55 protein-coding genes are annotated in these 57,494 nt (G+C 51.9%); 17 read left to right on the top strand and 38 right to left on the bottom strand.

Annotated elements, in window-relative coordinates; genetic code table 11:
- Positions 1–259 precede the first annotated feature (259 nt).
- Entirely contained in the window at positions 260–1,546 is a 1,287-nt protein-coding gene (locus MO867_RS06875) for a condensation domain-containing protein (RefSeq protein WP_252465541.1), read from the bottom strand.
- A 610-nt stretch (positions 1,547–2,156) separates the two neighbouring features.
- On the opposite strand from MO867_RS06875, the gene MO867_RS06870 reads away from it, so the two are divergent.
- The 3 genes from MO867_RS06870 to MO867_RS06860 all read left to right on the top strand — a co-directional run bounded on the left by MO867_RS06870 (position 2,157) and on the right by MO867_RS06860 (position 4,407).
- On the top strand, positions 2,157–2,612 hold the full coding sequence (locus MO867_RS06870; RefSeq protein ID WP_252465540.1) for a hypothetical protein: 456 nt from the start codon (positions 2,157–2,159) through the stop codon (positions 2,610–2,612).
- A gap of 357 nt (positions 2,613–2,969) precedes the next feature.
- Positions 2,970–4,061, top strand: coding sequence for a PA0069 family radical SAM protein (locus MO867_RS06865; RefSeq protein ID WP_252465539.1), 1,092 nt, complete (start codon positions 2,970–2,972; stop codon positions 4,059–4,061).
- 25 nt (positions 4,062–4,086) lie between these two features.
- Positions 4,087–4,407, top strand: a complete 321-nt coding sequence (locus MO867_RS06860) for a GIY-YIG nuclease family protein (protein WP_252465538.1) — start codon at positions 4,087–4,089, stop codon at positions 4,405–4,407.
- A 3-nt stretch (positions 4,408–4,410) separates the two neighbouring features.
- Here MO867_RS06860 and tmpT read toward each other — a convergent pair whose 3' ends face one another.
- The 3 genes from tmpT to MO867_RS06845 form a co-directional block, all read right to left on the bottom strand.
- On the bottom strand, positions 4,411–5,049 hold the full coding sequence (gene tmpT, locus MO867_RS06855; protein ID WP_252465537.1) for a thiopurine S-methyltransferase: 639 nt from the start codon (positions 5,047–5,049) through the stop codon (positions 4,411–4,413).
- 359 nt (positions 5,050–5,408) lie between these two features.
- Positions 5,409–5,912, bottom strand: a complete 504-nt coding sequence (locus MO867_RS06850; RefSeq protein ID WP_252465536.1) for a DUF1097 family protein — start codon at positions 5,910–5,912, stop codon at positions 5,409–5,411.
- Between the two features lie 403 nt (positions 5,913–6,315).
- The gene (locus tag MO867_RS06845; protein WP_252465535.1) at positions 6,316–7,011 is read right to left on the bottom strand and encodes an SDR family oxidoreductase; all 696 of its coding nucleotides are present in this window, start codon (positions 7,009–7,011) and stop codon (positions 6,316–6,318) included.
- On the opposite strand from MO867_RS06845, the gene MO867_RS06840 reads away from it, so the two are divergent.
- The 5 genes from MO867_RS06840 to MO867_RS06820 all read left to right on the top strand — a co-directional run bounded on the left by MO867_RS06840 (position 7,012) and on the right by MO867_RS06820 (position 11,941).
- Positions 7,012–7,386 carry a DUF3301 domain-containing protein gene (locus MO867_RS06840; protein ID WP_252465534.1) on the top strand — a complete coding sequence of 125 codons (375 nt, stop codon included), beginning with the start codon at positions 7,012–7,014 and terminating at the stop codon, positions 7,384–7,386.
- A gap of 12 nt (positions 7,387–7,398) precedes the next feature.
- Positions 7,399–7,626, top strand: coding sequence for a DUF1653 domain-containing protein (locus MO867_RS06835; protein ID WP_252465533.1), 228 nt, complete (start codon positions 7,399–7,401; stop codon positions 7,624–7,626).
- A gap of 765 nt (positions 7,627–8,391) precedes the next feature.
- On the top strand, positions 8,392–8,898 hold the full coding sequence (locus MO867_RS06830; RefSeq protein WP_252465532.1) for a phosphatase PAP2 family protein: 507 nt from the start codon (positions 8,392–8,394) through the stop codon (positions 8,896–8,898).
- On the top strand, positions 8,895–9,968 hold the full coding sequence (locus tag MO867_RS06825) for an MJ1255/VC2487 family glycosyltransferase (protein ID WP_252465531.1): 1,074 nt from the start codon (positions 8,895–8,897) through the stop codon (positions 9,966–9,968). The genes MO867_RS06830 and MO867_RS06825 overlap by 4 nt, the downstream gene beginning before the upstream one ends.
- 170 nt (positions 9,969–10,138) lie before the next feature.
- On the top strand, positions 10,139–11,941 hold the full coding sequence (locus MO867_RS06820) for an acyl-CoA dehydrogenase (protein ID WP_252465529.1): 1,803 nt from the start codon (positions 10,139–10,141) through the stop codon (positions 11,939–11,941).
- A gap of 28 nt (positions 11,942–11,969) precedes the next feature.
- On the opposite strand, the gene MO867_RS06815 is transcribed toward MO867_RS06820, so the two are convergent.
- From MO867_RS06815 to MO867_RS06760, 12 genes are all read right to left on the bottom strand, one after another.
- Positions 11,970–13,337: an ATP-binding protein gene (locus MO867_RS06815; RefSeq protein WP_252465527.1), complete on the bottom strand. Its 1,368-nt coding sequence runs from the start codon at positions 13,335–13,337 to the stop codon at positions 11,970–11,972.
- Entirely contained in the window at positions 13,334–14,008 is a 675-nt protein-coding gene (locus tag MO867_RS06810; protein ID WP_252465525.1) for a response regulator transcription factor, read from the bottom strand. Before MO867_RS06810 ends, MO867_RS06815 begins: the two co-directional genes overlap by 4 nt.
- 33 nt (positions 14,009–14,041) lie before the next feature.
- The gene (locus MO867_RS06805; protein ID WP_252465523.1) at positions 14,042–14,359 is read right to left on the bottom strand and encodes a PepSY domain-containing protein; all 318 of its coding nucleotides are present in this window, start codon (positions 14,357–14,359) and stop codon (positions 14,042–14,044) included.
- Positions 14,360–14,425: 66 nt separating this feature from the next.
- Positions 14,426–15,028 carry a glycine zipper 2TM domain-containing protein gene (locus tag MO867_RS06800; RefSeq protein WP_252465521.1) on the bottom strand — a complete coding sequence of 201 codons (603 nt, stop codon included), beginning with the start codon at positions 15,026–15,028 and terminating at the stop codon, positions 14,426–14,428.
- Positions 15,029–15,117: 89 nt separating this feature from the next.
- The gene (locus tag MO867_RS06795; RefSeq protein WP_252465519.1) at positions 15,118–15,618 is read right to left on the bottom strand and encodes a DUF3106 domain-containing protein; all 501 of its coding nucleotides are present in this window, start codon (positions 15,616–15,618) and stop codon (positions 15,118–15,120) included.
- The gene (locus MO867_RS06790) at positions 15,611–15,850 is read right to left on the bottom strand and encodes a hypothetical protein (RefSeq protein ID WP_252465517.1); all 240 of its coding nucleotides are present in this window, start codon (positions 15,848–15,850) and stop codon (positions 15,611–15,613) included. The genes MO867_RS06795 and MO867_RS06790 overlap by 8 nt, the downstream gene beginning before the upstream one ends.
- Positions 15,837–16,196: a hypothetical protein gene (locus MO867_RS06785; RefSeq protein WP_252465515.1), complete on the bottom strand. Its 360-nt coding sequence runs from the start codon at positions 16,194–16,196 to the stop codon at positions 15,837–15,839. Before MO867_RS06785 ends, MO867_RS06790 begins: the two co-directional genes overlap by 14 nt.
- Entirely contained in the window at positions 16,193–16,717 is a 525-nt protein-coding gene (locus MO867_RS06780; RefSeq protein WP_252465545.1) for an RNA polymerase sigma factor, read from the bottom strand. Before MO867_RS06780 ends, MO867_RS06785 begins: the two co-directional genes overlap by 4 nt.
- Positions 16,718–16,813: 96 nt before the next feature.
- Positions 16,814–17,233, bottom strand: coding sequence for a hypothetical protein (locus MO867_RS06775; RefSeq protein ID WP_252465513.1), 420 nt, complete (start codon positions 17,231–17,233; stop codon positions 16,814–16,816).
- Between the two features lie 150 nt (positions 17,234–17,383).
- Positions 17,384–18,748 (bottom strand): L-cystine transporter, encoded by a 1,365-nt coding sequence (locus MO867_RS06770; protein ID WP_252465512.1) that lies wholly within the window; start codon positions 18,746–18,748, stop codon positions 17,384–17,386.
- 116 nt (positions 18,749–18,864) lie between these two features.
- On the bottom strand, positions 18,865–19,230 hold the full coding sequence (locus MO867_RS06765; RefSeq protein WP_252465511.1) for a TlpA family protein disulfide reductase: 366 nt from the start codon (positions 19,228–19,230) through the stop codon (positions 18,865–18,867).
- 13 nt (positions 19,231–19,243) lie between these two features.
- Positions 19,244–20,623 carry a YihY family inner membrane protein gene (locus MO867_RS06760; RefSeq protein WP_252465510.1) on the bottom strand — a complete coding sequence of 460 codons (1,380 nt, stop codon included), beginning with the start codon at positions 20,621–20,623 and terminating at the stop codon, positions 19,244–19,246.
- A 131-nt stretch (positions 20,624–20,754) separates the two neighbouring features.
- Here MO867_RS06760 and arsC point away from each other — a divergent pair, with 131 nt between their 5' ends.
- The 4 genes from arsC (at position 20,755) to sppA (ending at position 24,028) form a co-directional block, all read left to right on the top strand.
- Positions 20,755–21,099: an arsenate reductase (glutaredoxin) gene (gene arsC / locus MO867_RS06755; RefSeq protein ID WP_252465508.1), complete on the top strand. Its 345-nt coding sequence runs from the start codon at positions 20,755–20,757 to the stop codon at positions 21,097–21,099.
- The gene (gene wrbA / locus MO867_RS06750) at positions 21,099–21,719 is read left to right on the top strand and encodes an NAD(P)H:quinone oxidoreductase (RefSeq protein ID WP_252465506.1); all 621 of its coding nucleotides are present in this window, start codon (positions 21,099–21,101) and stop codon (positions 21,717–21,719) included. The genes arsC and wrbA overlap by 1 nt, the downstream gene beginning before the upstream one ends.
- A gap of 10 nt (positions 21,720–21,729) precedes the next feature.
- On the top strand, positions 21,730–22,077 hold the full coding sequence (locus MO867_RS06745) for a DUF2069 domain-containing protein (RefSeq protein WP_252465504.1): 348 nt from the start codon (positions 21,730–21,732) through the stop codon (positions 22,075–22,077).
- An 85-nt stretch (positions 22,078–22,162) separates the two neighbouring features.
- A complete protein-coding gene (sppA, locus tag MO867_RS06740) occupies positions 22,163–24,028 on the top strand; it encodes a signal peptide peptidase SppA (protein WP_252465503.1) in 1,866 nt (621 codons plus the stop codon).
- Positions 24,029–24,049: 21 nt separating this feature from the next.
- Here sppA and MO867_RS06735 read toward each other — a convergent pair whose 3' ends face one another.
- The 21 genes from MO867_RS06735 to leuC form a co-directional block, all read right to left on the bottom strand.
- On the bottom strand, positions 24,050–24,343 hold the full coding sequence (locus MO867_RS06735; RefSeq protein WP_252465501.1) for a DUF3175 domain-containing protein: 294 nt from the start codon (positions 24,341–24,343) through the stop codon (positions 24,050–24,052).
- A gap of 76 nt (positions 24,344–24,419) precedes the next feature.
- Entirely contained in the window at positions 24,420–25,616 is a 1,197-nt protein-coding gene (locus MO867_RS06730; protein ID WP_252465499.1) for an MFS transporter, read from the bottom strand.
- 51 nt (positions 25,617–25,667) lie between these two features.
- Entirely contained in the window at positions 25,668–27,689 is a 2,022-nt protein-coding gene (locus MO867_RS06725; protein ID WP_252465497.1) for a transglutaminase TgpA family protein, read from the bottom strand.
- A complete protein-coding gene (locus tag MO867_RS06720; protein WP_252465495.1) occupies positions 27,689–28,678 on the bottom strand; it encodes a DUF58 domain-containing protein in 990 nt (329 codons plus the stop codon). Before MO867_RS06720 ends, MO867_RS06725 begins: the two co-directional genes overlap by 1 nt.
- 4 nt (positions 28,679–28,682) lie before the next feature.
- A complete protein-coding gene (locus MO867_RS06715; RefSeq protein ID WP_252465543.1) occupies positions 28,683–29,594 on the bottom strand; it encodes an AAA family ATPase in 912 nt (303 codons plus the stop codon).
- 191 nt (positions 29,595–29,785) lie between these two features.
- Positions 29,786–30,967, bottom strand: a complete 1,182-nt coding sequence (locus MO867_RS06710; protein ID WP_252465493.1) for an O-succinylhomoserine sulfhydrylase — start codon at positions 30,965–30,967, stop codon at positions 29,786–29,788.
- 202 nt (positions 30,968–31,169) lie between these two features.
- The gene (purF, locus tag MO867_RS06705) at positions 31,170–32,657 is read right to left on the bottom strand and encodes an amidophosphoribosyltransferase (RefSeq protein ID WP_252465492.1); all 1,488 of its coding nucleotides are present in this window, start codon (positions 32,655–32,657) and stop codon (positions 31,170–31,172) included.
- Between the two features lie 45 nt (positions 32,658–32,702).
- A complete protein-coding gene (locus MO867_RS06700) occupies positions 32,703–33,197 on the bottom strand; it encodes a CvpA family protein (protein ID WP_252465491.1) in 495 nt (164 codons plus the stop codon).
- A 242-nt stretch (positions 33,198–33,439) separates the two neighbouring features.
- A complete protein-coding gene (locus MO867_RS06695) occupies positions 33,440–34,084 on the bottom strand; it encodes an SPOR domain-containing protein (RefSeq protein WP_252465490.1) in 645 nt (214 codons plus the stop codon).
- Positions 34,065–35,339 (bottom strand): bifunctional tetrahydrofolate synthase/dihydrofolate synthase, encoded by a 1,275-nt coding sequence (gene folC, locus MO867_RS06690; RefSeq protein WP_252465489.1) that lies wholly within the window; start codon positions 35,337–35,339, stop codon positions 34,065–34,067. The genes MO867_RS06695 and folC overlap by 20 nt, the downstream gene beginning before the upstream one ends.
- Positions 35,340–35,419: 80 nt before the next feature.
- Positions 35,420–36,274: an acetyl-CoA carboxylase, carboxyltransferase subunit beta gene (gene accD, locus MO867_RS06685; protein WP_252465488.1), complete on the bottom strand. Its 855-nt coding sequence runs from the start codon at positions 36,272–36,274 to the stop codon at positions 35,420–35,422.
- Positions 36,275–36,445: 171 nt separating this feature from the next.
- Positions 36,446–37,255, bottom strand: a complete 810-nt coding sequence (gene trpA, locus MO867_RS06680; protein ID WP_252465487.1) for a tryptophan synthase subunit alpha — start codon at positions 37,253–37,255, stop codon at positions 36,446–36,448.
- Positions 37,256–37,348: 93 nt separating this feature from the next.
- Complete coding sequence (gene trpB, locus MO867_RS06675; protein ID WP_252465486.1) at positions 37,349–38,572, bottom strand: tryptophan synthase subunit beta; 1,224 nt, start codon at positions 38,570–38,572, stop codon at positions 37,349–37,351.
- Between the two features lie 323 nt (positions 38,573–38,895).
- Entirely contained in the window at positions 38,896–39,507 is a 612-nt protein-coding gene (locus MO867_RS06670; protein WP_252465485.1) for a phosphoribosylanthranilate isomerase, read from the bottom strand.
- A 115-nt stretch (positions 39,508–39,622) separates the two neighbouring features.
- Positions 39,623–40,516, bottom strand: coding sequence for a tRNA pseudouridine(38-40) synthase TruA (truA, locus tag MO867_RS06665; RefSeq protein ID WP_252465484.1), 894 nt, complete (start codon positions 40,514–40,516; stop codon positions 39,623–39,625).
- Between the two features lie 131 nt (positions 40,517–40,647).
- Positions 40,648–44,034 carry a motility hub landmark protein FimV gene (locus MO867_RS06660; RefSeq protein WP_252465483.1) on the bottom strand — a complete coding sequence of 1,129 codons (3,387 nt, stop codon included), beginning with the start codon at positions 44,032–44,034 and terminating at the stop codon, positions 40,648–40,650.
- A 197-nt stretch (positions 44,035–44,231) separates the two neighbouring features.
- Positions 44,232–45,227: an Asd/ArgC dimerization domain-containing protein gene (locus MO867_RS06655; RefSeq protein WP_252465482.1), complete on the bottom strand. Its 996-nt coding sequence runs from the start codon at positions 45,225–45,227 to the stop codon at positions 44,232–44,234.
- Positions 45,228–45,417: 190 nt separating this feature from the next.
- Entirely contained in the window at positions 45,418–46,533 is a 1,116-nt protein-coding gene (asd, locus tag MO867_RS06650; protein ID WP_252465481.1) for an aspartate-semialdehyde dehydrogenase, read from the bottom strand.
- 69 nt (positions 46,534–46,602) lie between these two features.
- Positions 46,603–47,661 (bottom strand): 3-isopropylmalate dehydrogenase, encoded by a 1,059-nt coding sequence (gene leuB, locus MO867_RS06645; RefSeq protein ID WP_256473849.1) that lies wholly within the window; start codon positions 47,659–47,661, stop codon positions 46,603–46,605.
- Positions 47,662–47,691: 30 nt separating this feature from the next.
- The gene (gene leuD / locus MO867_RS06640; RefSeq protein ID WP_252465479.1) at positions 47,692–48,339 is read right to left on the bottom strand and encodes a 3-isopropylmalate dehydratase small subunit; all 648 of its coding nucleotides are present in this window, start codon (positions 48,337–48,339) and stop codon (positions 47,692–47,694) included.
- The gene (leuC, locus tag MO867_RS06635) at positions 48,339–49,787 is read right to left on the bottom strand and encodes a 3-isopropylmalate dehydratase large subunit (protein ID WP_252465478.1); all 1,449 of its coding nucleotides are present in this window, start codon (positions 49,785–49,787) and stop codon (positions 48,339–48,341) included. The genes leuD and leuC overlap by 1 nt, the downstream gene beginning before the upstream one ends.
- A 195-nt stretch (positions 49,788–49,982) precedes the next feature.
- Here leuC and MO867_RS06630 point away from each other — a divergent pair, with 195 nt between their 5' ends.
- The 3 genes from MO867_RS06630 to MO867_RS06620 all read left to right on the top strand — a co-directional run bounded on the left by MO867_RS06630 (position 49,983) and on the right by MO867_RS06620 (position 52,919).
- Complete coding sequence (locus tag MO867_RS06630; RefSeq protein ID WP_252465477.1) at positions 49,983–50,855, top strand: LysR family transcriptional regulator; 873 nt, start codon at positions 49,983–49,985, stop codon at positions 50,853–50,855.
- A gap of 144 nt (positions 50,856–50,999) precedes the next feature.
- Complete coding sequence (locus MO867_RS06625; RefSeq protein ID WP_252465476.1) at positions 51,000–51,737, top strand: TIGR04219 family outer membrane beta-barrel protein; 738 nt, start codon at positions 51,000–51,002, stop codon at positions 51,735–51,737.
- A gap of 129 nt (positions 51,738–51,866) precedes the next feature.
- The gene (locus tag MO867_RS06620; protein WP_252465475.1) at positions 51,867–52,919 is read left to right on the top strand and encodes an NAD(P)H-dependent flavin oxidoreductase; all 1,053 of its coding nucleotides are present in this window, start codon (positions 51,867–51,869) and stop codon (positions 52,917–52,919) included.
- Positions 52,920–53,566: 647 nt separating this feature from the next.
- Here MO867_RS06620 and pcaB read toward each other — a convergent pair.
- Positions 53,567–54,916 carry a 3-carboxy-cis,cis-muconate cycloisomerase gene (pcaB, locus tag MO867_RS06615; RefSeq protein ID WP_252465474.1) on the bottom strand — a complete coding sequence of 450 codons (1,350 nt, stop codon included), beginning with the start codon at positions 54,914–54,916 and terminating at the stop codon, positions 53,567–53,569.
- 729 nt (positions 54,917–55,645) lie between these two features.
- Here pcaB and MO867_RS06610 point away from each other — a divergent pair.
- A complete protein-coding gene (locus MO867_RS06610) occupies positions 55,646–56,416 on the top strand; it encodes a class I SAM-dependent methyltransferase (RefSeq protein WP_252465472.1) in 771 nt (256 codons plus the stop codon).
- Entirely contained in the window at positions 56,409–57,368 is a 960-nt protein-coding gene (locus tag MO867_RS06605) for a TauD/TfdA family dioxygenase (RefSeq protein WP_252465471.1), read from the top strand. The genes MO867_RS06610 and MO867_RS06605 overlap by 8 nt, the downstream gene beginning before the upstream one ends.
- The last annotated feature ends 126 nt before the right edge of the window (positions 57,369–57,494 follow it).

The following is a 57,494-nucleotide window of genomic DNA, read 5'->3' as shown; positions in this document are numbered from 1 at the left end:
GAGCAGTACAGTGACTATGGGGCTATAGCTGTATGAAACTGTCCGAAGTGTTGAATGGTTCACAGATTTTTATAAGTGAAATTAACTGCAAACCACCCCAGGACTGCCTGGCCAGCTCAACAAACAGCGCTTCTTGTGGACCTAGCTGGCGAGATAGGATTTTAAAACTCATACCAACAAAAGAAAATTTTTTAGCCAAAAATAGTATAGACAGATAGATGCCCTCGACCGACATTATGTAACGAGAAAGTATAAAACGTCACCCCTTGCATATAAGCCCCCTTATGATTTCCACATACTTATCCACATATAAAGATACACTTTTTTTACTGAGCAACGGCTCACAATAGCCAAATACAAATACCGCATTTCTATAAGTAGTGTAAGTAATTACTGTTAATGGATTTAGACCATTGGTTTGAGTGACCATGCCTTTTTCTATTTCAAAATATCGCATCTCACCGGCTAGCCGTCTCATGTTGCCAACGTTAGAAACACAAATTCCAGCCGGAAAATAACTTTGCTTTTTTACTGTTTCAGAAGCCATTTTTTCAATGTATTTAGCCTTATAATTCTCTCCCAAATTTTTTGTCATTGGTCGCCGCTTGGCCAAAACCATGTCGATTTGCGATTGTATATAGCTTGCAAGACTCAGAAAGCCTGTCGAAATAAATTCAGGTGGTATTTCTAAACTTGTCGTTTGAGAAAAAGATCCGACATTATCAAGGGATATAGGAGGGACACATAAAACCCTCCCATCCAGAGTCAAAATAATTTCTGTGAAATCCTGATATACTGGTAAGACCCTTGATGCCAGTGCTGCTATAGCACAATATATCGCAGTGAGTTTTACTTTCCCTTTCTTACCTACTTGCGATAATAATTTCGCCGTCTCAGGGGGCATTAACAATGAAGTTGCGCAGGCTCTACGCTCAGAGGCAAAAACTGCTTTCTCAACTGGCCAGTTAAAAACATCTTTACTTTGGTGGATAAACTCTTTTTCTCCCAGATACCCTGCTGCATCTAGGCTGCTCGCTATACTAGCTCGCAGAGGAAGAGACTGGACATCGGATATTTTTCCCTCAGACCTGAGAAAGCCATCCAAATCCAGGCACAACGTCATAATAGAACGTCCATCCAATACCGCATGAACATTCACTATGACAATCCAATCCACTAAACCATTTTTATTGGTATATAGTGTAAGCCCATATACACACTCCTCACTATCTAAACACTTCATGCCATGACGACAGTATTCATCTTCAAAATCCATAGGCTGCGTCAGCTTATGAAGCTGAAGCGGAATGTTTTTAAAGTCCACATCACACACCCAACGCAGTCTTTCCCCTCTTTTTACTCGGGCTCGCAAAATGGGGTGACGCTGGTGCAAGTATGCAAACCCGTCAAGTAATAGCTCAACTGTAACTGGCTCACATATTTTTATGAAGGAAATTAATTGCAATCCCCCTTTTGACTGTTTGGTCAACTCCAGGAAAAGTGCCTCTTGCGGGCCTAGCTCACGGGAAAACACTTTTGACATCATTGGTGTAACTCTACCCCTTCATAAAAACTCTTTGCAGTATAGAGAAAATATATCGTTTTTCGTAATCACCAAAGACATCCATCAAAATAACCATATTGCACAATGAAAATTATCGAGGTATTTTGAACCTTAATACCAATGGACATTCTGTACGCCGAAAATGGATAACTGTTATTAAGTGTATACAGCTTAGGTGAAAAACATTAGCAGGATTGTTCAGGCCAAAAACCAAGTTCACATGCACTTAATTTGTTGTGAACGTCTTGTGGATACACCATCAAAAACCAGGCTAACAAAGACTTCTGAAACTCTCTGCCAGGGGATATTTCTAAAAAAACTCTAACGAGGGTGCCACACAATCAGCGGACCAGCCGCTTACCGGGAGCAACCAAAAGGTGGCGATTCTGTTGACACAAACGAGCATTAATCGAACAACAATATAATTTATGTTATACAGGTTTAATGTCATTGCGGAAATTATAAACTCTCTATCCCTGAAGGATAAACCTTTCTTGATGTCAGCGGCATAACAATTATGCCAATCGCAACATGGGTACGGCAGAAGGTATAATATTATGGAAAACGTCATCTTTACTTTAAGGGAAAACCAATGAATGCAGAAATTAAAATCAAAAAAATACTAAGCATGCTCTACAAAGTTATTTCTGGACCCAAGGGATTTAATCGTGACTGGGAACAGCAGCAGGCTCTGTTCACCCCGCATGCAAAATTGATACGGACTTCTATCGATAAAGAAGGTAAACCCCAAACCACGATTATGAACATCCTGGATTACCCAAACAACTTTGACCAACTAATTGCTGGTAGGGCTTTTTATGAGATTGAAATGCACAATATTATTGAAATATTTGGGAATATTGCCCATGCATTTAGTACTTACGAAGCTTGGGGGGACAAAAATAAAACTCAATTTATCAAAAGGGGAATAAACAGCATCCAATTCCTCAATGACGGTACTTCCTGGAAAATTGTACATATGATCTGGGATGATGAACGCCCAGGATTAACCATGAGCTCCAAATACAATCCTACAGTGATGGCTTAGCGTTATTAACCCGGCGGACTTATTGTTCAGTGCAGCGTGGAATTATACTTCGTGAAATACTTTATTAAAAGTGTAATTTTAATGAACTATTAATCCGCCAGGTTTACACTCTATGCAATTTCACCGGATTGTTGGTAAATGCCTTCTGTGACTTTTCCAACAACTAATTTGGGCTCCGGGCCTTATTTTCTAATGACATCTCATCTACTCAACTACTTGCATTGCTTATCTCCACTTCCCGCTTCCCGCTTCCCGTCGTTGAGTAGCGACAGTCCTTCCAGCAACCAAACAGCCAAGCCTTGCACTAAGCTGCGCTTGCGCCGTAAACTGTACATTCATACAGATCAAGACTGAACAATGTCAAATAAAGAGCCAGCCAAAGTACCACTCTTGCACAAGGGGCGGGGCGCAACCAGTAATATTAGCGGTCGCTTTGAGGGCCTATCCTTTACCCGGGAGAGCGATGGCTGGCAAACCGAGCCCGACATACCCGAGCGGCTGACTACCTCTGCCATAGAGGAAAAATCAAAAACTATCACTGCAACCAATCAGTCACCGGACATTCCCTTCTCTCAGTCTATCAATCCCTATCGTGGATGCGAGCATGGCTGCGTCTACTGTTACGCACGCCCGGCCCACGCTTATATGGATCTTTCACCTGGTCTGGATTTTGAAACTAAGATTTTTTTCAAACCCAATGCTGCAGCTCTTTTAGAGCAAGCTTTACGCAAAAAGAATTATCACTGCAGTCCGATCGCACTGGGTACCAATACTGACCCCTACCAGCCATTGGAGCGGGAGAAAAGGATCACCCAGACCCTACTACAGGTAATGCAGGAGTTTCGTCAACCGGTAACCATTGTCACCAAAAGCCAGCTGGTTTTGCGGGATCTGCCCCTTCTCACCGAAATGGCACAGGATAACCTTGCGCAAATCGCGATCAGTGTCACAACGCTGGATAACACACTGAAACGAAAGCTGGAACCACGCACTGCCGGGCCATCCGCACGCCTGCGTACTATTGAGCAGTTGAGTAGTGCAGGTATCCCGACCGCAGTTCTTGCGGCACCGATGATACCGGCTTTAAATGACAGCGAACTGGAATCCATTCTCACTGCATCCCGAGAGTCAGGCGCTGAACGAGCCGCATATATCCTGCTACGCCTTCCCCATGAAGTGGCTCCACTCTTTCGTGAATGGCTGGAAGTTCACTACCCCGAAAAAGCCAAGCACGTTATGAGTTTGGTGCAACAGAGTCGCGGTGGGAAGGACTATCAAAGCGACTTTTCTCACCGGCGTACTGGAACCGGTGTATTCGCTCAGTTACTCCAACAGCGTTTTAAGGTTGCAGTAAAAAGGCTGGGACTGGATCACCGGCGCCTCTCACTAGACTGCAGTCAATTTATGCCTCCCCCCCTTCCCAATGAACAGCAAGATTTATTTTCTTAATAAAAGAGAATCATCAGGAAAAATTATGACGGAAGAACAGACAAACTACTGGTTTCTCTATCTTATTCGAACCGCCAGCGGGGCATTATATACGGGGATTACCAACAATATTGAAAGGCGTTTTGCCGAGCACTGCAGCAACAGCCGCAAAACTGCTAAATCCTTGCGCGGCAAGGGACCACTCAGTCTTGAGTATATGGTTGAGCTCCCCGACAAATCCTCGGCGTTAAAAATGGAATTTGAAATAAAAAAATGGCCCAAAAGCAAGAAAGAAAATCTTATATTGGGCTGCCAGCCTCTGCCAGAGGCCGACAGCCACTCACATAAAAATAAATTTATTTTATAGTGTTTATTTTGGGGTTAGCAGCCAGGCCTCCTCTCGGGCAGGAACTCGATTTTTGAATCCTCCTGTAATTTCTCTTGTAGTCAACATTTTCACGTCGTATTCAATATCATAATACTCATACAGTTGACGACTGCCCACAGAGAATGGAGGGCCCGGCATAAGCGATTGCTCATATTCGAAGGATATAAGAAGTTGTTGTGCTAACTGAGTAATATCGATTATATGCCGCACATATTGATAACGGATATCTTCCGGCAGAGCCACCAATGCAGCCCGGTCGTAAATAGCCCCCACATGGCCAAGTACATCTTTATTCAAATCAAATATATTTCCAACAAAAATATCAATATTCGAAGCTGAATAACAACTTAATTTACCGACCCTCTCCACCTTAGGAATGATATTCATTTCACTAAAAAGCTGATCTACTGCCTTTTCATTCAGCTCAATGCCCGCCACAGCGGCTTCCTGCTCTAGCAACCAGCCGATATCTCTTGTCTTACCACAGAGAGGCAGAAAAATCCGATCACCGGGGGATAGTGATAGCTTTGGAAAAAACTCAGTCAGGAGTGTATTGCCCGATATCTCATGAAAACCGATATCATCCCTCTGCCACTTATCGTGCCAAAATTCCTCTTTCATTATTGACCTCCTTCACCTGGGAAAGGGGAGTCGGTTCGAATTCCAGAAAAACTCCCCGGTTAAAAAATCAGACTTTAGCGGTCCGTAAGAAAAGTAATTTTCGGTAGTCTTTCAGGGATGCAAGGTTCGGTATTGAGGAAATTCAATGCCGATATCGGGCTCGTATGGTTCTGTAAAAGCCAAAGCAGTAACAAACACCATTGCAGCCGTCACCATTATACGTCTGAACATTGTGCAACACCTCTGTACAATATCACCTCTATCCCCTTACATGCCGATAACTTCTTTGACACCCACCAAAATATCTTTCTATCTCAGACGAGATAGCAACGATAAACTCATTTTTCTACACCGGGAGATCAGCAGGTTGCTACTTCTCTGCGTGGCCAAATTGAATTAACTAAACCCGCGAACACAGCCCCGACAGAGACAGCGGCAATTAATTGAAGATAGGCATCCAGGGTCGTATCCACTTGCGCAAGAAAAGCGATAATAATACCAATGGAATAGCTGGGAAGATTCCTAATTCCAGTCACCAATCCCATCGCCCAAACACTGATGATGGAAAATACCAAGGCGATTGGGACAATCAGGATGCTAGGATCTATCTGCCATTTGTAAGCTGCGGATTGAGCTCCCAGCCCCAGTCCCAGCCCTGTCACCACGCAGACAAGGTTATAACTGCCTGTGCGCCAACCGCTTCCTCTGGAGTGATAGGCTATAACTCCCAATATTGCTACCCAGGTAGGCATGCCACCCAAATAGCCCACTACAGCAGCGACAATCAGCACCGCAAATATTTGTGACCTAAGTAGCTGGGGGGATAAGCCGTCGCGCTTGGTTAACACGCTGAGCCACTTCATAATTTCCACTCCTTCGAATTCACCCTGATTAGAGGTAGGTTTCCTTGCCTAAAACACAGAATCCTTCGTAACTTAAGAAGGGCCTATCTGTGCCTGTCCCTTAACTAGTGGTAGTTTCATGCTTTTTCCAAGCTGGGCGGTAGCAAACTTCTTCCATATTCTTGCCCAATATTGCAAACCCCCTCAATCGTGGCGCCAAAAGGGCCACTGTTCACTCAATCGCGAACTCGATAGGATAGAAACTTGCTCAAGATAGTGAGCAATTACCTCTACGACTTATTCACAGGAAACCGACCAGTTCTGATGCCCAGCCAGCTCCAATAACAACTATTGGAGCACCGAGGCTCTGGAGCCGCATTCTATTAGATTTTTAGGTTATTTTTCTCACAGACTATTACAGCATCTACCAGGGAATTTCAGTGCCGTCATAGCAGTAAAAATGACCTGTTTTTGTGAGCTTTTCGGTCAATAGCAACCTTTTTAGCCCTTTGACGCTCTCTTCTGCAGAAATCAGCGCTCCAGGCCCCCCCATATCTGTTTTTACCCACCCCGGATGCATGGCAATCACACTAATCCCCCTTTCACTCAGATCAATGGATAAACTTTTAACAACCTGATTAACCGCTGTCTTTGAAGTGCGGTATATATAACCCCCGCCGGACCGGTTATCTGCAATGCTGCCAACCTTACTACTGATAAATGCGATTATTTTATACTCACTGGCAGCGACATTTTCGTAAAAGGTTTCTGCCAACATATACGGAGCAATAGTGTTGGACTCCAAGACACGGCGCCACTCCCCCCTGTCGACAGCCCCAAACCCCTTGCCTTTTGGCCCGTAATAAGCGGCATTATTCAGCAATATATCGATCGGCTCTCCCTTCAGGGCCCTACCCAGTGAAATCATCTGCTCATAATTAGTCACATCCAGGTGAAGCGGCTCTATTCTCGGAAACCTTTCTTGTAGTCCTTTAAGCTTGACGGCTTTGTCGGGCGCCCGACAACAGGCCAACACCCGCCACCCCGCTTTTGCAAACTGGGCACAGGCCTCAAGACCAATACCTCGATTACAGCCTGTTATCAGTATGGTGCCAGACATGTGAGCTCCTTAAATGGTATTCTTGCGGAAAGCGATCATAGCAACTGTATAGCAATGTATTACTCTCTCGGCGACCTCCTGTGGCTTTCTCTGTTTTTTGTGATTCTGTGGTATATCTGGGCCAGCATGGCCGCCAAGGAGCATGTGCGCCGCGCCGCTTCTGATCACTGCCGGCAGCTCGGGGTCCAACTGCTGGACGATACCGTACTGTTAGTTCGTACACGGATAAAACGGGATCGGAGGGGGCTTTTCAGCCTTCACCGCAGTTATGAGTTTGAGTTTACTTCAACAGGACAACATCGCTATTCAGGCACTGCAGTACTTCACGGAAATCGTATAGAGCAACTGCAGCTGTCTCCCCATCATGTGAGTTAGAGGTAGCACCCCATGAAACGCGGCTTATATCGCCACCACAAAGGAAACCTGTACGAAGTTCTGTATACCGCCAAACATAGTGAAACAGAGGAAGACTTGGTTGTATACCGGGCCCTCTATGGCGAGTATGGAGTCTGGGCACGGCCACAGAAGATGTTTGCTGAATTGGTATACAAAAATGGCGTAACATCCCCCCGCTTTGAGCTGATTCAACCATTCAACTTGAATTCAAACCAATAGCTTTAACAGGCTGTTGAAAAGGTATTTTTCGTCAGCCGCTCAACATTCAGGGCTAAATCGGCCTCATATAATGTGGCCGATTGTCGCGACGGAAGCGCGGAAATTCGATGTAAACTTAAATTGAAAATTCCGTAAAAGGCCTTTTTTCTTTAACCTGCCAAACATCCCCTTTCGGGGAGTAGCCCCTGGCAAAAACTGCCCCCCCTCACCAAATCTGTACTTGGCCACTCAAAACTCAAACCGCCCTACATTATTTCAGGGCTTCAGATTGAACAACAAAAATTCCAAGTTCGATGGCGCCTAATAGGTTATTTCCCCGGGGCCGAGATAGCTTACACATGCCACACAAATCCTCCAATTTCACCGTATTGAAAATACGACCCCCTTCAATCTTGGCGACAATCCAGCGTACTGCTAAGAAACAGTAAGAAGCTAGACTCTGTATGGGCGTGGGTAGAACGGTTCGCCATAGGTACCTGACACTAAAGCCCGGCGACCCCACTCAGGAATATAGTGGCGACTGGTGTCGACTTCTATTTTTTTTGAAAAGACACATAAGGCTGTCATTCGTAGTTCTCTATAATTAGCTTACTTTTTCGATCCAATTAAATGAATTAAACGCCGGATATTTGATTCGGGTCTCACCTGTAAAATTCAGTTTTCGGGGGAATTCCCTGAGCTTTCCCAGATTTCATTATTGCGACATAAATCGGTCAAGTCCGTGCAATAATCGATTTGTAACTTGTCGGCATGCGAGGCTTACCGATGAACCTAAAGAGTTTTGATGTGTCCGTTGTGCTGTATATGGCTGGACGGGCATCGCGCCCCGGATCGCGACGGCGCTACCTTTGGCTGTCCAAGTCCGGCGATGGCTGGGTTGCCGGCGTCCTATTTTTCACCTACGTCTGGCTGACCTCCGCCGTTCAGCTGTTATACCTTGCCGGTACTGCAGTTGCCTTGGAGCGATCTCTCTATTGGGGGATTAAAAACACAACACGCAGACTTCGCCCACCTCAAGTCATTCCGGGGATGCGCTCTGTCATTGTCGCCCATGACCGCTTTAGTCTCCCCTCTGGGCACACGTCATGTGCTTTTTTATTTATAACTGCAATGACTATACATGTGAGTCCCATCTGGAGTTTTGGTTATATATGGGCTACCTGCGTCGGTGCTGCCAGGGTTGGCCTTGGGGTTCACTTTCCATCTGATATTTGTGCCGGCGCCATATTGGGAACCAGTGTTGGCTTAATAATGAGTATTGCTTTTTTATGAAGATACTTTACGGTGTCCAGGCCACCGGTAACGGGCATATCTCACGCTCACGAGCGATAGCCAAGCAGCTACAAAAGTATCCAGAACTGGAAGTACAGTGGCTATTCTCAGGGCGTGCCAAAGAAAATCTATTTGACATGGAGCCCTTTGGAAATTTTTGGTGGCGAAAGGGAATGACTTTTGTACATAGCTACGGCCGCCTAAATAATTTTGCCACGCTCAGGAGGATTAATCTCGGTCAATTTATCAAGGATGTTAAAGACCTTCCCATTCAGGATTTTGATCTGGTAATCAGTGATTATGAACCGGTTACTGCCTGGGCGGCAAAGTTACAAAAGAAGCGGTGTATTGGCATTGGTCACCAATACGCATTTGAATACTCTATTCCGGTGCCGCGCTTTAAATGGGCATCCCATAAGGTTCTGCGATCATTTGCACCGACGAAGGAATGCATTGGCTTACACTGGCATCACTTTGGAAATCCCATTCTTCCTCCGATTGTGCCACCTCAGCCAGTACCAGATAGCAACTCGGGCAAGCACATTCTTGTTTATTTACCTTTTGAACACCCCATCCCCATGCTGAATGAGTTGGCCAAACTAGAATACAAATTCATCGTATATGGCGTGCCGCAACACCTGCCCACCGCTGAGAATATCCAAATAAAAGCACCATCAACCGATAGGTTCCAGCAGGACCTGGCAAACGCCAAAGCTGTTATCTGCAATAGCGGCTTTGAATTGCTGGCAGAGACTCTAGTATTGGGTAAGCCTATCCTCAGCAGACCCTTAGCCAATCAATTTGAACAAGAGGCCAACGCCAAGGCGCTAGAGCAATTGCAATTGGCGAAGGTCGTCAAACGGATAGACGCTACAACCGTCAGAGCCTGGCTGGAAAATTTGCCACAGGCATTGAAAATAGTCTGGCCCGATGTCGCGGCTGCCTTGGGAAAATGGATTGCTGCAGGCTGCACACAACCCTCCGCCGAACTCTCTGCCGAACTCTGGCGCAAAGTCGTGCCGAAACCTACCAGGGGGATATTGCCGGCATATCAAGTGGCTCCCGAGTAACCTGCAGGTCTAAATATCGCCAAGTCTATTCACACAATCAGTCATTGCCGAGTGCAACCTCCCCACGTTTACTTATACTCTTGAGCTGCGGCTTTATCGGTCCATTCAGTTTCGATATTCCGCATGCTAATACGATAAATTGCCCAAAAAGAATAACGTAAGAGGTAAGCATGGCTCACCAACTGCTCAGCGAGCGTGAAATTAACTTTTTATTGTACGAGTTTCTCGATACCGAGGCACTGATAAAGCGTCCTCGGTACAGTGATCATTCCCGCGAAATTTTCGATGCCACCCTGAATACAGCGCACACCATCGCAGAAAAATTTTTTGCCAACCACAATGCTAAGGGTGATGCCAATGAGCCGAGCTTTGATGGAAAAACTGTCAGCGTTATCGAAGAAACCAAAGCTTCCTGGAATGCTTTTGCCGAAGCAGGTTTTTTGGCTGCCCACTGCGACGCTGAAGAAGGTGGCCTACAGCTGCCAGAAGTCATTTTACGCACCGCTTTGGCTTATATGGCCGCTGCAAATATTGCCAGTGCCAGCTACCCTTTCCTGACCATCGGTGCTGCCAACTTAGTCCGCACTTTCGCCAGTGATTCACTTAAAGAAAAATTCCTTGCACAAATGCTGGATGGTCGCTCTGCCGGGACTATGGCGCTAACTGAACCGGACCAAGGGTCTGCACTTTCAGATATTCGCACCAGTGCAACCCCCACAGAAGATGGCACATACCGAATTCATGGACAGAAAATGTATATTTCCGGTGGGGATCAAAACCTCACTGATAATATCGTGCATTTGGTCCTGGCAAAAATAAAAGGCGCTCCCGCAGGAGTGAGGGGAATTTCACTTTTTCTGGTTCCCAAATATTTAGTTGACGAAAGCGGTCGGCCCGCTGAACGTAATGATGTGAAGCTCGCGGGTCTGTTACATAAAATGGGCTACCGCAATACCACCTCAACCGTGTTGAACTTTGGCGAAGAGGAGGGAGCTATCGGCTACCTAATCGGTGAACCCCACTGCGGTCTGAAATACATGTTTCAAATGATGAATGAGGCTCGTATCAGCGTAGGCGCTGGAGCCTCAGTACTCGGCTACCAGGGTTACACCTACTCTCTCGACTACGCCAAAGGCCGCCCCCAGGGACGTTTACCGTCCAACCGCGACCCCGAGTCCAAGCAAGTGCCCATCGTTCAGCATGCCGACGTACGCCGAATGCTGCTAATACAAAAAGCCTATGCCGAAGGCGGGCTCTGTCTCAGCATCTTTGCTACCTCCCTTTATGAAGACGAACAAACCGCTGCCACTAAAGAGCAGCGCCACCATGCTGCCACTCTGCTCGATTTATTGACCCCAGTAGTAAAATCCTGGCCGTCAAAATACTGTTTGAAAGCCAATGAATTGGCGATCCAAGTACTCGGTGGCTCCGGCTACATTCGCGAATACCCGGTAGAACAGATGTATCGAGATAACCGGCTAAATGCAATTCACGAAGGCACTGAAGGTATTCACGCCCTGGATTTACTCGGCAGAAAAGTACCAGCCAAGAATCTGGCGGGCTACCAGCTTTTGCAAGCGGAGATCCGCAATACCGTCATGCAGGCGAGGGACAAACCGAAGCTTGAATCCATGGCCAAAGCCTTGGAAAAAGCCTTGGAAAAACTCGATGAAACCAGCTTCGCTCTATTCAATCAGCTACAAGAGGATGTAGATCGAGGCCTGGGCAATGCCACTTTGTATCTCGATCTATTTGGCTGCATTGTGGTGGCCTGGATGTGGCTCAAGCAGGCAATCATTGCTGAAAAGGCGCTGGAGACAGTGCCTGACGGGGACGCACAGGATTACTATCAGGGTAAGTTACATACCGCTAAGTATTATTTTGAGTGGGAGTTGCCAAAAACTGATACTGCTATTGCTCTACTTAAAAGTGGCAACCCTATCCCGTTCGATATGCAGGAAAATTGGTTCTGACTAGGCGGGCCTCAGGCTACGACGGAGATTACAGCTGTACCGTAATTTCCGTTCCTCCCTCGGATAGGGACTGGGCACTAATCCGCCCCTCATAGTTCTCGACAATATCGACGACCACTGCGAGGCCAATTCCCTGTCCTGACTGCTGCTCATCAGCACGCACACCGCGCTGGGTAACCGCTTTCCACTTCTCTTTATCGAGGCCGGGACCATTATCGGTAAGCCGAATTGACAGCTTGCGACCATCGGCAATATTTTCAATCGCAATCCCTATTTGTCCTGCGCCGTACTTATAGCCATTATCCAACAGGTTACCCAGTACCTCCATCAAATCACCCTCATCACCATAAAACAGCGTATCTTCACTACAAGCACTTTGTACTTCACTGGGTTTACTGCGATACACCTTCTCAAGAGCATCGAGTATTTTATGTAACAGCGGCGCTACCGGCGTACCGCGGAGAATAGATTTTGGCGAGCTGGTTACTGCGCGCTGCAACTGGTAGCTAATAATGCTATCCATACGTTGCACCTGGTCAGTCAGAGTGCGGCAGGCAGTATTCGAATCCCCACTAAATTTGAGCCCTTTCAGCACGGCCAAGGGCGTTTTCAAACTATGGGCCAAGTCTGCAAGGGTATGTCGGGTCTTTTCCCGTTGCCGGCGCTCATTTTCAATCAGCAGATTCAGATTGTCGGTCAGTGGGCGCAACTCCCGGGGAAAATTTCCTTCAAGTCGGTCTGCACCACCGCGTTGCATATCCTGAAGCGCATTCGCCAGAGCGTTCAGCGGAGCAAAACCCCAGCGCAAGACCAACCACTGGGCAAGAATTAACAGCAGCGCACCCAGCCCCAGCCAGTGCCACATGGTTGAACGAAATTGACCGACTTGAGCCTGCAGCGGGGCTGCATCTTCAAGAACGGCAAAGGTAAACGGGTTTTCATTTTCCAATCCCCAGGCAACCCCCTGGCGAAAGCTGCTGTAATGGCTCTCCTCACCCGGGACCGATACTTGGGTATAAGACTGCTGCCCCTGAAGCAGGGGGTAAAACTTCAGCTGCGGCATCGCCAGTGCAGACTCAGAGCGCCAAATCACCCGGCCATCACTGTCGATAACGGCGCCCACCAGACCGGTATCCGGCTGGTTAAAGCGCTGTTCAGGCAACTCCGGTGGCAGAATCAGTGAGTTGCCCTCCGGCTCTGCTACCGCCAGTAAGGTGTATATATAGAGCTGCAATTCCCGCTGCTTAGCTTCATCGAGTGAAGTTCTATATGCGTGCTCCAATACACCGGAGATCAGCAAGACGAAACCTACCAGCACCAGGCTCGTCACCAGTGCCAGGCGGCCTTTTAGAGAGTTAAACAGGTAGGAAATTACAGACAACCCGATTGACTTCACTGCGGTATCACAAAACGGTACCCGCGCCCACGCAGGGTTTCTATCGGCTTGAGATTGGCCGCAGTATCAATCTTTTTACGCAGACGCCCAATGAACACTTCGATCACATTACTGTCCCGATCGCAGTCCTGTTCATAGATATGTTCAGTCAGCGTCGTCTTTGACACTACCTCATCAGGATGCAACATCAAATACTCAAGTACCTTATATTCAAACGAGGTCAAATCTAGCTCTATTTCATCCACAGTCACCCTTTGCGCACTGGTATCCAGGGCGATAGGTCCAGCCTTGATGGTGGGTGAAGAGAACCCAGCCGAGCGCCGTACCAGGGCATTCAGGCGGGCGAGTAGTTCTTCGGTATGAAAGGGTTTGACTAGATAATCATCACCCCCGGCTTCCAAACCGGATACTCTCTCCTGCCAGTGCCCACGGGCCGTCAGGATCAGGATGGGAAAGTGCTTATCCTCGCGGCGCAGTGTTTCGATAACCTGAATACCATCTATCTTGGGCAAGCCCAGATCCATCACTGCAATATCGTAAGGGTATTCACGCCCCAGATAGAGGGCTTCCTCGCCATCTGGCGCTTCATCAACCGTGTATCCAGCGGCACGCAGGGACTCTGCCAGCTGCTGCCGTAGTAATGCTTCATCTTCGACTAATAGTGCGCGCATAGTACTTACCTTATTCTGCTCGCAGGTGCTTGGCTAACGGGAGATACGGCCACTCTGCTTATCTACAAAAACCACATAAACCTGGCTTTTAGCCGACAACCCCTTCACTCGGTAAACTGTCCTTCCCTGCCGGTTGGTCTCAGATATCGATAGGATCTTGCCACCAAAACGCTTCTTTACCAATGAAGCGGCCCGGTCCCTGGATATCTCTCCACCTTGGACACGGAGAAATTGAGGATGAAAACTCTCTCGCTCGTAGGTGGCGTAACCGTTTAGGGAGGCGGTGCAAAGCGCTGGCAAAAATACGGTGACAAAAGCAAAAAGACCTAAAAAAGCACGGCTAGGTTTCACGGTGCGGCTCCTGTGGATATCCAATTTTCCACTCTCCTATAATCTTCCGGCCGCCCTCAGCCCAGCTCAAAGAGCCGGCGAGACTGCGACACGAACCCGGATTCTATCGCCCGGATGGTGGTCAGTGCGAGTCAAATAAACCTGACCATTATACCGATAGCGCACATCGTATCCGACTAATTCCCTTCGCGAAGAGTATTCGTCCACCACCCGGCAGCGGGACTCGGTAGTGTAATAAACCGGAGCACTGGCCCGGCCAATTTGATTACCCACCAATGCGCCGACCAGTGCGCCCGCTACTGTCGCGCCACCCCGGTTGTGGCTGCGGTGATAGTGGTGCCGCCCGCGATGACCGCGATGACCGCGATGACCGCGATGACCGCGACCGCCCAGATTGTTGCCAATGGCCGCCCCGATCAGGCCACCTACCACGGTACTTGCCGGAGAAACCGGCTCACGATACGCGACTTGCTCATCCCGGCACTGGGTCGTTGGAGTGGTAACCTGAATATCGGTATAGATGGGGGTCACTTCAGTGACCGGTGCGTAGTCATAGGCATCTCCGGCATAGGAGTTCACATAACCCCGAGGTCCTGCACTCGCTGTAGTACTCAGACCCACCAGTGCTGCTACTGCCACACCCGCGATAAGCTGTTTATATAATTGCACGATCAATCTCCCGCTAGTCATCTACGGGAAGCAGAATAATCAAAAGGATCTGAATAGACACTGAACTAAACCAAAGGTACCTAAAGACGTCAACCTTTACGCCGCCTTTTACCCTCGAGATGTCGGTCACCTCGGGCCTTCGCCTCTCTAGCGCGGTCTTTTCTGGGCCTGCCGCCCTTTGATTCGCGCCAGCGCTCGCGCACCCGCTCGCGCTGCTCGGGAGACATCTCCCGGAACTTCTTGCGCGCCTCGCGGATACGTTGGCGTTTCTCCTGCGGCAACTTGCGATACTGCCGGTAAGATTCACGCAGCTGTTGACGGCGCTCCTGCGGCAGTGACTGCCACTTCTCAAACTGTTGGCGCGCACTCCTGCGCTGTTCGGGGTCCATCGAGTTCCAGCGGCGTGCACCGCTCACTAATTTGTCCCTTTGGCTTTCAGACAACTGGGGCCAGCGCTGCTCCATCCCCTTCAACAAGTGGCGGTCGCTCTCACGGAGGCTTTCCCACTCCAATGACCAAGCAGTATTGCCCCACAACAACAAGGCCAGTATTGCCAAGTGCTTGCTCCGCTCAAGCAGGAACCTAATCATGCCCCTCCTCCAGCCAGGTATCTCCAACCTCCGCCTTCCTCAACGATTGACTCGGCCCCTGGGCAAGTTCGGCGTCTTCGGGCATCACAATATCACCCTGCTCATCGGCCCACTCCTCGACAAACAGCAAAAAGTCCTCAGCCAAAGGTTCACTCTCTTCTGCGTGGGATATCCTGCTAACTGCCAGTAAAGCCATGATCACAATGGATAACACACTACTAGGAGTGCTCATCCAATTCCTCCGCCAGCCACTGGTAAAACTCCATGTTTTCAATCATCTCGATATCCACGTCTTCATCCAGAAGCCAATCGCTCGTTGCCAGTACTTCCGCATTGTCATCAGTACTTAATACAGGCCATATCAGGGCCACAAATAGCGCTGCTGTGCAGGCCCCCACAGCAATAAAACCCGGCCAGTATTGCACTGCCCTACTCTGCTCCTGCACACCGGTACGGATTCTGCGCAACCTTGCTTGCGTCTCAGTGTCGATGGTATTTTCCCGGCGCACCACTGCCTCACCAGCTACTTTAAGCAGCTGGTAATCGTCAATTGGGAAACCCTCACCTGAATTTTTCATTCCATCGCCTCCAGATGAACACGCAAACTGCGCAGAGCTCGGGATAGATGTGTCTTTACACTACCTTGACTGCAAGCCATGGTCTGCGCTGTCTCACTAACATCAAAGCCCTCCACACAACGTAACAAAAAAGCCTGTTGCTGGCGCGGGGGCAATTTTCCAATGGCACAATCAATAGCATCTATTGTGCGTTCTCCCACCAAGACACTATCCGGGCTGCGACCGTTCGGATCGGGGAACTCACACAGGTCCCACTCATCCCCCGCCCCACTCACAGGGAGTTTTTCCTTGAGCAGTTGCCAGCGTGATAGGTTTTTCCTGCGTCGGTGCCAATCGGTAATGCGGTTATTAAGAATGGTAAAAAATAGTGGTCGCCACTCCTGGCTATTCCGGCCACTATAATTTTTAACCAGCGCCAGCATAGCGTCTTGCACTATATCCAGCGCATCGTCACGGTTACCTACAGCGAACTTGGCCATAGTAAATGCCCGCTTTTCCACCGAAGCGAGAAATTGATCCATCACTGCCGATTGAAGTCCTTTTGCGAGGATGCAATCCTTCTACGGCAATTAGTTCGCCGCAACCCAATAAATAAAGCCAACTACAGCCTGTGGTGGTTAATCGTTATCGCGGTTGTGCGATTTATGGTGGCGCTCTTTCCGCCGCTCACTGCGTTCATTTCTCCGATCGTATTTATTATCCACCCGTTCGCCCTTCTTATCGAGTTTCTCATTGATTCGTTCACCTTTCTGGTCAAGGCGGCTGTCAATTCGATCGCCCTTGCGGTCGAGGCGCTCAGCCAATTTATCATTACCATTGGCCGCAGCCTGCTCGGATCTTTGATCAAGGCGCTCATTAATACGATCACCTTTATTGTCGAGTCGCTCCTCAATTTTATCGCCCTTTCGATCCAAACGCTCTTCGAGGTGATCGCCGTGATCATGCCCCGCTTCCACCTCACTATCAGTTTCAGCCTGAAGAGAAAGTGGGTAAATCAAGCTTACAGTCAACACTGACAGCCCTATCAGCTTATTCATAAATTGCTCCAGTTCCGTGAACAAAACCCCAAGGGGGAAATACCACTGACTAAAACGCCGGTTTGCCGAGTTGGTTGACAGGTCCCACTTTAAAACTGGAACCTATGTAGCATTTGAGAAGAGGTTGAGGCACAAGCCGTCTACCTCCCATTAGCCTTCAACAATTTCTGGGCCCGGTACTTCTTCGCCGAGCCATCGCTGCGTTAGCGTGCCCGCAGTCATGGCTCCATTGACGTTCAAAGCTGTCCGCGCCATATCGATCAAAGGCTCAACGGAAATCAACAGCGCCGCAATAGTAACGGGCAGCCCCATCGCCGGTAAAACCACCAGCGCGGCAAAGGTTGCACCACCGCCGACGCCGGCAATACCAAAAGAGCTGATCATCACCACCGCAATTAAAGTGCCCAGCCAAATTGGATCCCAGACATCAATCCCCATTGGCACCGCCACCATAGTCGCCAACATTGCCGGATAAATGCCTGCGCAACCATTTTGACCAATGGTGGCGCCAAAGGATGCAGAAAAATTAGCGATAGCCGGGGATGTACGCAACTGATCTACTTGAGTTTCCACATTCAGCGGTATGGTGGCGGCACTGGAGCGCGAACTAAAAGCGAAGACCAGCACAGGCCAAACCTTGTTGAAATAATGCAAGGGATTAACACCGTTCAACAGTAACAGCAACCCATGTACCACAAACATCAGTCCGATCGCAGTAAAAGAGGCCAGTACAAAACCCAGTAAATTGACGATATCGACCAAACTGGATTTTGCAATCAGGCTGGTCACCAAGGCCATCACACCATAGGGTGTAAAGGCCATTACCAGGCGCACCAACTTCATAATCCACACCTGCGCCACATGCACAAAACGCTCGATCGCTGCACCTTCCTGCGGGAACTCACGGCGCACCGCCAGTGCCGCCAGCCCCAGCAGTACAGCAAAAATCACCACGGCAATAACTGAGGTCGAGCGCGCGCCGGTCAAATCTAGAAAAATATTTCTCGGCACAAAAGTAGTGATAATTTCTGGAATTGAGAGGTCAGTCACACGATCGATACGCTGGTACAGTACCTCTGCTCTTGCCGCCTCCCGCGACCCCTCCACAAGCCCCGCGGCGGACAGGCCAAACAGCTCTGCCATAGCGACACCGATCAAGGCTGCGATTGCTGTGGTGCAAAGAAGTACCCCCAATACAGATCCGCTAATTTTACCCAGGGCCTGGGTGTGGCTTACTTTTACCACGGCGACCAGAATTGAGGTCAGCACCAGAGGCATCACGAGCAGATACAAAAGATTGACATAACTCGTTCCGATCATTTGCACCCAGGGGATTACTTCGGCAGGCATAGTTCCCCAGCCTTTGGACAGCTGTAGGATACCCCCAAAAATCGCCCCCAGAATTAAACCGGCAAGCACGGCCGGAGCAAGAGAATCGCGGTCTCTCTGCCAACGATAAAGCCCATATAGCAAAACAATAAACAAAAGCAGCAATACAAACGAACTGATATGCATAAGATCTGAATCCCACCCCGGAGCAAAACGGAAAGTGACGGAATGCTATCAGCGATCCGCCATGGCCCTATAGTCGCGTTAGTTATAGTTTTATATAGCTAGGCTAGTGGCAGTCCCTATAAGTCGAGCGCCGATAGAAAATCTTCCGAGTCCTGAGGACCTACCAGGGTTTTCCTCCACTGGCCATCGGCACCGATAATAAAAGTGGACGGCAGCACTTCGGGCTTGGGCTGCCCCCAACGTCCCAGGGGCTCTGAAGCGAGGACGGGGAACTCGATACCCAGTTTTTCCGCCTGCACCTGGATTTCAGCAGCTGACAGAGCATCGAAGTTCACCCCAATCACCACGATATTTTCATTGCGCTGGTTGAGCTGGTTGAGCACCGGCACCTCCTCTCGACAGGGCTTGCACCACTCAGCCCAATAATTGACCAACAATATTTTGCCGGACGTATTTACCGGCTCGCCCTCCAGGCTGCTCAAAAACTGAGGACCTTTATCGCAGGCACTTATTACGCATACCAACAAAAGAAAGACCGCCGCTGGAATCTTCACGCCTTTCTTTTTGATTTTCTCCAGCAGTTTCATTCTTATCTTCACTGACTTCATCCTTCTCACTCCCATCATGACCCAACCCCAGAGGCCCGCCGTCATTGTCATTTTGTCGCGCTGCCTGGAAGAGTTCACCAACCGTAATACCCAGTTGCTCCCTGGCACTCTCCCTTGCACTGGTAAAACGCTGCTCCACTTCGGTGTACCAAGGCAGTCCTTCAAGGTCTATCGGTATACCACTGGGCATCCACTCAGCACTTAGCCAAGCGGCCATTTCAACCAGAGGTATGGTGTTCAAATCTCTCAGCAATACATACTCATTACGGTCTGTTTGGGTAATAACGCGGTGCTTCTGAAGGATTTTTCGCAACCTCCTCCACTGAGCAAACTTGATACCTATCAGCGAGATATCCCGCTCCCGCAACGACCTGCCCAAGCTACATTTCTTATACATATGCCAGAGAACAATCAGCACAGCCACCAGGTCTGAATGCTCCCGCTCTTGAGTAGCAGCCTGATAAACCGACAGAGTCCGAACCAGAACACAGCCCGCGAGTACCAGTATCCACATTAAATAAATCCAAAGTAGAAATAACGGCACAACCGCAAACGCACCGTAGATAGCTTGGACAGAGCTGCGCGCAACCAATAAACCAAACAGGTACTTCATGACCTCGAACGCGATCGAGATAATAATCCCCCCTTCTATCCCGTGACGGAGTGGCACGTAACAGTTGGGCACGGCAATAAACAACAGCGTAAAGACAATGGTACTGAAAATAAACGGCAGGACTCTGAGGAACACTGACGTCACTTCAAAAGAGTCCGCGCCCCCCAGGAATAGCTTTTGCGAAAAAACATAAGTACTGGTGGCAAGCCCCGCCCCCAATAAAATGGGACCGAGACTCAAGATAGCCCAATACAAAAGGAAGCTGGACACTCCACTGCGCCCTCGTGACACGTCCCAAATGGAGTTAAAGGTCCCCTCAATACCCCGCAGGGTCAAGCCGGAGGTAATGATCAGCATGGCGATACCAACACCGGTCAAGCGCTGTGCCTGTTCGGAAAAACTGCTGATATATTTCTGCACCTCACGCCCGCTTTGGGGTAAAAAATGGGAAAATAACTGGTCCTGAAACTTGCTTTGCAACCCAGCGAAATCGGGAAACAGTGACAACATGGCATAACTGACTGTCACCAGGGGAACTATGCCAAACAGCGTCAGATAAGTGAGCGCAGCGGCGCGCTGTCTGCAATCCTTCTCATTGAACAGTTTCCACAAGGACGTCGCAAAGCGCAGCCAGTGGTTCACCCAATCCTTCATGGTGCTTCCCATTGTGATCTCTCTGTGTGTGCAAAATCTCCCCAGGCTGCGATATTACCGCCCGAAACAACTTAGAATTTCGCAACATTCTTCGGTTAGAATACGCCAAACAGTAACAGGATGCCGCCACAATGTGGACGATTTACCACAACCCACGCTGCTCAAAATCCCGCCAAACCCTGCAGCTACTGCAGGAAAACGGTATCGAACCGGAAGTGGTTCTCTATTTGGAAAAACACCCTTCCGCAAATGAAATCCAGCAACTGCTGTGTAAACTTGGCATCGATGCGCGGCAGCTATTGCGTACTGGCGAAGAACCCTACAAACAGTTACACCTGAAAGATAGGGACTTACTGGCAGCACAACTGATTGATGCGATGGTTCAATATCCGATTTTGATCCAACGCCCAATCGTAGTAAAAGGCGACAAAGCAGTGATTGGCCGCCCACCTGAAAACGCACTGGAGCTGATTTGATGGATCGGGACAGCGAAGGATATGTCCTCATCCTCTATTACAGCCGCAGTGGCTCCACCGCACGTATGGCTGCGGAATTGGCCCGTGGCGTAGAGGCCGCTGGAATCAGCGCTCGCCTGCGCACTGTGCCCGGCGTATCACCGGATACCGAAGCGAATCTACCGCCCGTCCCCTCAGAGGGCGCGCCCTATTGTACGATTGAAGACCTGCGCAACTGCTCCGGCCTGCTACTCGGCAGTCCCACACGCTTTGGCAATATGGCCTCCCCCCTGCGCTATTTTCTCGACCAAACCAGCGATCTGTGGCTCGATGGCAGCCTCACCGGTAAACCCGCAGCGGTGTTTACTGCCAGTGGTAGTCTGCACGGTGGCCAGGAAACTACGCTGGTTTCGATGATGCTGCCACTATTGCACCACGGCATGTTGATCGCCGGTATTCCCTACTCTGAAGCGGCCTTGATGCGCACCCGTAGCGGTGGCACCCCCTACGGCGCCTCCCATTGGGCTGGCGACCACACCGTTGCGCTCACTGACGATGAAATTTCCCTGTGCCGTGCACTGGGAAAGCGGATCGGCAAACTGGCCCAAACCCTGGCAAAAACGCAAACTTCCGCCAACTAGAGGACAAAGTGTGAACGACTCTGTACAGCGCAAACTAAAAATTGCGCTGAATATTAACTGGTTTTGTTATATCGGCCTGCTGCTGCTTTTTGCAGCAAGGAACCTCTTCCTGGAAGGGGGCTCAATTCCATTTTGGCTACTGCAAACCGTTCCCCTGCTACTGGTATTGCCAGGCTTGATTGAGCAGCGTTACCGCAGCTACCTCTGGCTCTGTTTTATCCTTTTACTGTATATCACCGCCAGTATTGTCGATGTAATGTTACCTACACACGGTTGGCAGGATGGCGTTCTGATGGTCCTAAGCCTTATCCTATTCTTTTCTGCAATGATGAGCAGCCGATGGCATCGTATGCAGTAACCCCCACGGTGTCCGCACCACTAATGATTTCGCGACAGGTGCGCGGACTTTGCTTAACCCTCAGCGCACTAAGGAGTTTTGAGGTTTGACTGATTCACTCGATGAGAAAGGATTTTTTCGCAGCTTTTTTGGCGTCATTGGCGGCTCCATCACCTGGCTGAGGCGAGTATTTACCAATCTGATATTCCTCTTACTGCTGGTGTTCCTGGGTATCGCCATCTTTGGCAAGGACGAGCAGTTGGTCGTTCCCCAGGGAGCCGCTCTGCGCGTCGCACCCAGTGGATTCCTGGTGGATGAGCTCAGTCAGCCCAGCGGCCTGCCGATTTTCTTCGGCGGAACTCAAGGGCCAATGGAAATGCGGGTAAAAGATCTGGTTGATGCCATCGACAATGCGGCAAAAGACAAGCGCATTTCCGCACTGGTACTGGAGCTCGACAATATGGTCGGCGGGAGCCTCAGTAAGCTGGATGAAGTTGGCGCAGCTCTGCAACGTTTTAAGGCTGCGGACAAACCGATCTACGCCGTGGGTGACAACTACACCCAAGCCCAGTATTTTCTCGCCAGCCACGCCGACAAGGTATATCTGAACCCCATGGGTTCGGTGATGCTCACAGGCTTTGGCGTCTACCGTAACTACTACAAGAGCGCGCTAAAAAAACTCAAAGTCAATTTCCATGTATTCCGCGTGGGAGATTACAAGGATTTTATCGAGCCCTACACCCGCGATGATATGTCTCCCGCCTCCCGCGAAAATAATCAGCGCTGGCTGCACGAGCTTTGGAGTGAATACACCGAACAAGTGACCGGTTTGCGCAATTTGCCCACCGACAGTATCGACCTGTTTATCAACGAGTTACCGGAGAAACTGCAACAGCACGAAGGTGACTGGGCGCGGACTGCGCTCTCAAATAAATTGGTAGACCAGCTCGCCAGTCGCAACCTAGCGCTCAAAGAGTTACGCAAGGCCATTGGCGAAGACGAGAACGATGAACGCAACTACAAAGCCATCGATGCCCTTGCCTATCTGCGCAGCCACAATCTCAGCGAAGTGGCGGCAAAAAAAGAACCTAACAAAGTTGCCCTAATCACCGCCAGCGGCGCTATCGTCGATGGCCAGGCTCCCGCCGGTAAAATTGGCAGTGAAAGCCTGAGTAAACTGATTGCCCAGGCCCGCGATAAAGAGGTGGATGCCCTGGTACTGCGTATCGACAGCGGTGGCGGCTCCGCCTTTGCCTCTGAGACCATTCGACAGGAACTGCTCGCCACCCGCGAAGCCGACATCCCCGTGGTGATTTCCATGGGCAGTATCGCTGCATCCGGTGGTTACTGGATTGCCACCGGTGGCGATCGCATCTGGGCATCTCCGGCGACCCTAACCGGATCGATTGGTGTATTCGGTGCCTTCCCTACCTTTGAGGATTCCCTAGAAGCCCTGGGAATTTATACCGATGGTGTTGGTACTACCGACCTCTCCGGTAGCATGCGTCTGGATCGCGCCCTGCCCGAAGCAGCCGCCAGTATTCTGCAGCAAGGGGTGGACAACACTTACGCCAGATTCCTCAGAATCGTCGCCGAAGCCCGCGGAAGTACACCGAAAGAAGTCCATAAAATTGCCCAGGGTCAGGTTTGGACCGGCCGCGCGGCTAAAAACCTGGGGTTGGTCGATGATCTGGGTAACCTTAGCGATGCCATAGCTGATGCCGCACAACTTGCTGAGATTGAGGAGTACGATGTAATTGAGATCCGGCGAGAACTGACCACCGGTGAGCGCTTCCTGCGAGCCTTGAGTGATAATGTGGATGCGCGTATCGCCGCCAGCCTCGAAGTAAACTTGCCGCTAGGCGCCTGGTTAAACAGCGTACAGCCCGTGTTGGCGCCCCTCACCGAATTACAGAGCTACCGCGACCCACGAGGACTCTACGTACGGTGCCTGCCCTGCCTCGCCCCCTAACACAGTGGTCCCCGCGCTGGTTTAATACCGGCGCGGGCGTCCATAGAGCCCGCGCAACTCATCTTTGGCCGCTTGCAGGATTCTGCGCCTCCGGGCGGGCAAATGCTGTCCGGCACGATTGATGTAAAAAGTTAGCATCGACATAGCAGAGCAAAAAGCGTCTGAGTTGCGCTGCTTGCTGGCATCGGCTGCAGCTTTCAAGGATCGCGCTATGGCTTTCGGCTCATCCTGGTTGAACACCCCGGCCCTAAGAGTGAGCGCATGACTCTTCTGCCTGACGCTTTGCGACCCGTTGCTACTTTTCGCGGCATTCAAATCTCACCTCCACCACACCACTACCCTGGAAAAATATAAGGTGGCTCAGGGGAAGTTGGTCACTGGCAGCTACCCGTTATTGCGCTTCACTATCAGAGATCCTGACTCGCCGCAGTGCTCCGCTAAAGGCAACCAGGGCAAATGCCAACAAACTCAAGATCCCCGCCCAGAGCAGAGTTGTCAGAGGCGCTGCAACCTGGCTCAAAACCCCTGCAGCCAATGCGCCCAGAGCTGCAGAGCCGAACAGGGCAAACTGGTAAATGGAAATAATACGGCTGCGATAATCTGCCGGTGCCAACAATTGGACGATACCCCGCCCCAAACCCGCAGAGGCAGCCGCGACAGCGCCCCAACAAAGGCAGAGCAGTATCAGGCCCAGCTGGGTCGGCCCCAGGCTAATAGCGATCAGCAGCGCCGCACTGTAGAGCAGGCACATCAGGATACCCCGACCCGGTTCCTGGCCCTGGCCGCGCCGCAACATGGTCACCGTAGCAATTACCGTACCCGCCACAAACGCCAATTGCAGGGTCGCGTAATAACCGGCACCGCGGCCATAGTCCTCAGCCAACAGCGGTAAAACCACCAGAAAAACGCCGATATGTACAAACCCGTTAAAAGCCATCAACGCTGTCAGCTCCCGCAGTACCGGATGTTTCCACACTTGGCTAAGCCCATCCAGAATCAGGGTATGGGGCAACTTCTCAAGTTCCTGCTGGCGCGGTCCGGATTGGCGCAGGGATAAAAGGAGTATCGACGCAGCGAGCAAAACACCCACCTGTACCCCCAATAGGTGTTGCAGGCCCCACTGATCAAAGCGGCTCGCCAGCAGCATCCCCACTGCCTGGCCGCCGTACTGTGCCAGCATCATCCAGGTCACCGTTTTTTGCACACCGCGCTCAGAAGCCTGCCCCCGACGATTGCGAGCGCTGCGCTGTACCAAATTGTCTCGAGCGGGCTGAAGAAAAGCACTGCACACCCCCAGACAAATGCCATAGAGCATAAGAATCGGCAGCGTTAGCACTTGAAAGGTGAAATACATCAACAACGCGCTATGGCAAAGCGCAAGGCCAAAGCAGGCCATACTGGATACCCGTGCCGGGTCACGCCGGTCCGCCAGAGCCCCGCCAAATAACAGGAATACTAGGTTTGGCAGTAGCACCGAGGCTTGTATCCAGCCCAGCTGCAAAGCGGGCAAGTCCACAATCGTCAGTGCTATCCAGGGCAGTAAAATTACCTGCAGGCCGGTGGCCAAAGAAGTCCCGCTGTAGCCCAACAAGAATCTCTGTAACCGGGTCGGTATTCTAATAACGAAGTAACTCAATGATTAAAGACCTACCAACTCGCGACTATCCGTCGCTGTGCGCCGTAGCCAAAAATGCCAGCGCAATAACTTGCGCAGTGTTTTCTGCGCACTGCTATCACCACCATAGGCAGCCTGTTCAAAAGCGGCGGTGACCGCATTGGCATAATCGGCCAGCTGTGGCTTTTCCGAAGCAATACGTCGAGCGTAATCCTGTGGTGCTTCACCGGGGCGCCGCCTCACTCCAACGCGGGCCATGCGTTGGCAAAAACGCTGGTACAGCCTTTCAGCAGGAGGCAGTTTGCGACCATTGGCAGAGCGGGCAATCCACAAGCCAATGCCAAGCAAAATTATCAGTGTTGGTACAGCAAACAAAAGCGCCATTCGCAACGGGGAAACTTCACCGAGAAGTCGCCGCAAATAATTTTGCTGGCGGTCTGCATCAAAGCTCACTACCGTCTGGTACCAACGGTAGTTAATCATATCCCACTTCAACCTCAACTTGCTGAGGACACCGATACGGTGCAGTGGAAAAAAGGATTCCTGCAGAAACTCTTCCCCGGCGGCGCTTTCCAAACCATTGCGCACCCGCTCAGGCGCCACAGCGGCGGTGGGGTCCACCCGTTGCCAACCACGACCATCGAACCAGATTTCCGCCCAGGCATGGGCATCGTATTCGCGAACCAGAAGATACTCCTCTCCACTGACCCACTCCCCCCCCTGATAACCGGCCACTACCCTCGCCGGTATACCGGCAGCGCGCATAGCAAAGACATAACTGCCGGCAAAATGTTCACAAAAACCTTGCTGGCTAGCGAACAGGAACTCATCGACACTGTCCGCACCGAGTGCCGGTGGCTTTAAGGTATAGGTAAAAGCACTGTTGAAGTGTGCCAGCAACTGGGTAGAAACAGATTCAGCACTGAGCCCCTGATTGCGCAGGGATGCCATCCACTCGCGGGTGCGGTTATTGCCAAAACTTGGCAGTTGCAAGTTCAGACGCCGCTCCGCGTTACTCAGGGATACAGGAGCCTGCAGGGTTTCGCGAGGCCAGGAACGCACTTCATAGGCAAACCGGCTGTACACTGGTGTACGCTTCACCAAGCGATCATCCGCAGTCTCTCCCACGCCCTGAGTTTCCGAAGCCGGTTGCGCCAGGGCAAACAGCCAGGGACTGCGACTTGCCTCCTGAATCACCTGATAACGGTAGCGTGGCCCCATCTGCGGCAGAAGGCGCTCACCAGTTTTCCAGTACACGCGGCCCCCATTGTGAGGATCCACCCCGAAACCTTGGCGCCATGTGCGACCATCAAATTCGGAATAGACCAGCCCTCGCCAATACCGCTGTTCAGGCGGTGGGATAGGTCCATCAAAGGAAATTCGCAATGTGGGCTTAGTCGATTTAGAGAGTTCGGTAAAATCTCCCGGCGCCATCGAATCACTGACACCGGTACGACCGGCAGAAGTATCCTGAGGTACCGACCACAGCGGCCCCAATCTCGGCAGAGCCAAAAACAGCAACACCATCAATGGAGTGGCCTGAGCTAACAGCCGCACCGATATTCCCAAAGCCCGGCGCGGACGTGCGCTAGAGCTGCCCAATTGCGCCGCCAGCGCTGCGGTAATCACCCAGACACAGAGCAAACCGTAGAGTGCATAAGGAATGGTCTGCTCCTGTACAAACAGGGTTGCCGAGACAAAATAGGCCAATAGCAGGCTGACAAACGCATCGCGGCGGCTCACCAGTTCCAGGTTTTTTAACGTGAAGGAGATCGCCAGTAATGCGATCATCGGCTCCAGTGCAAACCAGTGACGATATGACAAGGCCAGTCCGGTTATTGTTAAAACAATCACCGCCAACCTTAAGGTGCGCCCAGGCAGATCCCTGCGGCCGCGAAACACCTCCAGACGCCAATAGACAGCAAAGGCCCAAGCAAAAGCTACCCAAAGGGGCAGTTGGGTAAACTGCGGCAACAAGGCGACAAACTGGGCGGCAAAAATCCACAACAGACTCTCGCGCGGCAATAGTTCCTTGCTACTGACCATCACCGCCCCCGCTCTGGGTACAGTGCCAGGGCCTGCAGCACTTGCTGTTGATGCTCAGGACCAAACGATGGCCCGATAGATATCCCAGGGAGGCGCAAGCCGTAGACAATACCCTCTTTCTCTGCCTCCAGTACCCAATGGCAGAGATTACTCAGGCGCGTTTCCGAATCCCGACCATCGAGCAGATTCCAATCCAGCCACAGACGTCTGTCGGTTTTACGTTCATAGTCCTTGCTATAGAGATCACGCCCAGCGGCATATTGCTTCCAGGCAATATGCCGTAACGAATCACCCGCCTGATAGGGTTTCAGAGCTGCATAATCATCGCCACCCGGTTGTACCTCGCCAAAATCACCTTCGGCCGTAGCTCCGCCAAGCGGAAGTGGCCCTGCAGATACAGGGCGCGGGTACACCAGAAACTCTACATCCAGATCTATACGGCTCCAACAGCAAAACAGTCCCAGCGGGAAACGGCTCTCAACCCGCAATCGCGGCGCCTGCACCCGCCCGCGCCGGACCACCGGCAATGAGATACAAGTATCCACACTTTTGTGCTCGCAGAGATCAACATGACTGCCCTGCTCTCGCGGCCAGCTAAGTTCAATCCACTCCCTCTGTCGTTTTCCCTCTCGGCTGACATTGATTTCGGCCTCCGCAAAATCGCCCGCAAAAGCGCTGCGGGTGCCGAGCAACTGCAGGCGCAGACCACTTAGGTTGGCAAAGGTGTGTACTGGCAGCACCGCAAACATACTCACCAGCAAAAAAGTTAGCGCAAAAACCAGATTGTTTTCATAGTTGGTCGCGAGCAGCCATAAAAGTGCAATCACCAGTAAAAAGCCCAACCCCGCCCGGGTTGGTAGGATAAACAAACGACTATGATTGAGGGTGATCGCACGGGCGCGGGGCGCGCGGCGGTTGAGCCAACGCTCACCCAGTACACGAAACAGATTGCGCGAAGCGTTGTTGTCAGAAATCCGAGGTACACTCATTGGCTCAGGCTGCGATGACATCAACCTGGCGCAACAGACGCTCCACCAGCTGTTCGCCATGACTACCATCCCTCTGCAAGCGGTGTCCCGCCACAGCCGGGAACACTGCCTGGATATCCTCGGGTAACACATGGCTGCGATTGTGAATCAGTGTCCATGCCTTTGCCGCACGCAGCAGTGCCAAGGCGCCGCGCGGGGATAGTCCCACCGCACAATCGGGGCTTTGGCGAGTCTGCAGTACTAATCTTTCCAGGTAGTCCAACAAACTGTCAGAAGTCTTTACCTGCCCCACCAGGCTCTGCATTTTACTTAGCGTGGCAACATTAATACGGGCTTTTAACACCGCCAGCTGCTGGCGAGGATCCGCGCCCAGATATAAAGCCCGCTCCGCTTCGCGGCTGGGGTAGCCCAAACTGATACGCATCAGGAAACGATCCAACTGGGACTCCGGCAGCGCAAAAGTGCCCGATTGTTGCAGTGGATTCTGGGTGGCAATCACAAAAAATGGTTGTGGCAGTGCGCGCGTCTCACCATCAATACTGACCTGGCGCTCTTCCATAGCTTCCAACAGCGCACTCTGCGTTTTCGGCGAGGAGCGATTGATTTCATCTGCCAACAATACTTGGCTGAAAACCGGCCCCTCATGAAAATGAAATTGACTCGATTCCCGGTCAAATATGGAAACACCCAGAATATCTGCGGGCAGCATATCACTGGTGAATTGCACCCTTTTGTAAGAGAGCCCCAACACCTGGGCAAGGGCGTGCGCCAATGTGGTCTTGCCCATACCGGGCAGGTCCTCAATCAACAAGTGCCCCTTTGACAAGAGACAAGCCAGGGACAGCTTCACCTGGCGCTCTTTGCCCAACAGAACACTGCCGATATCGGAAACGATGGCGGAAACTATTTTTTGCACGGTAAATCCATTACTGCTTAATTTTTTCAAGCCGCACGCGCAGCTCTGAATAGTCACTCGCTTTCCCGCAGAAGCAAGTGACAATGTCAGCCTCTAGCAGGGAGTGATTCAACCGGGCATTTTCTGCTGCCCGCTAATAATCATAGGTAGCAGAGATCATGCCCCGGTAACCTTCAGGCAAATCCCGGCGCTTACAATTGGGATAGTCCGCGCATCAAGTCACGTTTAAGGTCTTCAACATTTTCCAATCCCACAGAGATGCGAATCAGGTTCTCGCTAATTCCGGCACGAGCCTTGTCATCATCGCTCAGGCGACTATGAGTGGTGGTGGCCGGATGCACGATGGTACTTTTAGCATCCCCCAGATTGGCGGTGCAGGACAGGATCTTACAGTTATCAATTACCTTCCAAGCCTGCTCGCGGCCACCGCGCACGGTGAAACTAAGCACGGCACCAAAGGCATCTTGCTGCTCACGCGCCAAACGATGCTGGGGGTGTTTGGGAAGCCCGGTGTAATTCACCTTCTCCACGGTCATCTGCTCGTCCAGCCACCAAGCCAGGTCGAGCGCATTGGTGCAGTGCGCCTGCATGCGCAATTTCAGTGTCTCTAAACCCTTGAGAAAAACCCAGGCATTAAACGGACTCATACTGGGCCCGGCGGTACGCAGAAATACCACCAATTCATTCATAACATCCTTGCGTCCCACAGCCACGCCACCCAAGGCACGGCCCTGGCCATCGAGAAACTTGGTAGCGGAGTGAACCACAATATCCGCGTCAAGGGACAAGGGTCGCTGTAGTGCCGGGGTGCAAAAACAGTTGTCGACGACCAACAAGGCACCGACGCTGTGGGCTATCTCTGCCAGGGTGCGGATATCCGCCACTTCGCACAAAGGGTTGGAGGGGGTTTCCATAAATAACAGTTTGGTAACGCCGTCCACCGCCTGTTTCCAGGCATCCATATCGGTGAGATCCACGTAGCTTACGCGAACACCGAATTTTTCCATATAGCGGCCAAACAGCGCCGTGGTGGTACCAAAAACGCTGCGGGAACAAATGACATGATCACCACTTTTCAATAGCGCCATACAAATACTGAGAATTGCAGCCATGCCGCTGGCGGTGGCCACCGCTGCTTCACCGCCCTCAAGAGCGGCGATACGCTCTTCAAACATCCGTACGGTAGGATTGGTATAACGGGAATAGACGTTGCCGGAACTCTCGCCGGAAAAGCGTGCGGCGGCTTCCGCAGCAGAAGGGAAAACGTAACTGGAGGTGAAGTAGAGAGCCTCGGAGTGTTCCCCCTCCGCAGAACGGACCTGGCCGGCGCGCACCGCCAGAGTTTCCAGAGCGTAACCGTCGTCTTCAAACATATACCGCTTCCTGGTCAGTATCCTTGGAAGCGGTAATCTTAACCGAAACGGCTTTAGCTGGCGCCCTCTTCTGCCCTGAGAAAAGGACACTTACGCTTTTTTACTTTTCAGCGGCTACTGAAAAGTAACTTTTGCCAGCCGCCCAAACCGAACAGGGGTGTTCGGTTTGGGAAAACTGCGCAAGGTCTTAACGCACAACCCCTTAGAGCGCGCTGACATCCGCCTTTTTACGCTTCGCTGCATCGTTACGCTCAGCGTGCAGATCGTTGAGGTATTCATCGTCAACATCACCGGTAACGTAATTGCCGTCGAATACAGAGCAATCAAAGCGATCAATTTTTTGCTTACCGCCACTGGAGCTGACCACAAGATCCTCCAGCTCCTGGTAAACCAACCAGTCTGCGCCGATCTCTTTACAGACTTCTTCCGTGGTGCGGCCATGGGCTACCAGCTCATTGGCGGACGGCATATCGATACCGTACACGTTGGGATACTTCACGGCGGGTGCGGCACTGGCGAAATACACCTTGGCGGCACCGGCATCGCGGGCCATCTGAATAATCTGCTTGCAAGTGGTGCCACGGACAATGGAATCGTCCACCAGCAGTACATTCTTGCCGCGAAATTCCAACTCAATCGCATTGAGCTTTTGGCGAACCGATTTTTTGCGTTGTTTTTGCCCCGGCATGATAAAGGTACGACCGATATAGCGGTTCTTCACCATGCCTTCCCGGAATTTCACTCCCAACCGGTGAGCCACTGTTTGGCCGGCAGTTCGCGCGGAGTCGGGGATCGGGATCACCACATCGATATCGTGATCCGGGCGCATACTCAGGACCTTATCGGCCAGATGCTCACCCTGGCGCAGGCGCGCCTTGTGTACAGACACCCCATCCATAATAGAGTCCGGGCGGGCAAAATATACGTGCTCGAAAATACAGGGCGTGAGCGACGGGTTTTCTGAACACTGCTCAGAGTGCACAGTACCGTCCAGCTCGACGTAGATTGCCTCGCCTGGCGCCACATCGCGTACCAGGGTATAACCCAGTACATCCAGCGCTACCGACTCAGAGGCCACCATATATTCAGTGCCCTTTTCAGTTTCGCGCTTACCATAGACCAGTGGGCGGATACCATTTGGGTCGCGAAAAGCAACAATTCCATAACCGACGATCAGGGCTACGCAGGCGTAAGCACCGCGTACACGCTTGTGTACAGCACGCATAGCAGTGAAGATATCTTCCGCCTTGGGCTGTAACTTGTGCAGCTTGTGCAATTCGTGAGCGAACACATTCAGCAGCACTTCAGAGTCGGAATCCGTATTAATATGACGCAGATCTTGCTGGAAAATCTCATCGACGACCTCGTGCACATTGGTGAGGTTACCGTTGTGAGCCATGGCGATGCCATAGGGAGAATTCACATAGAAAGGCTGAGCCAAGGCGGGACCTGAGCTACCGGCAGTGGGGTAGCGCACATGACCGATACCAAAGTTACCCTTCAGGCGCTCCATGTGGCGCGCGCGGAACACGTCGCGAACCAGGCCTGTGGCTTTTTGCTGGTTCAGGCGATCATCGTCACAGGTGACGATACCTGCGGCATCCTGTCCCCTGTGCTGTAAAAGAGTGAGCCCATCATAGAGCTGCAGATTAACGTCACTCTTACCGACGATACCGACGATACCACACATATATTTGACCCTATTGACTCAAGAAGAGCGCTTTTGGCGCCCTGTTTAAAACAACTTTACAAAAAATTCCTTAACGGACCTGGCCAGCTCCCGAGCACTGTCCTCGAATTCGAGGAAGTGTGGAATCAGCACTGACTGATTCCACCAACCATCCTGCTCAACCGGCACTAATGCCGGAGCCAGAATCAGTAGCGCCATCACCACAATGGCCCCGCGCGCCAGGCCAAACACCATACCCAACACTCTGTCGGTACCCGAAAGTCCCGTCGCTTCAACGAACGCAGAGAGCACCATATTGATACCGGCGCCTGCAAGCAGGGTACCGAGAAACAGGATGGCAAAGGCTGCAATCATCTGAAGGGAGGGCGTGTCGACGAGATTGGAGAGCATTGGCGCCAACTGGTCGCGAAACATCATGGCGACAATAAAAGCGGCGATCCAGGTAAGCAGAGACAGGGTTTCCTTGATGAAACCTCGACTAAGGCCGAGAAGCGTGGAAATGCCCACGATAGCCAGAATGATCCAGTCAGCCCAATTCATTCAACCCTACCTGCGTGGCGGCTGCTGCCGCGAAGAGCGCGCATTCTAACTGAAGGGACTAAGCGCGTGAAGTCATAGGCCAACCGATTGGAATTTATTATTTGGACTGCCCTTTTTCTTGGACGGTTGACCACCAGACAATGAGTTTGTATCGAATAAAAGCTCAAAGAGAGGGTATACAACTGGGGTGCCAGCAGCCCGTGGGAAACGAAATACTGGCCACTCAAAACCATCCAGGCCCGTCAGGCTTTGAACTGAAGCACAAGGGTCTGTGCTTTCAGTAGAATATCCAATTCCCTTTTTAGCTGTTGAGCATCGGCTTTGTTCACCTTTGGGCCGACCAATACACGCACCAGACGCCCCTTGCCAGTTTCCACTGCCCGGGTATAAGCCCTATAACCCTCATCCATCAGACGATTGCGGAGCTTATCGGCATTGGACTCGTCGCGGTAAGAAGCCACCTGCACCACCCAGGCCACCGGTAATCCGTAGGCATCGACCAGAGGAGAGGAATCTTTTTTAGGTGCCAGCTGCTGCTCTGCGGGCTTGACGCTGGAGACGGAAACCTCGATATCTTTAGTCTCCTCTCCATTCGGCGCCTTAGGATTGGAAAACTCGCCGGGCAGGTCCGGCTGAAAGGCATCCCCCGGCACAGGCGCAGGCGCCACATTGGCAACCGGCTGCGGTTCGGCGATTTCAATCGGTCGAATATCTGGCTCTGCCGGAATCTGGCTGGTCTCGCTGATGCTGCCCGAAGCCTCGCGATCCAGCAGACTGGGTAGAAAAATGACCGCAAGCGCAGCCAGTACCAGCGCCCCTACGATGCGTTGCTTAAAACCGTCGTTCAATCGCCCTTTACGGGAGGGCTTACCCTCGCAATTCTCCATTACCCTCATCTCGCATCTGCTGCAGAACTTCGGCCACAGTAAAGAAGGAACCAAATACAAGCAACCTATCCTGTGAACCCATGGTCGGCAGTAGCTGTTGTAAACCATCCGCGACATTTGGACAACGGTCATCCACATTCGTTACCTCGACACCGGCCCCGGACAACCCTGCAGCTAAGGCTCCAGCCCCAGCAGCGCGGCTGTTACCGGGTAGCAGAGCGGGGTGCCAAACGTCCACAACCTCCCTCAGCGGTGCAAATAGACCCACCAAATCCTTATCCGCCATAACCGCCACCAGAGCGTGTGTTGCCCCACTAACCGGGTTGTCGCTGAGCCAACTGGCCAAATGCTGAGCTGCTGCCGGATTGTGACCGACATCCAACAGCAGATGACAACCCTGCCACTGCACCTGCTGGCAGCGCCCCGGTAAGGCTATCTGGGTCAGGACTGTTTCAACTCCGTCCTGTGGAAGCGCCCTGAGCAAGGCCAGTGCCGTGATTGCGGCAGCAATACTTGGCCGCGGCAAACTGACCTCGGGTATCAGCAGTGTCTGTTCAGCAAAGCGGTAAATTTCATCGCCACTGCCCTCTACAGACAGAGAGAAATCCCGTCCAATAAAGTAGCTGGAACTGGCCAGTTTTTCCCCCGCCGAACACACAGATTGCGGGGGATCACTCTCGGCGCAGATAAAAGGTACCCCCGCGCGCAAAATACCCGCCTTTTCACGTCCGATTACTTCCCGGTCGCTGCCGAGCCAGTCCTCGTGATCAATAGCAATGCTGGTAATAATAGCCAGGTCCGCATCCACCAGGTTGACCGCATCCAAGCGGCCCCCAAGCCCCACCTCCAGCAGCACAAACTCAACACCAGCCCGCAGGTACAGCCAAAGTGCCGCCAGCGTGGTGTATTCGAAATAGGTTAGACTGATACCTCCCCGAGCAGCAGCTATCGCCTCAAAGGCGAGCACTAGATCCCCATCGGACACCTCTACCCCATTGATACGCACTCGCTCATTAAAACGCAGCAGGTGCGGCGAGCTATAAGCACCTACCGAACGCCCGCCTCGACAAAGCAGAGCCTCCATCGCAGCCACACAGGAACCTTTGCCATTGGTTCCAGCTACGGTAATCACGGTCGGTGCCGGTTTCTGAACACCCAGCGCCCCGGCGACTGAAGCGACGCGCTCTAGACCCAGCTCAATTTCGGTAGGATGCAGCTGCTCCAGGCGGGAGAGCCAATCTCGTAGTGAAGACATAATTGAATACATCAATGATAGGGGCTGCGGTCAGGCGCTATATTCGGCTGACCGCAGCATTGTCCCTAGAGAATAGAAAATCAGTTGCCGCTCAGTTTACCCAGTAGACGGGAGACTGTGGAACGCATATCCCTGCGCGGGATAATCATGTCAATCGCACCGTGCTCCAGCAGGAACTCACTGCGCTGGAAGCCCTTTGGCAATTTCTGGCGAATAGTCTGCTCAATAATATTGGGGCCGGCAAATCCAGCGCGAGCACCCGGCTCTGCCGCATTGATATCACCAAGCAGGGCCAGAGAGGCGGAAACACCGCCATAAACCGGGTCGGTCATAATGGAGATGTAGGGCACACCGGCCATCTTCAGTTTTTCCAATACCGCCGAGGTCTTAGCCATCTGCATCAGGGAGATCAGAGCCTCCTGCATCCGGGCACCACCGGTGGCGGAAAAACACACTAGCGGGATACGCTGCTCCAGGGCGCGCTGGGCTGCGCGGGTAAAGCGCTCACCGACTACATAGCCCATGGAACCACCGTGGAAAGCGAACTCAAATGCCACCGCAACCAAAGGAGCCCCGTTCAGGCGACCCTGCATGGCAATCAGGGCATCCTTTTCGCCAGTAGATTTCTGCGCCTGCACCAGGCGATCTTTGTATTTTTTGACGTCCTTGAACTTTAGCCGGTCCACCGGTAACACATCGGTAGCTAGCTCTTCACGGCCTTCTTCATCGAGGAAAATATCCAACCGCCGACGCGCACCAATACGTATATGGTGATCGCACTTGGGGCATACATCCAGGTTGCGCTCCAGTTCCGGGCGGTAAAGCATCGCATCACATTTGACGCACTTCTTCCACACGCCTTCGGGAACTTTGCTGTTGCCAGTACGACGTTCTGTACGTATTACTGAGGGAACAATTTTTTCTAACCAGCTCATCTCGTTTCCAAATCCGGATGCATTCAATAGGCCGGCACATTTTACCGACCAGAGGGGTTCAGGCTACGAATTAAAGCACTAAGCTTCTTTACAAGCCCAGCCAGATCAGCCGCTACTTTTGGCTTTTTGGCCAGTTGCTTATTTCACTGAGCACCGATGGTACACCCGTAACTACTGATCGAGCGCCTGGCGCATCTCACTAACAATCTCACCAACCCTCTCTTCGGCGGCACTGGCATCAACGGCGTCACCCACTGCAGAAACCAGCACACTGCCCACTACTGCGCCATCGCCATTGGCGCTCACCGAGCGAGCCGAACTGCCGTCCTTGATACCGAAACCCACACAGAGGGGCAAATCGGTAAATTGGCGGATATGCTCCAAGTTATCTCGTACCGACTCCAGGTCAAGGTGCCCGGCACCGGTGACACCTTTCAAGGAGACGTAATAAACGAAACCGCTGGCGAGCGTGGTAATTTCACCAATTCGCTCTTCAGTCGTTGTGGGAGTAAGCAGAAAAATATTGCGTAGATTGCGCTCGGCCATAAAGCTATTCAGGGCCCCCGCCTCTTCTGCGGGCAAATCTACAGTTAAGGCACCATCGACACCGGCCTCTGCTGCGGCCTCTGCAAATACCTGCTCTCCCATTCTCTGAATCGGATTCGCATACCCCATCAGAATGACCGGGGTATCCTTATCATTCTGACGAAACTCATCCACCAGCGCGAGGCATTTGCGCAACGATGCGCCCCCGGCAAGGGCGCGCTCATGCCCGCGCTGAATAACCGGCCCCTCCGCCATGGGATCGGAAAACGGCACCCCCAGCTCGATCACGTCTGCTCCGCTGGCTACCAGTTTGTGCATTAGCGGCACAGTGTTTTGCAAGCCGCCGTCTCCAGCAACGATATAAGTCACCAGAGCTTTGCGGCCTTCGCCGCGCAACTTGGCAAAGCGGCGGTCAATTCTATTTTGGTCTGTCACAGTGTATTCCCTGAGCTACTCCTGGCTAAAAGCCAGCTCAATTTATTGGTGTCTGCCCATAGAACCCGCCGCAAGGGCGGGCAATGACTTTGGCTATACCTCGATACCGTCGATGGCGGCAACGGTGAATATATCCTTGTCTCCACGACCAGAAAGATTCACCACAATATTCTGCTCCGGGCTCATGGAGCCAGCCAGTTTTAGCGCGTAGGCCACCGCATGGCTGGATTCCAGCGCTGGCAAAATACCCTCGGTTCGGGTGAGGCGACGGAAAGCATCAAGGGCCTCATCATCGTCTGCAGTGACATATTCCACACGACCAATATCTTTTAACCAGGCGTGCTCAGGGCCTACTCCCGGATAATCGAGCCCGGCAGAAACCGAGTGGGTCTCGATGATCTGTCCATCGTCATCTTCCATCAGGTAGGTGCGATTGCCATGTAAAACACCGGGAATGCCATCATTCAACGGCGCCGCATGCTTGCCCGAAGCCAAGCCCTTACCGCCCGCCTCGACACCAAACATTTTCACTTGGGTATCATTTAGGAAGGGGTGGAACAGACCGATGGCATTGGAACCGCCACCGACACAGGCCACCAGCGCATCTGGTAACTGGCCGAACCGCTCCAAACTCTGGCGCCGCGCCTCACGGCCAATAATTGAATTGAAGTCCCGCACCAACTGCGGATAAGGGTGAGGACCGGCAACGGTGCCAATGATATAGAAGGTATTGTCTACGTTGGTGACCCAATCACGCATCGCTTCATTCATGGCGTCCTTGAGGGTCTTGGAACCGGACTCTACCGGCACCACCTCAGCGCCCAGTAACTTCATACGGTAGACATTGGGGGATTGGCGCTTCACATCTGCAGCGCCCATATATACGGTACACGACAATCCAAGACGCGCCGCCACGGTAGCGGTAGCGACACCGTGCTGTCCGGCACCTGTTTCTGCAATCACACGGGTTTTACCACTCTGCTTGGCCAGTAACGCCTGTCCCACCGTATTGTTTACCTTGTGCGCACCCGTGTGATTGAGATCTTCTCGCTTGAGCCAGATACGTGCGCCACCCGCCTGTTCAGTCAGTCGCTCAGCAAGGTACAGCGGTGATGGTCTACCGACGTAATGCGCCAGATCGTGATCAAAGGCAGCGACAAAATCCGGATCATCTTTCAGGCTCATATACATTGCCTGCAGTTCATCCAATGCGCTGATCAGTGTCTCCGATACAAAGCGACCGCCGTAAGGACCAAAATGCCCGCTTGCATCCGGAAAGGTGGAAAAATCAATAGCACCTGGCTTACTCACACTCATACTCCGTGGGTCACATGGGGTTCTTTAACTATTTAGCTATCTATTAACGTTTGAAGAGTTCGTCCTGAACACTTCAAACGTCACCTGGAAATACTGGCGCAGATACGTGAATCTGCTGATATTTCCAGGCTCGCGCCGGCAAAGCCGGCGGGCGGCACTTCCCTGTGCCGCTCTTTCCTGCGTAGTAATAACTCGCCCTGAACACTTCAAACGTCACCTGGAAATACTGGCGCAGATACATGGATCTGCTGATATTTCCCCGCTCGCGCCGACAAAGCCGGCGGGCGGCACTTCCCTGTGTCTTTTATCGATCTCTGCGCAAGTCAACTACTTTTAGCCGCACGAAGAAAAGCGGTAACTTTTTGTCGTTCTTTGCGGCCGGGCACCTGTTCCACACCACCGCTGACATCTACCCCCTGAGGATGAGCTGCGGCGATTGCCATCGCCACATTATCAGGATTTAAACCACCAGCGAGAACGATCGGGCGGCCGCTATCTTGCGGTACTCTATCCCAGTCAAAGATCTCTCCAGTGCCTCCGGGAACTCCGGGGCAGTACGCGTCTAGCAGGAAGCCACGCGCCCTGGGGTGTTTGGCCATTTCTGCGCGTACATCAATACCGTCTTTCATTCTCAATGCTTTGATATAGGGGCGCCTGAACTGTTCGCAATAGCGAGCGCTTTCGTCACCGTGAAATTGCAACAGATTAAGAGGCACCGCCTCTAGCACAGCGTCCACATCTCCCTGAGCGGCATCGACGAATAAGCCTGTCATAGTGACAAATGGAGGAACAGCCGCAGTGATAACTGCGGCTGTTCCAGAATCTATATAACGCGGACTCGGCTTATAAAACACTAAACCCAGTGCATCCGCACCGGCATCTACCGCTATCAGAGCATCGTCTATACGGGTGATACCGCAAATTTTTACTTGCATCGCTTAACCTGGGTTTAGCCGGTCGGCCAACTAAAAAGAGGGAACCAAGGATACTAGCAGATCGGCAAGAGACGCGAAACGCGCCCCCAGCCTGAGCGCAAAACCTGCGCAGCTATCAACGAGTGGTCAGCTGTCCCAAAGGCTGTGCCACCAGCAATGGCCCCGGTTGACGCAGAGGAAGCGAGAATGACTCTGGATACTGCACATCCACCAGATAGAGCCCAAAGGGCGGTGCCGTGACGCCACCGGCGGAGCGATCGCGCCGATCCAGTATCTCTTTCACCCACTCCGGTGTGCGCTCAGCACGCCCTACCGCCATCAAAACCCCGGTGATATTGCGCACCATGTGATGCAGGAAAGCGTTGGCACTGATCTCCAACACCAACAGCTGACCCACACGGGCGATATCCAGGCGGGTAATTTCTCGCACCGGATTTTTGGCTTGGCACTGGGAAGCGCGGTAACTGGTGAAGTCGTGGCGACCTATCAGGTAACTGGCACCTTTACGCATGGCGTCCAAATCCAGCGGGTGCTGGGTCCAGGTAACTTCCGCCATGCTGTGGGCCGAACGGGTATCTGCACGGTGAATCAGGTAACGATAACTCCGTGCATGGGCGGAAAAGCGCGCATGGAACTGTGCCGGCATCTCGCGGGCCCAACACACCCTAACCGCGTCTGGCAGCTTGGTATTTACCCCCTGCACCCAGGCCCGATCCGGTCGCTGAGCGCGAGTATCGAAGTGGATTACCTGATTGGTGGCATGAACCCCTGCATCAGTGCGACCGGCGCACACCAGAGTGATGGGCTCTGCAGCAATCGCGGACAGGGCTTTCTCCAGATGGGCCTGCACCGTTTCCGATGCGGTTTTTTGCTTTTGGAAGCCGTGCAACTTGGCTCCGCAGTATTCAACGCCCACAGCGATACGGTGCAGCCCCTCTGGTAGCGATTCACCATCGGGGACTTCGCCATTGGCTTTGTAAGTATATTCGCGTTGCTTTTCCTGAGTCATATCACCAAAAACCACTTACTTCCACACAGCTCAACTTCGCGGGCTACCCGGAAACTGCCGAGTAAAGCCCGACAAAATAAAAAAACCTCGCAACTAGTGCGAGGTTTTTTTGAACCGGGGTACGTCGACGGTTACACCATCCCCTCCAGCATCTCCTCGGCGCGACCCTTGTGCTCCCCGCCTCCGTCTTGCGCCACCTCTTTAAGGATATCCTTGGCACCTTCTTCGTCGCCCATGTCCATGTAAGCTTGGGCCAATTCCAGCTTGGTCGCCATCTCGTCACCACCTTCCAGCAGGCTCAACTCTGAATTGAGGTCGCTCGCTAAATTAAAGTCGAGATCGCCAAAGTCGGAATCTGCCGGCTTTTCGACAATTGCTTCAACCTGCTCCACCGTTTCGAGCTCACTCTCCATTGCAGGCTCTTGCTCAAGGGTCAGCTCTCCTTCGGTAGACTCATCAATCAAAGCCAGCTCATCTTCCAGGGAAAACTCCTCTTCGATGCTGTCGGCATTGAACGCCAAACTGCCATCTTCCACCAGCTCTTTTCCAGTGGCATCGAGAGAAGCAAAATCCAGCTCCAAATCGGTATCCAGAGGCAAGTCTTCAGCAGACTCGCTAGCCTGCGCCGGCTCTACCGCTGCGGAAATTTCTTCATCAACAGTCAGGTCGGCAGCAATATCATCCAAGTCAATGCCATCGAGATCCAGATCAGAACCCAAGTCGCCGCCAATCATATCGAGGTCGCCCTCAGAGAAATCATCCAGTGACAACTCTTCAGAGGTCTCCAGAAACTCAACCGCGTCTCCTCCAGTCGAAGGGGTTTCCGCAATCGGGTCGCTATCAATTGACTCCAACTCCAAGGCAGAATCCAACTCTGCGAGGGACTCTTCCTCAGGCTCTGGCTTGCTCTCCTCCATCATGGAAAGGTCCAGCTCGAAATCCAATCCGGCGATGGACCCGCCACTGGTCGATATTTTTTTCTCAGGCTGGGCTTCGCTGGCAACGCTGTTACTGTCGGCCATTTCTGCGTCAAGATCGAGGGAGGCGAGATCCAGCTCAGAGGCATCAAACTCGATCGGCGCCTCGGCACTGTCGTCCTTATCAGCAGAAAGATCCCACTCCAAATCATCTTCCACCAGGACTGACCCCTGGTTGTTTGCACCCAAATCCCCCAGGTCCAACTCACCCAAATCCAGATCATCAAGATTTAGGTCATTGCCAATTTCCGGCTGCTGCTCCTCGGCAGTAGCTTCATCACCACCATCAAGCGCACTATCGAGATCCAGGTCATCCAGATTGAACTCTGTATCCAGAGACGCTTCCTGCTGTGCAGATTGCAGTGGTTCGTTGAAACTGCTATCGAGATCCAGGTCCAGAGACAACTCTGATTCACTATTGCCCAGGGATGAGGTTTCCTCATCATCGAGGGACAGGTCCATGGTGAGATCATCAAGCAGGGAGGTATCTACCTCCGGCACATCGTCGAAGTTCTCAAGGGCCGGCTCAGCGCTGGTGAAATCGTCGTCCAGGGTTGAGCCGATATCGTGGAGCTGCGCTGCTTCGAGGGATTCATTGGAGAACCCCATCGACGGCGCTTCGAACTCCGGCGCCCCGGCAAGCGTTTCACGCAGGCGCGCTGCGCGATCGGCCACGGGACCATCACTGATACTGAGCAACTGACGGTAGTGATCGTCAAATTTCTCGACGTCCTGATTGTGGGCATAAACCTCCATCAGCATCAGGCGCGCATCGACCACCTGAGGGTCCCGCTCCAGGCCTTGAAGCAGCTTGCTTTCAGCTTCTTCATACTGACCGAGAGACAGGTGGATTTCCGCTTCAGATATCGGATCATCGGTACCCACATCGCTGAGATCACCCAAATCGAAGGTATCGTCCGCCTCCATGCTCTCTACAGCGGCGAGAGTTTCGTCAGGCTCAGCTATTTCCTCGAGGAAATCCAGCGGCGCCTGCTCAGCAACCATCTGCTGCTCAAGCTGTTGTTCAGCTTCTTGCGCAGCTTTGCGACGGCGCCAGGTGAAAAATCCGAATACACCAGCCAGCAGCCCGGCAGCACCTATACCAATCAGCTGCGTATTGTTGCCCAGTTGCTCCATAAGCGTCAGCTTAGGTTTGGTTTGGACAGACACCACTCGGTTGCGGGACTCCACTGTCGCTGCGGGAGTCTCGGCCTCTTCTATGTCGATTTCGTTATCGCCCAGACCGTCCAGTTCTTCGTCGCCACCTACAACAAGACTATCATCCAGAGAGGGTTCCGCTGCTAACTCGTCCACCTCGATGGGGTCGAGCTGCGAGTTGGCTTGCCGTGCTACCGCCTGAACCGCACTCATTTCTTCACTGGAAACTTCGACCAGTGTTTCCATGGTGTCGATTTGCTCGTCGAGCTCAGCAATACGCTCGCGCAGTTCGGTATTTTCGAGTTTGGACTTGTCCAACTCTTCTTCGGCCACGATAAGATCGCCTTCCAGCGCCTCACCCTCTTCACTTCCGATACCCGAGCCTGAAGTGAGCGACTCATTGTCACCGGGGGCCGCCAAGCTAACCCGGCCTTCAAGCGTTTCGCTGACAGCAGGCTCGTCCTCAATCGCACGGGCATCGAGCGGGGCTCCCGTCGCCACTTCATCGTCGGGACTCTGGCGCCAGGAATCATTCTGCTGTGCCACCTCAGAGATGGCCTCTGTCATGGTCAGAGAGCGCAGATCTTCGTTGCTGGGAAGACGCAGGACGGCGCCTTTCTTCAGCAAGTTAATATTGTTGTTGATAAACGCTTCGGGATTGAGGCGCTGAATAGCCAACATGGTCTGCTGTACTGAGAAGTCGCGATTGGCGCGATTCTGCAGAGCAATTTCCCACAGTGTATCGGAGGAACCAACCGGGCCGTATACCTGGCTGCTGGTCTCTGCACTATCTGTAGCCGTGTAACGGGGCTGTGGGCGCGCGGGCTCGACAGTCTCAACCGCGTTTTTCTCTGCAACCGGTTTCGTCGGAACCGGCCTGCTAGCCGGAACAACGGGCTGAGCCGGTTGCTGGACGGGCGTATTGCGACGCACCTGCTGGCGCTCGCGTTCGGCAGCGCGCACAGGTTGCTGTGCCACATTGGGCGAAAACGCTGGCAGGTCCATCAGCAGCGTGTATTCACGCAGGAGGCGACCGCTGGGCCAACGAGTCTCAACGAGGAAGTTTAAAAAGGGCTCACGGATCGGCTCGCGGCTGGAAATGCGAATAACCGGATTGCTGCCCGAGTAGTCCACGTCAAAGCTTAATGAAGCCAATAAATAAGAGCGCTCCACCCCGGCGCGGTCAAACTCTTGCGGTCCCGCGAGGCGAACTTTGATCTCAGCGCCGTCCAGACCGCGGGTTTGCAGCAGTCCGATTTCCGCATCGAGAGGCTGATTAAGGGTCGAGTTGAGCTTGATCTCACCTAGTCCAAGCGCCAGAGCCGCGTTGCTTCCCAGTGCACCGACTAGACCAACTGCTAGTGCCAACTTACGCACACGCATATCCGATTCCCTTTATTGTTAGAACCTTCCCAGGGCTTCCGAAAAGCGCGCCTTCAGAAAATCCCTATTACTGAACGGTAATCGTTCGACTATTTGGCCGCCGTGTAGGCAGCCGCCAATTATGACGAATACCTCGCCACTCTCAGCCTGGCCAAAGTTAAGATTACACCTTCACTATGGCCGCTAAGTATTAAATATCAGTAGTTTTTTAGCAACAAGTGAGCAATTTGTGCACAGTTTATCGCTACGTCTTTACGTAGATTGTCAGACACCGCACACAAGTTTAACTGCCGCTTACTGAGTAGACTTTGGCGCAAACGGCCGATGAGTGTTACGTCACGGCCCAAAGCATTTTCCGCTGAAGGTTTCTCTACCATTTTGAGGCCTGCACCATTGGATAACAGTGCGCGTACTTTTTTCACATCGACATCTTGAGTTAAACCGATACTCACATTGGCCAGCTGTCCATGGAAAACAGAAACCGTATTAATGGTGGCATCGACAGCAACAGCGTCACCGAGCAAACGGCGAAGGTCGTGAACCAAAGTCAGCTCGCTCAGCGTGTGGCCGCTGGCGAGTATCGCTTCACAGGCGCTCAGTTGATTAAACGCCAAACGGTGACCAATCTCAGGATCGATTTCCGCTTCCTGGCCACTAAACATATGAGCCGTTTGCGCCGCCATAGCATCGATCGCGGCTTTGCCCAAAGCAGACACCGGCTGGTTGAGCTGAACCTCTACTGCCTGTAACTTATCCTTTAGGGGTGTCAGGGCTTCGGCCACCATCGCCGCACCCGCACTGGGCAGTGCGACTACCCGGCGCTCAGCACTAGCGAGATCACCACTGTTAAACATGGGATGAACCAGTACCGCACTCTCGTCACCGCGAGTGTTATTCGCGGCATCCAAGATCCAGGCGCCGCTCTTTTCAGCTGCCCCCATGGCGGTTTCAACGGCTTCGCCGCTACCGAGCAGAATCACAACTTGCCTGTCGTTGAAGGCAAATTTTTCCAGGGACTGCACGGGAATATTTCGATTCGCAAAAACTTTTGGATCTACCTCACGCTCGTCAGTCTCCAGCAAACTCAGCTGCTCAGCGGAAATTATTTCACGCTCTTCGAGTACTTCTAGCAAGGGACCAAAGGCGGCGTTATCGACACCGACGATGACCAGTTCGCGGGTGGCTTCGGACATGGCTATTCACTTCGTTGAATTGGAAAGGAAAAAATGAGGGGCGATTATACCCGTGGGGAAAATTCGAAAAAGGCGCTATGACAAACAGTAGCCACTTTTTACGCGAAGGGGTTCACAGCTTGACAAAAAGTCCTCCACTAAAGTGGTGTATATCTACCCCCTGTGGAGGACTTATCGAAGGCCGTACCAGTTACAGTTTGCCCAGCAAAATCAGCAGGATTCTGCGTAGGGGCTCAGCCGCCCCCCACAGCAGTTGATCGCCTACAGTAAAGGCGTTTAAGTACTCAGGCCCAACACTCAACTTGCGCAAGCGACCAACGGGAATATCCAGTTTGCCGGTGACTGCCGTGGGCGTCAGCTCCCGCAATGTCGCCTCGCGTTCATTGGGTACTACATTGACCCATTCATTGGCATCATTTAGCAAATGCCCAATGTCGGCAAGTGGTAAATTTTTCTTCAGTTTTATCGTAAAAGCCTGGCTATGGCAGCGCATTGCACCGATACGTACACAAGTGCCATCCACAGGAATGGGGCTACCAGACTGTAAAATCTTGTTGGCCTCCACTTGAGCCTTCCATTCTTCCCGGCTCTGACCGCTCTCTAATTGAGTGTCGATCCAGGGCAGCAGGCTGCCGGCCAGAGGCGCACCGAACTCGGCCGAGGGGAATTCTGCCGAGCGCATATCCGCAACCATTTTGCGGTCGATCTCAAGAATGGCGCTGGCGGGATCAGCCAACTCTGTGGCAACTCCATCGCGAAGGGCGCCCATCTGTGCAATCAGTTCGCGCATATTGCGTGCGCCAGCACCACTGGCAGCCTGGTAGGTCATGGCGGTGACCCACTCCACCATACCCGCGTTAAATAGCCCACCCAGCGCCATCAGCATTAGGCTAACCGTGCAGTTACCGCCAATAAAATTCTTCTGCCCTGCGCCAATGGCGCGATCAATAACATCGCGATTGACTGGGTCCAATACGATCACCGCATCTTCCTGCATGCGCAGGCTGGAGGCCGCATCAATCCAATAACCTTCCCAGCCGACCTCACGTAAACGAGCGAAAACTTCCTTGGTGTAGTCGCCACCCTGACAGCTGACAATCGCATCCAGTTGTGCCAGCGTACTAATATCGTAAGCATCACCGAGCGGCGGCAAAGGCTTGCCGATATCCGGCGCCGTACCACCAGCGTTAGAAGTGGAGAAAAAGACCGGTTCGGCAATATGGGCAAAGTCGTCCTCTGCTCGCATGCGCTCCAGTAATACCGAGCCGACCATGCCACGCCAGCCGATAAAACCTATTTTTTGCATTGCGGTGTCCTGTGTGTGAGGTGATCAATGTGCGCCGCCGGGAAAGCGGCGCGATGGTGGAATCAAAAATTAAAGTGCAGCTACAACGGCGGCGCCCATCTCTGCGGTAGAGACTTTCTGATAGCCATCGGTGTGAATATCGGCGGTGCGCAATCCCAACTCCAACACGTTGCTCACTGCCGCCTCAATCGCATCGGCCGCCTCGCTCATACCGAGGGAATAGCGCAACATCATGGCCGCAGACAAAATGGTGGCCAGTGGGTTGGCGATTCCCTGACCGGCGATATCCGGTGCAGAACCGTGGCAGGGTTCGTAGAGGCCGAAACCGCTTTCGTTCAGAGAAGCAGAAGGCAACATGCCGATAGAGCCGGTCAGCATGGCGGCGGCATCAGAGAGTATGTCGCCGAACATATTGCCCGTGACCATCACATCGAACTGCTTCGGCGCGCGCACCAATTGCATCGCGGCGTTATCCACGTACATATGAGACAGCTCTACATCCGGATATTCTGGCGCCAGGCGATCCAGTACTTCGCGCCAAAGCACGGTGACTTCCAGTACATTAGCCTTGTCCACGGAGCATAGCTTGCCGTTGCGCTTTTGCGCCGCCTCAAACGCCGAGCGGGCGATACGCTCAATTTCCGACTCTCTGTACACGTAGGTGTTAAAACCCTGGCGCTCACCATTTTCCAGCGTCTTGATACCGCGAGGTTCGCCGAAATAAATACCACCGGTCAACTCGCGTACAATCAAAATGTCCAAGCCGGCAACCACATCGGGCTTGAGGGAAGAGGCATCAGCCAGCTGTGGGTAGAGAATCGCCGGGCGCAAATTCGCATAGAGACCCAAGCCACTGCGGATTTTCAATAGGCCCTTTTCCGGGCGAATTTCCCGCTCCAAGGTATCCCACTGGGGACCGCCGACCGCACCGAGCAGCACCGCATCGCACTCACCCGCAGCTTTGAGTGCTTCGTCGGTCAGGGGTTCACCGTGGGCATCGATAGAGGAGCCGCCGATCAAGCCCTGCTCAAAACTGAGCCCAAGATTGTATTTCTCTGATGCGACTTCCAGCACCGCCAGTGCCTGCTCAACAATTTCTGGACCAATGCCGTCGCCCGGCAGAATCATTACTTTTTTCGTCACAGGTATTTCCTTTAATTACTGAACCGCATCGAAAAGCCAGGGGGACTTTTCTCGCCGCGCCTGCTCATAAGCACGAATATCATCGGAGTGCTCCAGGGTCAGATCGATATGGTCGAGACCATTTAACAGGCAGTGCTTGTAGAAGGCATCCACTTCAAACGGGATCAACTCACCACAGGGCTTGCGTACTTGCTGCTGCTCCAGGTTGACCGTAAGCGAGTAACCTTCCCGCCCGTGGGTTTCCTCGAACAATTGGTGAACCACTTCTTCTGCCAGGACGATTGGCAAGAGACCATTCTTAAAACAGTTGTTGAAAAAAATATCGGCAAAACTGGGCGCAATAATTGCGCGAAAGCCGTGATCTTCCAATGCCCAAGGCGCGTGTTCACGGCTTGAACCGCAACCAAAGTTCTCCCGCGCCAGCAGCACCGAGCCGTCTTGGTAGCGGGGAAAATTAAGGGGGAAGTCCGGGTTGAGGGGGCGGCCGGAACAATCCTGCCCAGGGATACCCTCATCCAGGTAGCGCAGTTCATCGAACAGGTTGGGGCCGAAACCAGACCGCTTGATCGATTTGAGGAATTGCTTGGGGATGATCAGGTCGGTATCCACATTGGCGCGATCCATCGGCACAACAAGACCTTCGTGCTGGGTAAACGCTTTCATCAAACCACCTCCTCTTGCCACTGCACCGGCGCCAACTCACGTACATCGACAAAGTGGCCGGCAATTGCCGCCGCCGCCGCCATGCTGGGGCTGACCAGATGTGTGCGGCCACCATAACCCTGGCGCCCCTCAAAGTTGCGGTTGGAGGTGGAAGCACAGTGTTCACCGGCGCCCAACTTGTCCGCATTCATCGCCAGACACATAGAGCAGGACGGCTCGCGCCACTCGAAACCGGCCTCAACAAAAATTTCGTGAAGACCCTCGCGCTCAGCCTGGGCTTTAACTGCCTGGGAACCGGGCACGATCAATACCTGTTTGACGCTGTCGGATTTCCTGCGGCCCTTGGCGACCTCTGCCGCTGCGCGAAGATCTTCAATTCGAGAATTGGTGCAGGAACCGATAAATACGCGATCCAATTTGATATCGCTGATGCTCTGTCCGGCGCTGAGCCCCATATACTCCAGCGCCCGCTCCATGCCAGTACGCTTGGTAGCATCGCTCTCTTTACTGGGAGTGGGTACCTGCGCACTGATCGGCGCCACCATTTCAGGGGAGGTTCCCCAACTGACCTGGGGCTCGATGTCCTCACCGCCCAAGACTATGACTTCATCGAATACGGCATCGCCATCGGAATACAAGTCACTCCAGGCCTCTGCCGCGCGATCCCATACCTCACCTTTCGGGGCATAGGGTTTGCCTTTTACGTAATCGAGCGTGATCTGGTCCACTGCAACCATACCCGCTCGAGCGCCGCCTTCGATGGCCATATTGCACACAGTCATACGGCCTTCCATAGACATAGCGCGAATCACTTCACCGCCGAATTCGATCGCATAACCGGTACCACCAGCCGTGCCAATTTTGCCAATAATCGCCAGCACCACATCTTTTGCGGTGACACCCGGACGCAGCTGGCCATCAACGCGAACCAGCATATTCTTCATCTTTTTCTGGGTCAGGCACTGGGTGGCCATCACGTGCTCAACTTCAGAAGTACCGATACCGTGGGCCAAAGCGCCCAGAGCACCGTGAGTCGAGGTGTGTGAGTCACCACAAACTACCGTCATACCCGGCAGGGTCACCCCTGTCTCCGGGCCGATCACATGCACAATGCCCTGCCCCGGCTCGTTAATACCAAACTGGACCACATCAAAATCGCGGCAGTTTTCATCCAGTGTCTGTACTTGGATACGGGAGATATCGTCTCGGATACCACTGACACCCGCAGCCCGCTCAATCGCTTCGGAAGGCACATTGTGGTCAGGAGTGGCGACTAGCGAATCCTTGCGCCAGGGTTTTCGACCCGCCAGACGCAAGCCCTCAAAAGCCTGCGGAGAGGTCACCTCATGAATCAGGTGGCGGTCGATATAGATAAGTGAGGAGCCATCGTCACAATTCTTTATCAGATGATCCTGCCAGAGTTTGTCGTAGAGTGTTTGCCCTGCCACAGCCGTTCCCCTCAATGGTTAAGAGCCTGAGTCTACCCAGACCCAACAAATAACACCAATTTATATTTATTATCCAATGTATTCCCATATGGAATGTGAGGGGCCAACTGCGGTAAGATCCCCGATATCGCTCCAGCCGTACAGTAGTCTGCTCGACTGGAGTAAAACCGATGTATTGTCACAGGAGTAAAAGGTTTGGAACTACAGTGGCTGAGGGCTTTCTTGGCGATAGCCGAACAGGGCTCGGTATCCCAGGGCGCGCAGCAATTGCACCTCACCCAACCCGCTGCCAGTAAGCGCTTGGCAGCCCTTGAGCAACAGCTAGAATCGCCATTATTTGACCGGATCGGTCGAAGGCTACAGCTCACGGACGCCGGTCGCGCCTTGCTGCCCCGTGCCCGCCATATCCTCAATGAAATTAGCGACACCGAACGGGAATTACGAGCACTGAGCAGTTCTGTCAGTGGCAGCTTGCGCATAGCCACCAGCCACCATGTAGGCCTCCATCACTTGCCGCCCGTATTGAAGGAGTTCAGCTTGCGCTACCCAGAGGTGGCCCTGGATATTGATTTTGTCGACTCGGAACAAGCCTACGAAGCGCTAATGGCTGCCAAGTACGAACTGGCTGTAGTGACCCTGGCCCTGAAAGAATACCCGCATCTCAGTGCGGAAGTGATCTGGCCCGACCCCTGCGTTGTCGTCGCCGCACCCGATCACCCGCTGGCTAAGCTTACCGAAATGGAACTCACCGATCTGGCCAACTACCCGGCCATACTGCCCGATATGAACACCTATACCGGGCGTCTAATAAAACGTGAATTTGACGCACAGGGCTTAAAACTCAGCGCAAAACTGGCGACCAACTTTCTTGAAACTATAAAAATGATGGCCTGTGTCGGTCTCGGCTGGAGTGTGCTGCCCCACACTCTCGTCGATAACAGCCTAGCGGTATTGCCGGTTAAAAAACTGCAGGTACTGCGCAACCTCGGCGTAATCAGCCACCGTGGCCGCACCCTCAGCAACCCAGCCAGCGCCCTGCAACAAATGTTATTTGAAGCGGCAATTTAGCCATGATGATTAGCCGCCACGCCTTGTTTCTATGCGCCACTTTTCCTCAATAGAGAGAAAGAAATGTAAAAATGTGCTGCCGGCAGCGGCACAATAAGTATTTATCTGTACACTCCGCGACAAATTCATCACGGAGTGAAGTCAATGAAGAAATCCGCATTTGCCTTGAGCGCCCTCCTCGCCTGCGGAACCGCCAACGCAGACACTATCCTCGGTTTTGATGCTACCGCCGGCGCTTGGCTGCCGAGCTTTAGCGGTAATATCGGTAGCGACGGTTACAACTTGGATAACCTCTCGCTGACCGAAGATAACATCACGTTCATACAAGTCGCTCTGGAGCATCCCATCCCCCTGGTACCCAACGTACTTCTCGCTCACAGCAAGATCGATACTGACGGTTCCGACCAGCTGGAAACTTCCGTTACTTTTGATGATGAAACCTTTGTCGCCAAAACGGAAATCAGTACCGACCTGAGCCTAACCCACACCGATGCCACTCTCTACTACGAAATACTGGATAATTGGGTAAACCTGGACCTGGGCCTGACTGCACGCATGTACAACGGCGAATTTACTGCTGTTGGTGAATCGCAAGCCGAAACCATTGAACTGACCGGCTATCTTCCGATGGCCTACGCCATGGCTCGCTTCGACCTGCCTTTTACCGGCTGGTCCATTATCGCCCAAGGCAACGGCACTGCTTACCGCGGCGATACCCATACCGACCTGACCGCCAAGGTACGCTGGGATTTTGTACCCGCAATAGATTTTGCTATCGAGGCCGGTTACCGTGTAATGAGTCTTGATCTCGAAGAACTTGATGACCTGCAAAGCGATATTGAAATTAAAGGTCCATACATCGGTTTCAACTTACACCTGTAAAAAAAGGCCAAGGAACAGGCCGCGCTCCCCAAAACAGCTTTTGCAGCTGGAACGCCAGCGAGGTATAGCTACCGCGCCGAATCTGCACTAAGGTGGCCCCAACGGGGAGCGCAATTTACAGGTAGAAGCATGAACCCACTGCTCGAAAAACTCGGAATTACCCACCCAATATTCCTGGCTCCAATGGCTGGAGTTTCCACTCCGGCACTCGCCGCTGCAGTCTCCAATGCCGGCGGGCTCGGCTCAATCGGACTCGGCGCCTGCACAGCAGAAAAAGCCGCAGAACAGATCCGACACACCTACGACCAAACCGAACATCCGTTTAATGCAAACCTGTTCTGTCATAGGGCCGCCGATAAAGACCCCACCCGCGAACAAGCTTGGCTATCCTACCTGGCACCGCACTTTGCCGCCCTTGGCGCCACCGCGCCAGCACAAATTAATGAACCCTATCCAACGTTTATTGATAATGAAAAAATGCTGGCAGCACTACTGCAGGAGAAACCGCCGGCAGTCAGCTTTCATTTTGGTCTGCCAAGCGAAGCGTTTATTGTTGCACTAAAGAATGCCGGCATTACGCTCATAGCAACAGCCACCTCACTCGAAGAAGCAAAGCTCGCAGAATCTTTCGGAATCGATATTTTAGTCGCCCAGGGCATTGAGGCCGGCGGACATCGCGGCGTGTTCAATCCCGATAGAGACGAAGAGTTAGGCACTCTTGCTCTGGTACGTCTTCTCTCCTGTCAAAGCCGCCTGCCTATCGTTGCCGCCGGGGGCATTATGGACGGCGCAGGTATACGCGCAGCGCTTTCCCTCGGCGCCAGCGCCGTACAAATGGGTACCGCATTTATTCTCTGCCCAGAATCAGCAGCCAGTGATACCTATCGCGCCGCCCTGCAAAGCGAACGCGCGCAGCATACCAATATTACCGCCAATATCTCCGGGCGCCCCGCTCGCGGTATCACCAACCATTTTTATAACGAACTCAATCTCGGCGCGCCGCCCTTGCCGGATTACCCTATCGCTTACGCGGCCGGTAAGGCTCTTGCCCTAGCTGATGCCAAAGCGGGAACAGAGGATTTCGCCGTGCAGTGGGCGGGCCAAGGTGCACCCCTCGCCCGTGCACTGCCTGCAGCCAGTTTGATGGCCACCTTGGTAGCAGAATTAAATGCAACCAGCTAGTAAAGCGAGCAATTGACTAAAAGTGAACGACCGCAGCTATTGGCCGATCAACAAGAGTTTTGACCTTACCAATAATTAACCGGTACTGAAGAGAAAATTATAATTATTAGCGATTACGTCTTCTCTAATTGGACCGGCAAGATATCAATATAAACCAACGATGCCGACGCCAGTATTTTACAACTCAGCCGCCAATTCAGCGGTATCAAGCAGGGTTCCATATATAGTAAATATACCCAAGAAAAACTGCATAACCTCGGTATTGAAACATTGGGAATTATCCCAATAAATAAAGTTCGGGGCATCGATCTCCACCAACCTCAGCATTTACTCTCTATTTCAAAGCAACACCTTTGGATCCAGATGACTTCGACTGCCTCCAATGCACAATGTAGGACTCTGAATTCGTGACAGAGCATCCCTGAAATCGACCTATTAGATACTCAACGTCAAGTTATCCCTCGTGGGTCGAAGAATTTTTAAAGCCTTAATAATAAACTTACCTTTTCCTGGGCTAAAAATCAGAACCAAATTTCCCCTTAATAAACTCATTTTTGATTTGCACCCCCTCTAACCCGGCAACATCAACAGCCACACACATAAGAACCTGGCCCTGAAAACCCTGCCGGAAAGTGCACACCTAACATTCACTTGTCACACATCGCTAGAGTTTGCTCCACCATTTCGCCACAGAGCCCGAGATAGTTGCAGGGATCGAGCAGAGCATCCAACTCTTTGGCAGAAAAAACCGAACTGATTTCACTATTTTCCTTTAATAGCTCAGAAAATGGACGTCCGCCATCAATCGCCTGGCAACATATTTTGTAGACCAAATCGTGAGCATACTCGCGGCCCATCTTCGCCCCCAACCCCATCATCACTGCCTCCGATGAGACTAACCCACCCGTCATTTTGAGATTGCGCATCATCTTCTCAGGAAACACTTGAAGCCCCTCAAGCGCATAGCGCGCTTGCCCTAGCGCGGATGCGGATAAGCAAAATATTTCTGGCAACACAATCCATTCAATTTCCCATGGCCCGGTGGCACGTTCATGATCCTCAACCATGGCTTCCAGCAGACTCGCAACCTGCTGCCGAATCACAGGAACAGTGGCACTAATAAAAACCGAAGAAATAGGGTTGTGCTTTTGGGGCATGGTGCTGGACGAACCTCGACCGGCAGAAAAGGGTTCAGCAACCTCCCCTACTTCTGTTTGCGCCATCAGCTTAATATCGAGGGCGATCTTGCCCAGCGACCCAGTAATCAAACCAAGGAGACAAGCCACTTCAGCGATACGATCGCGCATGGTATGCCAGGCAATACACGGCGCCCCCAGGCCCAGCTCACTCATCACACCGGCTTGCACTTGCAGCCCCTTATGCCCCAGGGAGGAAAGATTACCCGCAGCACCACCAAACTCTCCTACAAATACCCGCGCCTCAATCTCCTTTAGGCGACTACGGTGACGGTGAAACCCAGCGAGCCAAACTGCCGCTTTATAACCGAACGTGATGGGGACAGCCTGCTGAAGATTACTGCGAGCAACCATGGGGGTATCTTTAAATCGCTCAGCAAGGCTGGCCAATGCTTCCGTAATCGCCTCAACTTCGCTTTCGACAATCCCCAGGGCTGCCTTCATCTGCAACACCGTCGCGGTGTCGGTAATATCCTGAGTCGTAGCCCCCCAATGACACCACTGGCCCAAACCACCACCACATAAGCTCACCAACTGCTGTACAACCCCCAATACCGGGTAACCAATCAGCTCTGTTTGCGTCTTCAACTTTATCAGATCGATTTCTTTGGCATCGCAATGCTTACAAATTTCCTCAGCGGCCTCATTGGGGATAATACCCAATTCACTTTGCACCTTAGCCAGTGCCGCCTCAACATCCAAATAATACTGGACTCTCCCTACATCAGAAAAAATATCGCGCATTGCAGAAGTACTGAAAATATCGCGAAATACCACGGAGTCGATCATTGTTGCAGTCATAAAATGTCCCTTTACGGCACAGTAAGACTCCACAACAGCCAACCGTGTCGCATGACAAAACATGAAAGAGAATGCTGAACCTATCCAAATCAGCCCGAGCGTTGAAAACATAAAACGATAAACGTCAGATTTGATTACCTTTAGCTGAGGTCAGAAATACTGTCAAACAGCAGAGGGCGATCAGCATGCTGATAAAATTGCAATAGCATGAATCGCCACACGATGTAAGCTCAACCTCGAAATTTTAGATTCAAAATTAGTGTAAATGCGAAGATACCACCGCCTCAACCCGTAGAAAAACCTACTGTGTCAAACTAAAAATAGTTTTGATTGTGGAAGTTGACATATGTCAATTTGATTCAAATTTGGCATGCTAATCTTCAAGGCCAAATCTCAATTTTTGGTCCTGGGAATTTGAAACTTTGGCGCATTAACACGCAACGATTATTTTGCAATCGTCACCCATGTCCAGATTGACAAAAAAATGATTCCGCCTCACAGGCTTGGCGACTGGAGTTGTATCAATATATTAAGGTCGGAAAAATGAGTTTCCGTAATGGTTTTCAAAAGGAAAGCCATACAAGGGCGTGCACCACGGAAAACAACTTACAAATACACCAACAATAAAAAATGATTAACGTAATTCATTCTTCACCAGCTACGTGGGAAATTTGAAAAATTGATCCTACATAGTCAGTTTCATACACCCAATTGAAGGAATAACTTGGGATGAGCCAACCTCTATCTACTGAAACTATATATAACAAGCAAGCCGCCAGCTGGAGTCGCTCGGAAAAAATTTTACTTAGCGACTTTACCGCCCGCCCAAGAGTCATAGAAGCTCTTGGAGATATTTCCGGAGCAAATGTATTGGACTTGGGCTGCGGCGAAGGTTACGTATCGAGGATGCTACTGAATCGTTCCGCAGGATCGGTATTTGGCGTAGATGCTTCCTCAGAAATGATTACACAAGCTAAAAAGTCAGCCGCAAAGGAAAAGCTCCCGAACTCGCACTACGCAGTTGGCAATGCAGTAACCTACACAGATTTTCCAACTACAAAATTTGATCACGCTATTGCGGTTTTCCTGTTCAACTATCTTAAAATAGAAGAAATGACAGAAGTAATGGCGAAAGTCAAAAATTTACTCAAAGCAGGGGGCGCTTTCATTTTCACTGTACCCCACCCCTGCCTGCCCTTTATGAAAGAGGAAGCCCCTCCCTTCTATTTTGAACATGATGGCAAGAGCTACCTGGACGGCATAGATCAAACCTTTGAAGGGGAAATATGGAGAAGAGACGGGGTGCCCGTTTCAGTTCGCTGTGTACACAAGACTTTTTCACATTACTTCGATGCACTCAAGTTGGCAGGTTTCCAATCACTACCAGAAGTTAAAGAGCTGTCAGTGACCAAAGAACACCTCAAACTTGACCCGGACTTCTTTGCTCCTCTAGAGGGCTACCCACTGCATGTTTTATTCAAGGTTCAAACCAATGACTAATATAGCACCGAGCAGGTTAATTCAAGCGCAAGCTTGGGGCGCCCAAGATATGACGGCAAAATCCAACTGGAAATTCCACTGGCCTAGCACATGGGAATCAGAAGTTAGAGCACTGGATAATTGGGCGGCAGAACAAAATGACTCAATTAACAATCTGCAGAAAAACTCTATAGCTACGCCAGAATTTGACCAACTTGCCATAAGAGTCAAGCGTGAACTAGAGCTAGGAAGTGGAGTAGCATGGATTCACGGAGAAGATTCTCTCGATGAGTCGACTCTAAATCTTCTCTTCCTTAAAATCAGCCTGGCAATGGGAAAAACCATAAACACCTATGGGCGACTATACGGTATACGCGATACCGGAAAAGACTATACTAGTGAATCAATCCCAGTCTCACAAACCAATGCCCCGACCGGAGTACACACTGACAGCTCACAGCGCACTGTTCTGCCAAAAATCCTTGGGCTGTGCTGTATAATGCCCGCCGTTACAGGAGGGAAGTCAAAAATTGTGTCTGCGTCACAAGTTCACGAAAAACTCAGACAATCCGCTCCACAAAAACTGGAAATTCTCTACAAAGATTACATCAGAGACTTGGTAACACCAGGTAGCGAAAAAAACATAGAAAACATTCAAGAAAATCATTTCCCTATATTTAAATATTCAGAGGATAAATTGACTATCCGATACATGCGCTACTGGATTGAAAAGGGACAAGAACGGATAGGAAAACCACTCTCCAGTGAAGTAACTAGCGCCTTGGACGCCTTGGACATAGAATTGAACAGCGAGGAAAATACACTCAGTTTTTATATGGAGCGAGGTGATATTATATTCGTCGATAACACTAGGATTCTGCATGACCGAGATGGCTTTATTGACACCCCTGAGCAAAAGCGAGTCTATACAAGAGTGTGGATTGACCAATCAGAAGAAACAAAAGAAAAATAGCGCCTCTAGATATAAAGAGGCTGTAATTTAAATTGTGTAACTGCTTATGCCCCCATACTCTATACCGGAGTAACCCATGAGCAAAACAATGAACGATAAAGACCTCGAACAGCAACTCAGTGCCAA

The sequence above is a fragment of the Microbulbifer okhotskensis genome (assembly GCF_023895975.1).
Classification (GTDB): Bacteria; Pseudomonadota; Gammaproteobacteria; order Pseudomonadales; family Cellvibrionaceae; genus Microbulbifer; species Microbulbifer okhotskensis.
This window is presented reverse-complemented; position numbering and strand designations above follow the sequence as displayed.

Coding starts and splice junctions, on each gene's coding strand:
- MO867_RS06605 (WP_252465471.1), top strand. CDS start 56,409: ATGACTAATATAGCACCGAGCAGGTTAATTCAAGCGCAAGCTTGGGGC.
- MO867_RS06810 (WP_252465525.1), bottom strand. CDS start 14,008: ATGCGCGCACTATTAGTCGAAGATGAAGCATTACTACGGCAGCAGCTG.
- folC (WP_252465489.1), bottom strand. CDS start 35,339: ATGTCTTCACTACGAGATTGGCTCTCCCGCCTGGAGCAGCTGCATCCT.
- MO867_RS06660 (WP_252465483.1), bottom strand. CDS start 44,034: ATGCGTGTGCGTAAGTTGGCACTAGCAGTTGGTCTAGTCGGTGCACTG.
- MO867_RS06670 (WP_252465485.1), bottom strand. CDS start 39,507: ATGCAAGTAAAAATTTGCGGTATCACCCGTATAGACGATGCTCTGATA.
- MO867_RS06625 (WP_252465476.1), top strand. CDS start 51,000: ATGAAGAAATCCGCATTTGCCTTGAGCGCCCTCCTCGCCTGCGGAACC.
- MO867_RS06850 (WP_252465536.1), bottom strand. CDS start 5,912: ATGAAGTGGCTCAGCGTGTTAACCAAGCGCGACGGCTTATCCCCCCAG.
- wrbA (WP_252465506.1), top strand. CDS start 21,099: ATGGATCGGGACAGCGAAGGATATGTCCTCATCCTCTATTACAGCCGC.
- MO867_RS06825 (WP_252465531.1), top strand. CDS start 8,895: ATGAAGATACTTTACGGTGTCCAGGCCACCGGTAACGGGCATATCTCA.
- MO867_RS06790 (WP_252465517.1), bottom strand. CDS start 15,850: ATGAGCACTCCTAGTAGTGTGTTATCCATTGTGATCATGGCTTTACTG.
- MO867_RS06795 (WP_252465519.1), bottom strand. CDS start 15,618: ATGATTAGGTTCCTGCTTGAGCGGAGCAAGCACTTGGCAATACTGGCC.
- tmpT (WP_252465537.1), bottom strand. CDS start 5,049: ATGAAAGAGGAATTTTGGCACGATAAGTGGCAGAGGGATGATATCGGT.
- truA (WP_252465484.1), bottom strand. CDS start 40,516: ATGACTCAGGAAAAGCAACGCGAATATACTTACAAAGCCAATGGCGAA.
- arsC (WP_252465508.1), top strand. CDS start 20,755: ATGTGGACGATTTACCACAACCCACGCTGCTCAAAATCCCGCCAAACC.
- MO867_RS06610 (WP_252465472.1), top strand. CDS start 55,646: ATGAGCCAACCTCTATCTACTGAAACTATATATAACAAGCAAGCCGCC.
- pcaB (WP_252465474.1), bottom strand. CDS start 54,916: ATGACTGCAACAATGATCGACTCCGTGGTATTTCGCGATATTTTCAGT.
- trpB (WP_252465486.1), bottom strand. CDS start 38,572: ATGAGTGTGAGTAAGCCAGGTGCTATTGATTTTTCCACCTTTCCGGAT.
- leuB (WP_256473849.1), bottom strand. CDS start 47,661: ATGATTCTGCCGGGCGACGGCATTGGTCCAGAAATTGTTGAGCAGGCA.
- MO867_RS06725 (WP_252465497.1), bottom strand. CDS start 27,689: ATGGTCAGTAGCAAGGAACTATTGCCGCGCGAGAGTCTGTTGTGGATT.
- MO867_RS06775 (WP_252465513.1), bottom strand. CDS start 17,233: ATGAATAAGCTGATAGGGCTGTCAGTGTTGACTGTAAGCTTGATTTAC.
- MO867_RS06780 (WP_252465545.1), bottom strand. CDS start 16,717: ATGGATCAATTTCTCGCTTCGGTGGAAAAGCGGGCATTTACTATGGCC.
- MO867_RS06835 (WP_252465533.1), top strand. CDS start 7,399: ATGAAACGCGGCTTATATCGCCACCACAAAGGAAACCTGTACGAAGTT.
- MO867_RS06760 (WP_252465510.1), bottom strand. CDS start 20,623: ATGAAGGATTGGGTGAACCACTGGCTGCGCTTTGCGACGTCCTTGTGG.
- MO867_RS06820 (WP_252465529.1), top strand. CDS start 10,139: ATGGCTCACCAACTGCTCAGCGAGCGTGAAATTAACTTTTTATTGTAC.
- MO867_RS06830 (WP_252465532.1), top strand. CDS start 8,392: ATGAACCTAAAGAGTTTTGATGTGTCCGTTGTGCTGTATATGGCTGGA.
- MO867_RS06710 (WP_252465493.1), bottom strand. CDS start 30,967: ATGTTTGAAGACGACGGTTACGCTCTGGAAACTCTGGCGGTGCGCGCC.
- MO867_RS06845 (WP_252465535.1), bottom strand. CDS start 7,011: ATGTCTGGCACCATACTGATAACAGGCTGTAATCGAGGTATTGGTCTT.
- MO867_RS06695 (WP_252465490.1), bottom strand. CDS start 34,084: ATGGAGAATTGCGAGGGTAAGCCCTCCCGTAAAGGGCGATTGAACGAC.
- leuD (WP_252465479.1), bottom strand. CDS start 48,339: ATGAAAGCGTTTACCCAGCACGAAGGTCTTGTTGTGCCGATGGATCGC.
- MO867_RS06875 (WP_252465541.1), bottom strand. CDS start 1,546: ATGATGTCAAAAGTGTTTTCCCGTGAGCTAGGCCCGCAAGAGGCACTT.
- MO867_RS06655 (WP_252465482.1), bottom strand. CDS start 45,227: ATGTCCGAAGCCACCCGCGAACTGGTCATCGTCGGTGTCGATAACGCC.
- MO867_RS06620 (WP_252465475.1), top strand. CDS start 51,867: ATGAACCCACTGCTCGAAAAACTCGGAATTACCCACCCAATATTCCTG.
- MO867_RS06860 (WP_252465538.1), top strand. CDS start 4,087: ATGACGGAAGAACAGACAAACTACTGGTTTCTCTATCTTATTCGAACC.
- MO867_RS06770 (WP_252465512.1), bottom strand. CDS start 18,748: ATGCATATCAGTTCGTTTGTATTGCTGCTTTTGTTTATTGTTTTGCTA.
- MO867_RS06865 (WP_252465539.1), top strand. CDS start 2,970: ATGTCAAATAAAGAGCCAGCCAAAGTACCACTCTTGCACAAGGGGCGG.
- MO867_RS06720 (WP_252465495.1), bottom strand. CDS start 28,678: ATGAGTGTACCTCGGATTTCTGACAACAACGCTTCGCGCAATCTGTTT.
- MO867_RS06700 (WP_252465491.1), bottom strand. CDS start 33,197: ATGAATTGGGCTGACTGGATCATTCTGGCTATCGTGGGCATTTCCACG.
- MO867_RS06785 (WP_252465515.1), bottom strand. CDS start 16,196: ATGAAAAATTCAGGTGAGGGTTTCCCAATTGACGATTACCAGCTGCTT.
- MO867_RS06870 (WP_252465540.1), top strand. CDS start 2,157: ATGAATGCAGAAATTAAAATCAAAAAAATACTAAGCATGCTCTACAAA.
- accD (WP_252465488.1), bottom strand. CDS start 36,274: ATGAGCTGGTTAGAAAAAATTGTTCCCTCAGTAATACGTACAGAACGT.
- purF (WP_252465492.1), bottom strand. CDS start 32,657: ATGTGTGGTATCGTCGGTATCGTCGGTAAGAGTGACGTTAATCTGCAG.
- asd (WP_252465481.1), bottom strand. CDS start 46,533: ATGCAAAAAATAGGTTTTATCGGCTGGCGTGGCATGGTCGGCTCGGTA.